The following is a 55,978-nucleotide window of genomic DNA, read 5'->3' as shown; positions in this document are numbered from 1 at the left end:
GGAAGGTGGGTAATGATACCGCTTCTGGCCGAGGGCTCCAAGTCGATTCTGATGATTTTTTGATCTAAAGATCAGTTTGTTTAGTGAGAGGGCAGAATGTTGAGGGTATAGCCTAAGTGGCCTTCAATGGGTTTCATCATTTCGAGTCCAACCTCAAGTCGCTGTTTTGTTGGCATTCTTTGGGGATCAAACAGGGGAGAGTTGAGATATTCTTGAGGCCTGAAGGCGCGTACCGCAACTTGTGTATTTTTTTGATCCGTAAAAGAGAGGCGCAGGACTGGGAAGGGTTGCGAAAAATGCGCCGTGTTTTCAATCACCAAGCTTGCAATCAACCCATCTGGTTCACGAGGGTGCTGCCTGATGATCAGTTGATGAGACACAATTTCCTGATACGCCTTATGACTGGGTAGGTCGCAATTCATCAATACGCAAATGACCTGGTAGGCACTATCAAGTGCTGGGTACTTGGCCAGAGATTGACGTTCAAACCATAAGACTTGAAAAGTTAGGATTAGAATACCCAAAAAGCACATGAGCATAATGGGTAGATCATTGCTTTTGGGCTGTTTGAAGTCAGGGTTGCGTAGATTCAGTGGTTCCGCTTTTATATCTAAAAACGGTTTGCCCTGAAGGGCTTCCGTATCGATCTGAGCGGTGTTTAGTTGACGAAGTTGAGATGCAAGCTGAGATAAAGGTTGCTCGATAGCGTTTGAATTCGGCGTTTGCTGTGGTGCATGCAGATCATTGGCTAATTTGATTGCGTCAGATGCATCGTCGGAATCATTCGTCTGGGCAAACAACGAGGTGTTGATGTTGTTTTCATCATCTGACGATGGGGGTTTTAGAAAATCTGTTGAGTGTGAGCCGATGTGGGGGTTATGACCCACATCGGTTGTTTCCGGTGAGTCTGTCCATGTCGGTGTTTCGGGCAGAGCATCAAACACACTCAAGCACTTCCCACACCGAACCTTTCCCGAAGCTATTTTTAGGTGGCCAGGCGTAATTTTGTATTGCGTATGGCAGTGAGGGCAGTGGGTGGTAATCATTTCTATATTCACGAGCGGCGCGTACCACTGAGGCGAATCCAGCCTTCTTTTTCGACAGGAGCTTCCATAATAAAGCTGTTGCTGTAGGTGTCAATCAGTTCATCGGCTTGAGCAGACAGTAAGCCAGACAGTAAAAGCTTTCCGCCGGGTTTAACTAATTTAGAGAGCGTAGGACATAAGCTATTGAGTGGACCTGCTAAAATGTTTGCAACTAGGATGTCCGCCATATCCGTAGGCATCGATTCGGGATAAAACGTGTGAAGAAGGTCACCGTGCAGTCCGTTTCTTAGTAAGTTGTCTTGGGTGGCTGACAAGGCTTGCGGGTCTATATCGACGGCATGTACTGATTGTGCGCCTAACAGGAGTGCGGCAATCCCTAATATGCCGGAACCGCAGCCATAATCTATGACAAACTTATCATTTAAATCTTCGGCATCTAGCCATTCCAAGCATAGGGCGGTGGTTGGATGGGTGCCTGTTCCAAACGCTAACCCCGGATCGAGAAGTAAATTGACTGCGTTTGGGTCAGGGACCGGTTTCCAGCTTGGGCAGACCCATAGGCGTTGACCAAACTTCATTGGATGGTAATTGTCCATCCATTCACGTTCCCAGTCTTTATCTTCAAGTATTTCGGCTTTGATACTAGGAAGGTTTTCAGAGTCAGGCCATGTTGCCATCTGCTCTGCTTTGATCAATGCGAGGGTTTCATTTAAATCATATTCGGCATCAAACAACCCCGTGACGATGGTGTTGGACCATAAGGGGGTTGTACCTAAGTCGGGCTCGAAAATGGGTTCATCTTCTGCGTCTTGGTAACTCACGACGGCGCATCCAGCCGCGAGAAGAATATCCTCGTATTGTTCAGCGCAGTCGGGTGTAGTTGATAACGAAATTTGTAACCAGGGCATGATGACTCCAATAACAACAGAATGCGCAAAGTATCGCTTAATCAAAGCATGATGTCAGCCGTTCTTCTGTCTGAAGGTGGATAAAAACCTAGGGTGTAAGAGGCGTTTACGTAATTACACAAAAAAAACCCGCTGTTAAGCGGGCTTTTCTGAATCAAAGACCGAGCTTTTTCTCAAGATAATGAATGTTCACACCACCGTTTGCGAAATTGCTGTCGCGAACAATATCCTGATGAAGTGCGATATTGGTACGAATACCATCAATCATCGTTTCATCAAGTGCGTTTTTCATTCGACGTAACGCTGTTTCTCTGTCCTCACCATAGGTGATGAGCTTAGCAATCAGCGAATCATAATGAGGTGGAACGGTGTAACCATCGTATAGATGAGAGTCAACGCGAATACCGTTACCGCCTGGGGCATGGAAGTGTGTGACTTTGCCTGGGCAGGGAAGAAACGTTTTCGGGTCTTCAGCATTGATGCGACACTCGAAGGCATGCCCGCGTAGAACAATATCTTCTTGCTTGAATGACAGCGGGAGACCGGAAGCGATGCGTAATTGCTCTTTTACAATATCCACACCTGTGACTTGCTCTGTTACCGGGTGCTCGACCTGAACACGCGTGTTCATTTCGATAAAGTAAAATTTGCCATCCTCATACAAAAACTCAAATGTACCCGCACCGCGATATCCAATGTGAATACAGGCATCAACACAGGCTTTGAAAACAGCTTGGCGTGCTTCTTCATCAATCATCGGTGCTGGAGCTTCTTCGACGACTTTTTGGTGGCGGCGCTGCATTGAGCAGTCACGGTCAAATAAATGGATAGCATTGCCTTGACCATCAGCCAGTACCTGCACCTCAACGTGGCGAGGTCTCTCTAAGAATTTTTCCATATAGAGGGTGTCATCACCAAATGCCGCACCCGCTTCTGAGCGAGTGACATGAATGGCATTCAGGAGATGGGCTTCGGCTTGAACAACACGCATACCGCGCCCGCCACCACCTGCTGCGGCTTTAACAATCACAGGGTAGCCAATTTTGCGAGCGATCGCGAAAAGCTCATCATTGTTGTCTGGAAGAGGGCCATCTGATCCAGGCACTGTCGGTACACCGGCTTTTTTCATCGCAGCAATGGCTGAAACCTTATCCCCCATCAGGCGGATAACATCAGCAGTTGGGCCAATGAACGTAAAGCCAGAACGTTCTACTTGCTCAGCAAAAAGAGCGCTTTCAGCTAAAAAACCGTATCCAGGATGTATGCCAACCGAGTCTGTGACTTCAGCTGCGCTGATCAGTGCAGGAATATTTAAATAGCTTTTAGCAGAGGAGGCCGGTCCAATACAAACGGCTTCATCAGCGAGGCGTACGTGCATCAAGTCACGATCGGGCACAGAATGAACTGCAACAGTTCGAATGCCCAACTCTTTACATGCTCGCAGAATTCGCAAAGCAATTTCACCACGATTGGCAATCAGAACTTTGTCCAGCATCTTGGAAAGATCCTTACGTTAAATTGAGGGCTTAGACGATTGTGAACAGAGGTTGATCAAACTCAACGGGTTGTCCATCTTCAACCAAAATCGCTTCAACAACACCCGATTTGTCTGCTTCAATCTGATTCATCATTTTCATGGCTTCAACAATACAGATGACATCGCCAGCTTTAACTGTTTTACCTACTGCGGTAAAAGCAGGTGAGCTAGGTGATGGCGCACCGTAAAACGTACCGACCATCGGTGAACGGATGACGTGACCTGTAGATGCAGCAGGTTCAGCCGCGGGTGCTGCAGCGCTGACAGGAGCGCTTTGTGTAGCAGGGGCTGGCGCTGCACTCATGTAATGTGGAGCGGGCTGGTAAACAGGTGCGCTAATGCTTGAGCCGCGACTAATGCGAACCGACTCTTCACCTTCTTTGATCTCAATTTCGTTGATATTGGATTCTTCAAGTAGTTCGATCAGTTTTTTGACCTTACGAATATCCATTCTTTAGCTTCTCTGTAGTCATGGGGTTGATCGCGTGTATTTGAACACAAATTGAACACCTAAGCCTCTCGCACTCTTATCCTTGTTAATTAAAAGGTAAGATTTTTCCATCTCAAGACCTAGCTTGAACGTGCAGCTTGCGTCTTTCGTGCAAGTTTTGTAGAGGATTTGGACTGCTTTTCGCATTCAAAAATATTGGATAATTTTGCCTTAAATTAAGACCAGTGTCTATTTGTATGGAATATTTTTGTGTGTTAGCGGCTAGTTAGGCGAAGTTAAGCGCATTTTGTTAAGATCAATCGCTTTTATATCGGCTTAGATGTTCTTTGGCTTCAACAACGTTGACCCGTGCGTTGATTTTAGCGATAGTGCGTTGCATTAAAAGCGAACGTCAGCTTGTTGAAGTTGGCTCTGGAGAGGTGGGTATGATCAGAGTGGTGTTCAACCAGAAAGGTGGAGTGGGTAAGTCCAGCATTGCGGTGAATTTGGCTGCAATTAGTGCAACAAAAGGGATCAAAACGCTGATTATTGACCTAGATCCGCAATGCAATTCGACGCATTACTTACTGGGTGATGATGCAAACTTGCCGCAAACAGATGTTAAAGATTTTTTTGAGCAAACATTAAGTTTGCAGCTTCGGCCTCAGTCGCCCTTGCAGTTTGTGCATCCGACACCTGTTGAACATTTGTCACTAATGCCTTCGAATCCTGAATTAGGTGATTTGCAATCGAAGCTAGAGACGAAGCATAAAATCTACAAGCTTCGTGATGCATTGGTTGAGTTGAAAGAACACTTTGACGCCATCTACATCGATACACCGCCTGCATTTAATTTCTTTACACTTTCGGCACTGGTCGGTGCTGAGCGCTGTTTAATCCCCTTTGATTGCGATGAGTTTGCGCGCCAAGCGTTATATAGCCTACTCAACAATGTTCAAGAAACACGAGTAGATCACAACTCAGCCTTGGTTGTTGAGGGAATCGTCGTCAATCAGTTTCAGCCGCGTGCTTCTTTGCCGCAGCGCTTGGTCGCAGAATTAGAGGCTGAAGACGTGCCTGTGATGAAAACCCGTATTTCATCCTCGGTCAAAATGAAAGAGTCGCATAATGCGGCGCAACCCTTAATTAAAATGGCGCCAACCCATAAGTTGACGCTGGAGTTTATCGCACTATACGAAGAGCTGCATGGGTGATGCTTTACATCCCTTTTACGGCATAAATACCGGGAGCGTTTCGCCAGTAACCTTTGTAATCCATTCCATATCCGAAAATATAGCGGTCTGGTATCTGTAAACCGACAAAGTCTGCCACTAAATCTGGGCGGGCTTTTCGGTCATGCTGCTTATTGATCAGAACCGCACTATAGACTTGGCTTGCACCTTGCCCATGACAGTATTCTAGAATTTCGGCAAGCGTGTGCCCTTCGTCCAGAATGTCGTCCACAATCAGCACAGGCCTATTTTTGAAGTCAATCATTGGAGGAACTTTCCATTCGAGTGAGTGACCCGATGTGCTATTTCGATAGCGAGTTGCATGTAAATAGCTGGCTTGTAAAGGAAAGGTTAGTTGTGTGAGGAGTTGGCCTGTGATGACAAGGCCACCATTCATAACGCTGAATACCACAGGGTTTAATTGGCTTAATGCGTCGGTAATGTCTTTTGCCATATGGGTAATGGCATCTTCAACCTGTTGCTGAGTGAAGAGAAGGTCTGCTTCATCAAAGACGTTTTTAATTTCGTTCAACTCAGGCATGGTCATCTTGTATCTCACTTCATATTCAAAAGGTATCTCGCTGCGCAATTCGCAAACGATGCACTCAAAAAATGCAAACGATACTGACCTATTATGAAAAGGGCAATATAGAATATTCAATGATCTATTCAGACAGTTGTTGAAAGTCAGCGGACTTTCCCTAAAAATGCATACCATGGCTCGCCGTTGTGTAGTCGCCAACAATTACCAGAGAGGTTTTCATGAGTGTTCACGAAATACGCCACCCCTTAGTTCAGCATAAATTAGGTTTGATGAGATCTGTGCACAAAAGCACACGGGGTTTTCGTCAATTGGCCGCTGAAGTTGGGTGTTTACTGACCTATGAAGCGACGAAGGATCTTGAATTAGAGCCTTATGAGTTAGAAGGTTGGGCAGGGCCCGTGACGGCCGAGCGCATTAAGGGTAAAAAAATCACGGTAGTGCCTATTTTAAGAGCCGGTTTGGGAATGCTGGATGGCGTCTTGGAGTTGGTTCCCAGCGCTAAAATATCGGTTGTTGGTGTGTATCGTGATGAAGAGACGCTTGAGCCTGTTGCGTATTTTGAAAAGCTCGCAAGTGATATAGATGCACGTATGTCGTTAATTGTTGATCCTATGTTGGCGACAGGTGGGTCAATGATTGCCACGATCGATATGTTAAAAAAAGCGGGTTGCACCAGTATTCGCGCTTTAGTATTAGTGGCAGCCCCTGAGGGGATCGCGAAGGTACAAGCTGCGCATCCAGATGTGGATATCTTCACGGCATCGGTTGACTCTCATTTGAATGAAAAAGGCTACATCATTCCGGGCTTAGGTGATGCCGGTGATAAAATTTTTGGCACTAAGTAGGGGAATATAATGGTTAGCGAGAAAGACGGGACAGAAAAGGCCATGCACTGGCGAACCGCTTTAGCGGGTTCACAAATGCTCTTTGTTGCCTTTGGTGCGTTGGTCTTGATGCCTTTATTAACAGGTTTGGATCCCAGTGTTGCCCTGTTTACGGCAGGCATTGGAACCCTGTTGTTTCATTTTGTGACAGGTGCAACTGTCCCCATTTTTTTAGCCTCTTCATTTGTATTTATCGCGCCCATCATCTTTTCGGTTCAGAGTTGGGGGGTGCCTGCAACGATGGGTGCTCTCTTAGCTGCGGGTGTGGTGTATATGTGCCTTGGGCTTTTCGTGCGTTGGCGTGGTCCTGGGTTTTTGCATCGTCTTTTGCCGCCTGTCGTGATAGGCCCTGTTATTATGATTATTGGCTTGGGTCTCGCACCTATTGCTGTGAATATGGCGATGGGAAAGGCGGGGGATGGTTCGTTTGAGATCTTTCCTTATCAAGATGCGATCTTGGTCTCAATGATTTCGTTGGTGACAACGGCCGCCGTCGCCGTTTTTGCCAAGGGGATTTTTCGACTTTTGCCTATCTTGTGTGGTGTGGTCGTTGGCTACCTTGCTGCACTTTGGATGGGAATGGTTAATTTTGATGCTGTCCGAGATGCCCCTTTGATTGCAGTGCCTGGATTTATCATGCCTGAGTTTCATTGGCAGGCCATTCTTTTTATGATCCCCGTCGCGATTGCACCTGCGATAGAACATGTGGGTGACGTTCTGGCGATCAGTAAGGTGACAGGAAAAGATTATGTCAAAAAGCCCGGGTTGCATCGCACGTTGTTTGGCGATGGCTTGGCGACATCTGCAGCCGCGATGTTTGGTGGCCCGCCGAATACGACCTATTCGGAAGTTACTGGGGCCGTCATGCTGACGCGCGCATTTAATCCAATTATCATGATTTGGGCGGCAGGATTTGCCATCCTGTTAGCATTTGTTTCTAAGTTTGGTATGTTTTTGCAGACCATTCCGACGCCTGTCATGGGTGGGATTTTGATTTTATTGTTTGGTTCGATTGCGGCGGTTGGTATGAATACGCTGATCAAAGCGCGCGTGGATATGGCAGAGCAGCGTAACCTCGTAATTGTCGCGACCGTCTTGGTGTTTGGAATAGGGGGGATGGCATTAGGTGATGGTGAGCTTAGCTTACAGGGTGTCAGCCTTTGCGGCATTGTTGCGATTGTGCTGAATTTGATTTTACCGTCCTCAGCACAAGAGGCCGATGATCTTCATGTTGAACAGGAGGTAGTTGAGGATTTAGTTGAGCACGGGCGTCGAGATTAATCGACGTCCGTGATGTGCTCGGCATCTAGTATCTAGATGCCGAGTGTTTTTTGCATTACTTTGCAGCTTCGTACGCAGCAACCGAATCTAGAATGGCTTGACGAGCCGCCGCAGCATCAGACCAGCCTTCAACTTTAACCCACTTTCCGACTTCTAACTTTTTGTAGTTTTCGAAGAAATGAGCGATACGGTCTTTCGTAAGTTGTGGCAGATCGTTGATGTCTTGAATGTCGTTGTATGCTTGAGACAGCTTTTGATGAGGAACAGCAACCAGTTTGGCATCTTCACCCGCTTCATCTGTCATGTTCAGAATCCCGACAGGACGGCAGCGCACGACAGAGCCTACAGCAACAGGGTAAGGCGTGATCACCAATACATCCAACGCATCACCGTCATCGGCTAGGGTGTTGTTAATGTATCCATAGTTGGCAGGGTAGAACATCGGCGCAGCCATGAAGCGATCAACAAATACGGCATCAGAGTCTTTGTCGATTTCGTATTTGACAGGAGAGCTTTCTGCCGGAATCTCAATAACAACATAGATGTCATTGGGTAGATCTTTTCCAGAAGGTACGTTAACGAAACTCATCGGATAGTTCCTTTAGATTGAAAGTCAATAATAAAATGATATTACTGGCATTATAAAGATAATGCCGTGAGCCTGATATAAGACTAATGATCAGTCATTCTTATTCGCTTGATGGTATTCCAGCAGTGTGTCTACCTCGTTGCGTGAGCCTAAGGCAACGGAAACGCGTTGATGAATCGCGTCTGGTTGAATTTCCATAATGCGTGAGTAGCAGGTGCTGGATTTTCCACCTGCCTGTTCAATTAGCATACTCATGGGGTTGCCTTCATACATCAAACGCAATTTTCCAGGCTTTTGGGGTTCGCGAGAATCCCAAGGATATGTGAAAATGCCGCCACGGGTCAGAATGCGGTGCACTTCGGCAACCATGGAGGCGACCCAGCGCATGTTAAAGTTTCTACCACGACTGCCTTCCGATCCTGCAAGAAGATCGTCAATGTAATTGCGCATGCCAGGTTCCCAAAAGCGCTGGTTAGACATGTTGATCGCAAATTCGGACGTGTCAGCGGGAATGGTGACGTCTTCATGCGTGAGTAAGAAGTCACCAGTGTGTGCGAGTGTAAACATGTTGACACCATCACCCGTGGTAAGTGACAGCACAGCCGATGGACCATAGAGAACATAACCCGCCGCTAGCTGTTGCACACCGGGTTGTAAAAATAAATCAACGGAGTTTTCATGCACACCTGCCGGCACTTCAAGAATGGAGAAGATGGTGCCGACCGAAACGTTAATATCAATATTGGATGACCCGTCTAGGGGATCAAATGTCACTAGAAAGCGTCCATCTGAGTTTCCAAAAACAGGAAAGTCTTCTTCTTCTGAAGCAACGCCTCTAACGATAGGATTGTCCAGTAATACTTTTTTTAAAACTTCATTGGCAATGATATCCAGTTTTTTCTGGGTTTCACCTTGAATGTTGGTGTTGTCGGAGACGCCTAGCACACCTGCAAGCTCACCCTCACGTAGCTGTAAAGCGATTTCCTTACAGGCCAGCATTAATGTATCGATGAGTTCAATCAGTTCAGAATCAATTTTTTTGTGCTTTAAGAAATTGCTCAGAAGTTGCATTGCGTTCCATGTCCCCAGATTAGTCAGTCGGTATCAAATTTTAAACCCCATTATTTTAAGCGATTTTGCATGAAAATGCATGATAAATACGGGCCGTCAGTGATCAAAAAACAGATGTTTTATTGGTTTCGATGGCAGAAAAGCACAGGTGAAAACTGTTATGATGATCTCAATTTAATGTTGAGGATTATTTGGCTGTGCATATTCATATATTAGGTATTTGCGGGACCTTCATGGGCTCTTTGGCGATACTTGCGCGTCAACTAGGGCATAAAGTGACGGGTTCAGATACACATGTCTACCCACCCATGAGTACTCAGCTTAAGGATCAGGGTATTGAGGTAATTGAAGGGTATGATCCGGAACAACTCAATCCTGCACCGGATCAAGTTGTTATTGGTAATGCGATGTCGAGGGGAAACCCTTGTGTTGAATATGTATTGGAAAAAGGACTGTCGTATACCTCAGGACCGCAATGGTTACACGACCATGTGCTCCGTGATCGTTGGGTCTTGGCGGTTGCAGGGACTCATGGCAAAACAACCACGGCGAGTATGTTAGCTTGGATTTTAGATCAGGCAGGAATGGCGCCAGGATTTCTTATCGGTGGTGTTCCTAAGGGATTTACGACCTCGGCTCGCATGGGCGAAACTCCGTTTTTTGTTATTGAGGCCGATGAGTACGATACCGCTTTTTTTGATAAGCGTTCGAAGTTTGTTCACTATAGACCCAGAACGTTGATCATGAATAACTTAGAGTATGATCATGCGGATATCTTTCCGGATCTAAGTGCAATCCAACGTCAGTTTCATCACTTGCTGCGTCTGATTCCGGCCAGCGGGCAAATCGTATGTCCGGCTGATGATGTCAATCTAGAGCAGGTTTTATCAATGGGCTGCTGGAGTGAAGTGGTTAAAACAGGATTGGTGCAAGGGGCAATCCAAGCGCGTTTACTTAGCCAGGATGGGCGGGGTTTCTCTGTCGTTGTTGGTGGAGAGGATCTTTGTGATGTCCATTGGTCATTGACGGGGCATCATAATGTGTTAAATGGTTTAAATGCCATGATGGCGGCCCATCATGTAGGCGTCACCTTTCCTCATGCAGCTGAGGCCTTGTCGAGCTTTCCGGGTGTCAAACGAAGAATGGAGTTGCTGGCTGAAGTCAATCAAATCAGAGTGTATGACGATTTTGCACATCATCCAACAGCAATTAAAACAACGCTTGAGGGTGCACGTGCGCATATCGGATCTCGGCCTTTGTTCGCCATCATAGAGCCTCGCTCCAACACGATGAGGATGGGTGTGCATCAACATGCGCTTGTCGAATCGGTTGCCGCAGCTGACCGCGTTTTTTGGTTCCAACCCACTGGAACCGATTGGTCTTTGAAGACGCTCGTTGAAAAAAGTCCCGTTGCTTCAGAGGTGCATGATTCGTTGGTTGAGCTGGTCTCTGCTGTGCTTGGCGCGGTGACACCTGGCACAGACATTGTCGTGATGTCGAATGGTGGTTTTGGCGGTGTTCATCAGAAGCTGATTGACGCGTTAAATGGAGTCTTAAAATGAGTGAGGTGTTTGCGCGGCGAGTGTCACTGGCGATTACGGGCGCCTCTGGTGTGCAATATGCATTGCGTCTTCTTGAATGCTTGGTGGCAGCGGATTGCCAAGTATTTTTGATGATCTCTAAAGCGGCACAGGTGGTGGTAGCGACTGAGACGACGCTCGGATTGCCGGGTGCGGCTGAGCAGCAGGAGATATTCCTGTCTGCTAAATATCAAGCGCGCTCAGGGCAAATTAAGGTTTTTGGTCGTGAACAGTGGATGGCTCCCTTGGCGTCAGGCTCGGGTGCACCCTCCTCGATGGTGATTTGCCCCTGTAGTACAGGCACGTTATCGGCCATTGCTTGTGGAGCCAGTAATAACCTCATTGAACGTGCGGCTGATGTGGCGTTAAAAGAGCGTCGCCAATTAATATTAGTGCCCAGGGAGGCGCCTTTTTCTGAAATTCATCTCGAAAATATGTTGAAATTATCAAGGATGGGGGCAGTGGTCTTGCCGGCTTGTCCTGGCTTTTATCATCAGCCGACAACAATCGACGATTTGATTGATTTTGTGGTTGCAAGAATCTTATCTCAACTAGGTTTGGAGCATGCTCTTTTACCGCGTTGGGGCGAAAAATACATTTAACTCAATTTCTGGGCTGTGCATTCTGTTTGTTGAATCGTTAGAATGGCTCGTAAAATATTGTTGTGCGGAATATACACTGATGTCGCGAATACTTGCGTTAGATACGTCAACGGATGCTTGCTCAGTCGCTCTTTTAAACGGAGATGAGCTGACGCAGGAGTTTCGAATAGAGCCAAGACGTCATACCCATCTCTTATTGCCAATGGTGCAGTCTATATTAGCATCCTCGTCTTTAAGGCTTGAGGATCTTGATGCGATTGCGTTTGGGCGTGGCCCTGGGTCCTTTGCCGGCATCCGAATTGCAACGGGTGTTGCACAAGGATTAGGGTTGGCCGCAGATTTACCTTTGATTCCGGTATCGACACTGGCGGCTATGGCCATAACGGCTCAATCAGCAGCTCAAGGATTGCCCATTTTAACGGCCTTGGATGCGCGTATGGATGAGGTCTATTGGGCACTCATTCGCTTCGATGAAGGGAAAATAGTCTATGAAGTGGAAGAACGCGTGTCTGCACCGAGCGATGTGTATGTGCCCGATTCTTTTTCTCAGGTGATGGGTGTCGGCAGCGGTTGGGCGTATGCCCAGGCGATGGAGTCATTATCCGAGGTAAACCTCTTGTTAGATCAGCCTGAGTCTATTTATCCGACGGCTGCAGCGATGCTCACACTTGCTAAAGAGTCATTGGCTAGGGGGCAGGTTAGCCTTGCCGATGAAGTTAGGCCTGTGTACTTAAGGGATGATGTGGCTTGGAAGAAAAAGGACCAGCAATGAATGTAAGCGAATGGATTCAAATCATTTTTCTAGCCTTGGTTCAGGGGTTGTCGGAGTTTCTTCCAATTTCCAGTTCGGCACATCTCATTTTACCAGCCCAGCTTTGGGGCTGGGAGGATCAAGGCTTAGCGTTTGATGTGGGTGTACATTTGGGGACCCTGATCGCGGTTGTAGTGTATTTTAGACAGGATATTCTCTTGTTGTTTAAGGCTTGGATCTTGTCTCTCAAGGGTGTTTCTACGTCAGAAGGGCTATTGAGTTGGTTGGTGATATTAGGAACACTGCCTGCTGTGATAGCCGGAGGGCTATTTGTCTCTGCTATTGAGCACTGGGGGCGTTCTATTTTAATTATCGCTGTAACAACAATTGTTTTTGGTGCGCTAATGGGGTTGGCTGACGTGTATCGTTCTGAACGTCGTTCCTTGTCTGAAATTAACGTTAAAGATGCGGTTTGGATCGGACTTGCTCAGGCAATGTCGTTGATACCGGGGACTTCTCGTTCAGGCTCTACGATCACGGCCGCATTATTACTTGGTTTTGATCGTCAGTCGGCTGCTCGTTTTTCATTTTTATTATCAATTCCCGTCACGTTCGGTGCCTGTGTCATGATGATGGCGCGCGTGCAAACTGGGGTCAGCGTCTTACCACTTGAAATGTTGTTTCTGGGGGCTTTAGTCGCTGGGGTAAGCGCCTGGTGTTGTATTCATCTTTTCCTTAAGTGGATTGCAAGCATTGGCATGATGCCGTTTGTCATCTACCGTATGATATTGGGCGCTGTTCTTTTACTTGTGTATTTCTTTGGAAGTGGTAGTTAGAGTCGATGAGTTGCGCTTTAAATCTTGCTTGTACCTGGTTTGATGAGGCCTTTGAGCGGCCAGCTCAAGCGCTGGCGCATAAGCTGAATGTGCCAGCGAGCGGGCATGAGTGTTTAGATACCAGTGACTATGCCTGCTTGCTCATTGTCGATCAAACGGGGATACAGTTGCAGGTGACGGGCAAAAAGCGGCCGGGCCCCGTTAGAGTAGATTTCGTCTCAGGTGCGGTTGCGCATCGACGTCAATTTGGTGGCGGCACAGGGCAGTTAATTGCCAAGGCCTGTGGCTTGAATAAAGGGGTGCGACCCCTAGTCGTCGATGCGACTGCAGGTTTAGGTCGGGACGCGTTTGTGTTAGCGACCTTGGGGTGCTCTGTTATCCTGCTTGAGCGTTCAGCGTTGGTGTTTGAGCTGCTCAATGATGGTGTCGAGCAAGCACGTCGAGTTTCTGAAATAGCGGAAATCGTTGAACGTATGACGTGCAAAGAGGTGGACTCAATCGAGTGGTTGAATTCCTTGAGCTCAGAGGATAAGCCAGATGTCGTGTATCTTGATCCAATGTTTCCCCACACCGAAAAATCGGCGCAGGTAAAAAAGGAAATGCTCTTGTTTCGCAGTCTCGTTGGGCAAGATAACGATGCGGCAGCTTTATTGGAGGCTGCCCTTAAAGCGGCACGCTACCGAGTTGTCGTCAAACGACCGCGAAAGGCGCCTTGTGTCGAAGGTACGCCTCCAACCTATCAGTTGGAGGGGAAATCCTGCCGTTACGATATTTATGCGTTAAAAAAGTTTGACTGACAGCTACTAGTGACGTGTCTCTAATAGGCGTTTAGCCTTATCGGTAAGGTGTTTTGACAGAATGCGCTCGCACAATCTCAAAATAGGCCTTAAGGGTCTTGAGGTTTGCAGAATGCCCTCATGTGCGACAAGCAGTTGATGTTCCAATAGTTGATTGATAAAGCTCTCCAGAACACGTTTATCCGCATACTCTGGAGCATGGAAGCCGAACATGTCGTGTATCTCAATGGCTAAAGCCTGTGTGCGCGCAATCAGTTCATCCGCTTTAGCAGGCACTGTTTTTGCCTGCAGGGTCAGTAGTAATAGGTATTGTCTCAATAAAATCGGCTCAACGAGTCGCATCAGGTGTATTGAGATCGTTGGCTGTTCAGAAGAAAGCAGCCCAAAGTCATTTAGCGCTTGATACGCCATTTGCACAGAGCGTAAAGGCTCTGCGGATTCAGTATTTAAGCTCAGTTCAGCGGCAAGGAATGGGTAAACAGCCAGCATGAGCTGCAGGCGTTTTAGATGGGATGTCTTGGGTAATCGACGCAGGACGAGCAGCCATAAGCCGGGTAGAGCGACCTCGTGCAGCAACATGTTTCGATAAAAGGTTAACTCAGCTGCCTGCGCTTCATTGACCGTAATAAAAGCCCCATTTCTGATGATTTGATGACGGTCGATGGCATCTTGACACCATTGCTGTATAGGCAATTCTATAGATGGGTGATCGGGCAATAGGAATGCGTAGAGTTCGCGAATACGCTGCGTTAAGTCATTTTCGGCGATAGATAGGTTGGGTGTGCTCAAAAGCAAAGTCGCGATAAGGCTCATTGGCATTGGCACGGATGCCGCATTGATTCGGCTCATAACGAGATGAGCAATGGCGTGCACACGTTGTTCAGAGGGCAGGTGGCTCACATCATCAGGAAGAACCGCTTCACCTATGTTTAAGGAAACCTTGCCGTAGGATTGAAACAAAATCCGTGCAGACTTGAGTGTGCCGATTAAGCTCTCTTTCTTTTTTTTCTGACCGGATAATTCTTGTTGATAGCTATGGCTTTCAACCAATCGATCATAGCCAATCCAAACGGGGATAAAGGCGATTGGACGAGTGGGGAGCTGGCTTGCTGCGTCCAATGTCATATCAAGCAGACCTGTTTTGGCTGGCAATAGACGTCCTGTTCGGCTGCGTCCTCCTTCAACAAAGTATTCAATACTATGGCCGCGCTGCATCATTAAAATTAGATAGCGACGGAAAAGCGTTGAGTAATCGCGATCCCCTTTAAATTGCCGCCGGATAAAAATAGCCCCTCCTTGACGTAGAAGCTTGCCCACAATGGGAATGTTCAAGTTATCCCCAGCGACCACATGGGGGACCATCAGTCCGTTTTGGTAGAGCAGCCACGAAAGTAATATATAATCTAAATGACTGCGATGACAGGGAAGGTAAACGAGGTTATGGGTTAATGCCAGTTTTTGCAGTGACTCAATCCCACTCAAGTTGATCTCTTGATAGAGGCGCTTCAACATAAACGCGATCATACGATTAAGCACTCTCGCGGTTTGAGGGCGAAAATCCGCTATCATTTTGTTGAGCTGAGCTCGCAAGGCTGCTTCTGTTTTTATAATGGATTTGGGTGACTCTTGTGCATGCCGATAAATAATGTTCTGAATGTCGTGCGACATGATGACTTGGTTGATGAGTGCACGTTTGCTCGATAGGTCAGGGCCAAGAATCGCTTGTTGTGTACGCTGAAAATGTTCACTGAGCAACCAAATGCAGCGTTGAAGTATGACCAGTGACGAAATGCCCGGTTGGCTGATATCACGTAAATGTAAGGGTTCGTCAATACGAATGAGTGTGGATCGGCCTTTTATCAAAAGGTTAAACCAAGATAGAAAAGGCGTTGGTTTTGTCCAACTCTCATTGAAGAGTGTCATTAACTTAGTCGGTTGACTCGCTGGCATATGGCCGACGAGCAGCGTGATGGGTTGTAGCAGAATCTCATCATCAGATTGACTCAATTGTCGATCAATCAATTTCTCAAGGCTTAGCGTGCTTTGAGTATGAAGCGCGTTTACGTCAATAAGTTGCTCCGAACAAAAACGAACCCCTTGCGCTTCTAGCCACTGGGCCAAAATCAGCCTATTAACTGAGGATGCATGCTCCAGTACATAATACACCTGAGCGTTTCGCTGCAGCTTATCTTGACCTATGACCCGAATACGCGTTAATAATCGGATGAAGCATCGGTTAATAGACGTCAAAACAGTCATAAAGAGGCTCAGTAGTGAGGAGGTAGTTGATCAACTAGTGGCTCGGAACCGACACTGAGCTCGTTCAGACGGTTGTTGAGATGGATTAATGAGTGCGTCAATCGCTCAATTTCTTTTTCTTGACGAGCGATGATGCTGCTAAGCTGGTCAATCGCATCTTCTTGGAATGCCACTCGGCTTTCTAAATCCTGCATACGCGTCAGTTCGGACATGTTGATGTACCTGTCATTTCGGTGTCAATGTTTGAATAAGGTTAGACCATTCTCTATATCGTGATCATAACGCATTGAAAAAAGGTGTAAACTACGATATACCTGCAGGTTGTAATTCTGTTGTGCATACCTTGTCGGGTAACGCAACAGGTGTAGATGTGTATTGTATCTAAATTCTAAGTATTAAAAAGTGAAAGAGATAAGATAGATGAGTGGTAATCAATTGATCAAAAATAGTATTGTGAGTGGTGTTGTTGCCGTTATTGTTGCGGTTGTGGTAAGCCTATTGGCAGATAATCTGTACCTAGTGTTGGCGATTACATTTGCTTTGGTGTTTGGTGCGGGGTTTATTCAGGCGAGCTCATTGTCGAACGCATCCGCCGTACAAAATACGCTTGATGAAGATGACGACTTTATCAGCGAAGATGACGATCGAGAGGCTGGAGCGGTCAAGTGGTTTAACGCCTCAAAAGGATTTGGCTTTATTACACGGGATAACGGCGATGATGTGTTTGTTCATTTTAGAAATATTCGTGGCAGAGGACATCGCTCATTGGCTGAAGGGCAAAAAGTTCGTTTTTATGTTCGCCAGAGTGACAAGGGTTTGCAAGCGGAAGATGTGTCGATTGTAAAAGTCTGATGTTCTTTAGGCAAAAAAAGCGAGATTGAGTTCTCGCTTTTTTTTGTCTAAAAATCAGCGTTGGTTCTAAGGTTTTTTACAGTTGGGACGCTGTCCACTACGAATCGCTTGTTCGTAAGCCTGCATTGCGCTTGGCATTGCATTCTCTAGTGTTCGAATTCGATTGTTAGGGCCTGGGTGGGTGGATAGAAATTCAATGGGGGCTGTGCTCGCTTTTGCGGCCATGTTTTGCCAAAGGTTGATGCTCTGTCGTGGATCAAAACCCGCCCGTGCCATTAAATCCAGTCCGATGAGATCAGCTTCGGTTTCGTGTTGCCGAGAAAAGGGTAAAAGAATGCCGACCTGAGTGCCAATACCTAACGCGGCAAGGAGTTGGTCATTGGGTTTGTCACGATTGGCAAGGATGCCGGATAGCACGGCGACACCCATCTGAGTGGCGAAGTCAGCCGAAACACGCTCATTTCCGTGCTTGGCGACAACATGCGCAATTTCGTGACCAATCACGGCGGCCAATTGATCGGGAGTTTCAGCTAGGTCGATCATGCCCTTATAAACGCCAATTTTTCCACCCGGTAGTGCAAATGCATTGGGTGTGGGCGAATCAAACACTTCCACTTCCCAGCTCCCTTGAATATTGTTGGCACGCAACAACTGATTGGTAATGCATTGGACGTAATTGCGGGTCGAGGCATGCTTTAAGACTTTTTCTTCCTGTTTTAATTGCTCAAAGCTCGTACTGCCCATTTGTGCCAGCTGTTGCTCATTAAAAAGCGTAAATTGAGAGCGTCCAGTCGGCGAAGTGGCACAGGCAACCGTAAGGCTAAGTATGCAGCTAATGGATGCTGCCTGAAAAAAACGCTTAAGCATTTAATCACTCCAAATCAATATATGCCGCTAAGTATAGCCTCACAAGCTGACTGGAAAATGAATGTCTTTGTTTACCTGTTGATAGGTCGGAAGGGGCGTCAGCGTCTGTTTAAGTGGCCCAAGGAGACTTAATTAAATGAATTGAGCTTTTTCAGAGTGATGTTGTGCTGTGATACACTTTGATATAGGCGTTTGAAGAGCGTTTGAGTTATAAAGCCAATCCTTAATATCCATTTGTTTAGAAGAGGTCGCCACTGAATGCTACTGATGATCGACAATTACGACAGCTTCACTTGGAACTTAGTGCACTATTTTCGTGAGCTAGGTGAGCAAGTCGAGGTCTATCGTAATGATCAACTCACGCTGACAGAAGCTGAACAGCTTAATCCTGCGGCTCTGGTTATCTCTCCAGGCCCCTGTACACCAGACCAATCAGGGATATCAATGCAAGCCATTCAACGCTTTGCAAACAAAATCCCTGTGCTGGGCGTGTGTTTGGGGCACCAAAGTCTGGGGCAAGTCTTTGGTGCCAACGTGCAGAGGGCGGCCAAAGTAATGCATGGCAAAACGTCTCTGGTATATCACGAAGGACAAGGAGTGTTTCAAGGCTTGAATAATCCTCTTAGAGTGACACGTTATCACTCGTTGGTTGTTGATCATAAAAGCCTTCCTGATTGCTTTGAAGTAACGGCGTGGACGGCACATGAAGATGGTTCAGTTGATGAAATTATGGGAATCAGGCATATTCCATCCGGTGCCGAAGGTGTTCAGTTCCATCCTGAGTCCATTTTAACGGAGCAGGGGCATGAGTTGCTGGCCAATTTCCTTCGAAAGATAAAAAGTACCACTTAATCGGTTTACGGAGATTTGATCCATGAATATACAGCAGGCACTGGCTAGGGTTGTTGAGCACTTAGATTTAAGTCGTGCTGAAATGGTAGATGTCATGCGTCAAGTCATGACGGGTCAGTGTACGGAGTCTCAGATCACGGCATTCTTGGTTGCATTGAGAATGAAGAGTGAGTCCATCGACGAAATTACGGGGGCTGCTCAGGTGATGCGAGAGTTGGCTGTGCCAGTGACGCCCAAGACGGAAAAGCGCTTAGTTGATATTGTTGGAACGGGCGGAGATGGTGCCAATCTTTTCAATATATCGTCTGCTTCGGCTTTCGTTGCCGCAGCGGCAGGTGTCAAGGTTGCCAAGCATGGAAATCGTGCCGTATCGTCCAGCAGCGGTAGTGCCGATGTGCTGGAGTCATCGGGGATTTTTTTGGGGATTACGCCTGATGAAGTTGCACAGTGCATCGATGAAGTCGGAGTCGGTTTTATGTTTGCGCCTTCCCATCATGGTGCGATGAAGCATGCCATCGGTGCCCGAAAGTCTCTAGGCTTGCGGACATTGTTTAACATATTAGGTCCGATGACCAATCCGGCTGGGGTCAAGCACCAGGTGATCGGGGTGTTTAGTGAAAAGCTTTGTCGACCTATGGCTGAGGTGATGCAGCAGTTAGGGGCTGAGCATATTTTGGTCGTGCATGCAGACGATGGTTTAGATGAAATTAGTTTGGCCACGCATACGCATGTAGCTGAGCTTAAGGATGGGCAAGTGACGGAATACTCGATAACACCTGAAGATCTCGGTGTTGACAGTCAAAGTCTCATAGGTTTGGAAGTCAAGAGCGCGGCTGATTCGCTCCTGATAATACAGAATGCATTTTCCGGTGGTGTGGATAAAGTCTCAATTAAAGCCAAAAGCATTATCGCACTGAATGCTGGTGCAGCTATTTGGTTGGGTGGTGAAGCGGATTCACACCAAGATGGTGTCGTTAAAGCCTTTGAAATGATGGATCAAGGGCTAGCACTGAAAAAAATGACAGCGTTAGCTGAGTTTAGTCAACAATTTAATAAGGGTGAGTCATGAGCGATACGCCAACCATCTTAAAAAAAATCATCGCGCGCAAGCATGAAGAGGTTGCCGAACGCTCGGCTCAGGTCAGTATTGATGCTCTGAAGGCTAAAATAGAGGCGCAAAAAGGCACAGAGTTCGAGCCCAGAGGGTTTGTTCAGGCGCTGGAGTCGGCGTTGTCGGAAGGACGATCTGCCATTATTGCGGAGGCAAAAAAAGCCAGCCCATCTAAAGGTGTGATTCGAGAAGACTTCAACCCTGCCGACATCGCCATCAGTTATGAAAAAGCAGGTGCCAGTTGTTTGTCGGTACTTACTGATGTAGATTTTTTTCAAGGGGCTGACGAATATCTCCAGCAAGCGAGAAATGCATGTCGACTACCCGTGATACGTAAAGACTTTATTGTAGACCCTTATCAGATCTATGAAGCCAGAGTATTGGGTGCCGATTGTATCTTGTTGATCGTCGCGGCGCTGACGGATGAGCAGTTGCGTGATCTGTCGGCTTTGACGCAGGCGTTGGGAATGGATGTTTTGGTTGAGGTTCATGGTGCAGAGGAGCTGCAGCGCGCATTACCCTTAAATACACGTCTGCTAGGCATTAATAACCGGGATTTGCACAGTTTTGAGGTTTCTTTGAACAATACCTTCAGTCTGTTGGAGCAGATACCAACCGATCGTATTGTTGTCACTGAGAGCGGTATCGTCACACCGGATGATGTGCGTTTGATGCGTTCGCATCAGGTGAATGCCTTTTTAGTCGGGGAGGCGTTTATGCGAGCCGATGACCCCGGTCATGAATTACAACGCCTTTTTGCATAAGGTTTGAACTGGATGATTAAATTATGAAAGCAAGCGTAAAATGGGATGGCGATCTTCGCTTTAAGGGCACCAGCGGCAGCGGATTTGATGTCATGATTGATGCAGATCTGCAGCAAGGGCCTCGACCTATGGAGCTGATGCTGCTTGGATTAGGCGGCTGTACGAGTTTTGATGTGGTAAAAATACTGCAAAAATCGCGGCAAGATGTCACGGATTGCGTTGCGGAAATAGAGTCTGAACGTGCAGACGCTGTGCCTGCCGTCTTCACCAAAATACACGTTCATTTTATTGTAACTGGTAAAGGCCTAAAAGAGTCACATGTGAGTCGTGCTGTGACCTTATCGGCTGAACAGTACTGCTCAGCCTCTTTGATGCTGGAAAAGGGTGGTGTTGAGATTACGCACAGCTTTGAGATTCGAGAAGCTTGACAATATAGCCTGTTTTGCTGTTGTAAATAAAAACTTGACAGCGTAGAATATGGCTCCGTTTTATTTTATTAACTCCTTGCTTTCGGTGACACCAAACGTGTGATCTGAGGGCTGTAAAACCGTAAGGAGCAACAATGCGTCATTACGAAATCGTGTTTCTGGTTCACCCGAATCAGAGCGAGCAGGTTCCAGCAATGCTGGAGCGTTACAAAAATTTGATCGAAGGTGCTGAAGGCGCTATTCATCGTCTGGAAGATTGGGGCCGTCGTCAAATGGCTTACCCAATCAACAATGCTCATAAAGCGCACTATGTTCTTATGAACATTGAATGCAACCAGGAAACCCTGGACGAGCTTGAAAGTCTTTTCCGTTACAACGATGCCGTTTTGCGTAGCATGATCATTCGTTGTAAAGAAGCGATCACTGAAATCTCTCCTATCAAAGCAGCAGAGTCTCGTGAAGAGCGTAAGCCACGTCGTGAAGATCGTGGTGACCGTCAGTCAAGAGATCATGACTCAAGCGATATTGATGTCGATGCTGATGAGCAGGAAACTGCTGAAGATTAATTCCATTTTTTAGGAGAGTTAACATGGCCCGTTTTTTTCGTCGCCGTAAGTTTTGTCGCTTCACCGCTGAAGGTGTTTCACAAATCGATTATAAAGATTTAGAAACATTGAAAGCCTACATTACTGAAACTGGTAAAATTGTACCAAGCCGTATCACTGGCACTAAAGCACGTTACCAGCGTCAGTTGGCAACAGCGATTAAACGCGCGCGTTACATCGCATTGCTGCCGTATACTGACGGTCACCAGTAGAAAGGGTTCTCGCCATGATGCGTACCCTTGCAGAAGTGATTATGAAGGGGCGTAATCAGGCGATCATGGTGGTTGTTATTGCGGCCATGCTGCCATTGCTCTATTGGGTAAGTGCAGCAGCCGTAAGTCTGATCACTCTGAGAAGGGGTGTGTCGGATGCGTTAAAGATTTTAATCTGGGCATTACTGCCAGCCATTGCATGGGTGCTTTCGGGTGATCCCAGTGCGGCCGTAGTTATCGTTAGCAGTTTTGTACTGGCAACGGTATTACGGACAACGTCAAGTTGGCAGCAAGTGTTAATCGCAGTTGTACCCATGGGTATTGTTGTGAGTTTTCTACTTGAGCTAGGGTTAGGATCTTTGCTGGATCAAATTGTTGAGGTAGCTCGTCAGCTGGTTACTCAACGCAGTGCTGCCAATCCTGCATCTGCTCTAAACGGGTTTTCGGACGAGAATATACGAAACTTGATTTTGGGCGCCATTACGGCATTTCATGTTGCCGTTGTGTTGGGGTGTTTGATGTTGGCTAGAAGCTGGCAAGCCGGATTGTATAATCCAGGTGGGTTTCAACAAGAGTTTCATTCACTGCGATTGCCACTTGTATTCGCAGTGAGCTTGGTGATCCTTCTGCTTGCCGGAAATGCGTTGCTGCCAAATAGTAGTCGATGGTATGCCTTATTGTTGCTGCCTCTTCTAGTTGCAGGCATCGCTTTGGTTCATGGCGTGGTAGCAAAACGATCACTTGGAAAGACATGGTTGGTGGCTTTATATCTATCAATCGTCTTTATGGGTCCCTATGTAGTTACATTGCTGGTGATTCTCGCGTTGATCGATGCTTTATTAGATCTGCGATCACGAATCCCGGCTGGGAATTAAGACACTGCAACACTATTGCAGAAAAAAGAGGTTTGCGAGATGGAAGTTATTCTGCTCGAAAATATTGGTAAGCTCGGAAAACTGGGCGACAAAATATCTGTAAAAAGCGGCTTTGGCCGTAACTACTTGGTTCCTCAAGGTAAAGCGGTTTCTGCTACTGCAGACAACATTGCACGCTTTGAAGAGCGTCGTGCTGAGCTTGAAGCGGCTTCTGCTGCTAAATTAGCCGCTGCAATTGATCGCGCTGAGAAACTGAATGAAATGGAATTGTCTGTTGTCACCAAAGCCGGTGATGAAGGCAAGCTGTTTGGTTCAATTGGTACGCGTGACATTGCTGATGCGATTACAGGTGCAGGTATTGAAGTTTGCAAGAGCGAAGTTCGCTTGCCGTCTGGTACAATTCGTCACATTGGTGAATTCAACATTGGTCTGCAATTGCACCCAGAAGTGAATGCATCTATCAAGTTGGTTGTTGTTGCTGAATAATTCCAGCACCTAGACACAACTCAAGCGTCGTGTAACTCTTCGAGTACACGGCGTTTTTTTTGCGTAACGCAAATGCTTGTCTCAGCAATAGACGAGTCGTTACAATGGTCCCCCTTCCAATGCTTCTCTTTCGATTCATATCAGGTACTTATTATGGACTATGCTGATCCTCAACAAGACATCGTTGACCAGATAAAAGCCCCTCCTTTCTCACTCGAAGCTGAGCAATCAGTGCTGGGTGGGCTTATGTTGGATAATAATGCATGGGATACCGTCTCTGAGATTTTGGTGGATGGTCACTTTTATCGCTCGGAGCATCGCATTGTCTTCCGAACCATGCAAAAACTGGTCGATGATAGCCGTCCGATCGACGTTGTTACCCTGTCGGAGGAGTTGGATCGCAATGATGATTTAGAACGGGTAGGGGGGCTTGTTTACTTAGTTGAATTGGCGCGTAATACGCCGAGTGCTTCTAACATACGTGCATACGCTGAAATCGTCCGAGATCGTGCATTACTGCGCCAGATGATCAACGTTGCCAATGAAATAGCCGAAAATGCATTTTCACCTCAGGGGCGTGGTTCAGATGAAATCCTGAACGAAGCTGAGCAGAAAATCTTTCAGATCGCAGAGAATCGTCCAAATCAAGGAGGACCTGAGCCGATCAACCCGCTTTTGAAACGGGCCGTGGAGCGCATTGACCATCTGTTTAATAATGCTGACGCCCTCACGGGGGTCACCACAGGTTTTGATGACCTAGATACAAAAACAGGAGGTCTGCAGCCTTCAGACCTAATCATAGTTGCGGCACGTCCTTCTATGGGGAAAACCACATTTGCCATGAACCTGGTTGAGAATGCTCTGATGGGCACGCAACGTCCGGTATTGGTGTTCAGCTTAGAGATGCCTGCAGACCAGTTGGTTACACGTATGTTATCGTCACTAGGTAAAATCGACCAAACCCGTGTTAGAAACGGGCAACTTGTTGAAGAGGATTGGCCGAAGTTAACGGCGGCCGTTAATATGCTCAAGGGAAAGCCCTTGTTTATTGACGACACGGCAGGCATTAGTCCAAATGAAATGCGTAGCCGAGCAAGACGTATTGTCCGAGAACATGGTGATTTGGCGTTAATCATGGTCGACTATTTGCAGTTGATGCAGTTGAAGACGGGCAAAACAGAAGGGCGAACTGCTGAAATTTCGGAGATTTCACGATCCTTAAAGGCGTTGGCTAAAGAAATGCAGTGCCCGGTTGTTGCCTTATCACAGCTGAACCGAAGTCTTGAAAATCGTCCAAATAAACGTCCAGTCAACTCAGATCTAAGGGAGTCAGGAGCGATTGAGCAGGACGCCGACGTCATCATGTTTATCTACCGAGACGAAGTGTATAACGAAGACAGCCCAGAAAAAGGGGTTGCAGAAATCATCATAGGTAAGCAGCGTAATGGCCCGATAGGTACATCACGCTTGGCCTTCATTGGTAAATACACACGCTTTGAAAACTTATCGCATATTCATTACGACTATCCTGAAGACTAAGATTCGCCAGCATCTTTGAATACACGATCTTTAAAGGCATCGGGTAAAAGTGATACTTTTCGGGTCGTGTAGTCAAAAAAGACGACGCCTGTCTTGGCATGAGCGATTTCAACGGCTGTTTTGCGATTGGTGAGTAAATAATAAAAATCGCATCCATATTTGTTGAAGTCGCCCACCGAAATATCTACTTGGATGACATCTCTATGGAAGCCCTCTGCTTTATAAATGATCGCAGAGTCCGTTAGGATAAGTCCAAGTCCTTCGATATCAAGTTCACCGTAACCCAGTTGGTTGAGAAAACGTATGCGGGATTCGTGAATGATTGAGAGAAGTGCATCATTGCTTAAATGCCCGCCATAATTAATGTCACTGATTCGAATCGGTATTTCAGTGCTAAATAGGTAGTTATCTGGCATATCGATTTTGATGCGTGGCATGATTGTTCTTCCTTAGTCATGAGATTTTTCTAACGCAATTTTAATCTATCTATATCATAAAAGTGCGTTGTAACAAGTCAATCTGAACGAGATTAAAGTGAGGTTACAACTCGCACTATGCCCTGGCATAAGGTCGCCAAGTCCTCATCTGTGATTACATAAGGTGGCATGACATAAACCAGTTTTCCAAATGGGCGCACCCAAATGCCTTCTTCAACGAACTTTGGTTGCAAGCGTTTGAGTTCGCAGGGGGCGTTAAGTTCGACGACACCAATACCGCCGAGGCAACGCACATCGGCAACCTTGGGATGATTCTTGAGGATCGCGAGATGTTGCGTTAGTTGAGCTTCAAGCCTTAGGATATTGCTTTTCCAATCCCCCTCAAGCAGTAGCGTTACGCTTTCCAGTGCAATGGCACACGCGAGAGGATTGGCCATAAAGGTTGGACCATGCATGAAGCATCCCGCACCGCCTTGAGAGATGGTTTTGGCAACATGATCGGTGGTCAGTGTTGCAGCTAGGCTAAGATAGCCGCCCGTGAGCGCTTTGCCTAAGCACAGAATATCGGGGGCGATATTGGCGTGTTCGCAAGCAAACAGTTGGCCTGTACGACCAAACCCCGTGGCAATTTCGTCGGCAATGAGCAGGCAGCCATATTGATCGCAGAGGCGTCTGGCATGACGAATATAGTCAGCGGAGTAAAAGCGCATGCCACCAGCACCTTGAACAATCGGTTCCAGAATAAGGGCTGCGGCCTCCGTATGATGCTGCTTGAACGTCCTCTCCAATGCATCTAAATCGGATGCGAGCAGTGCCTCTCCAAAGGGGGTTTCAGGTGCTGGAAGAAAAATTTGACTGGGTAAGGCCCCTTGAAAAATCTGATGCATCCCTGTAACGGGATCGCAGACCGACATAGCGGCAAACGTGTCACCGTGGTAGCCACGACGTAAACTGATGATGCGATTTTTACGGGTATACCCACGTGCTTGCTGATACTGCAAAGCCATTTTGATGGCGACTTCAACACTGACAGAGCCTGAGTCAGAAAAAAACACCTTCTCCAAGCCATCGGGGGTTATCCGCACCAGTTTTTGTGCTAAATCAATCGCTGGCATATGCGTTAAGCCGCCAAACATTACATGTGAAAAGGCATCGATTTGATTTTTCGCGGCTTGATTCAGACGTGGGTGTCCATAGCCATGAATGACAGACCACCAAGACGCCATGCCATCTATTAAGGTTTGGCCGTTGGCCAGTGTGATTCTGACCCCCTTGGCTGAGGTGACGGGATACACCTCAAGCGGGTCCGTCATGGATGAATAGGGGTGCCAAATGTGCTCACGATCAAAGGCGAGTGCACCTGTGAGTTTTGGATCATGCATAGTGGAGCTCTCAATGGAATTATGGAGTGGAGCGGGTGTCAAGCGCATCAATACTCAGGACTTGGATAGATTGCGCCTCGACTTTCCAGCGTATGTTAAACTCATGTAACGCAAGTCCATAGATACGCTCATCCTTGTCAGATTTATAGGAGGGGCGTGGATCGAGTCTTAGCACGTCTTCAATCTGGGCTTTCAAGGAATAGCCTTGAGATGTTTCGATGCGGTCACACACTTGAATGGCTGACGCTGAAAAGACCACCTCTTTTTGGCTATCAGGCGCATCGGCAGCCCAGTTAAGCTCGGCATCTGTTAAACAGTCCGAATAAGGAAGATAAGGCTTGATGTCCAAAACCGGGGTGCCGTCTAGAAGGTCTGCTCCCGACACATCTAACCAGACTTTGTCTTTATCAATGCGTACGCCATCCAATTTGACCGCTGAGAGCCCGATTGGATTGGGCCGAAAGGTCGAACGGGTTGCAAAAACGCCCATTTTCTCATTGCCACCCAGTCGAGGCGGGCGCACACTGGCTTTCCAGCCAGCAGCAGCCGTCGCACTGAACGCAAAAATAACCCAGATATGTGAGACGTCCTCCAGTCCTTTGACGCTGGCGGCAGAACCATAGGGCTGCCAAATCTCGATGCTTGCCTTAAGCGTGTTTGCTAACCCCGGTTGCCTTGGAATGCCAAATTTCTCTTTAAATGGGCTGTGCACTTGACCTATGTAATCGAGTGTAAGGGACATAGAACCTTCTTGTTAGTTCGTCGCTGCAGTCGGCATTGCCAAAGGGGCTCTCTGAGCAGCGGGTGTAGCGTAGCTCCAGTAACGTGCACCTTTTTCAACCTGTTCAGCAAGACGGTTAATATGGCTGACAGCATCTAAAAGCGCGATGCTGTCTTCACTTGATAAATGGCCTAAGGTACTTTGCTCAAGCAAAAGACTTTTCAAGGTTTGGTATTCTTTTTCCAAGGTTAAGACAAGTTGATGGCCTTGGGTACCTTGAACAGAACTCCCTTCCTTAATTTCACATAGATCGATCAAGGCAATCACTTGTTTCTGATAATTAAAAATAGCTTGTTTAACGCTCTTGTTTTCGACTTGGTCAAGCATTGAATAAAATTCAGGCAGTTTTGCTGATAAGCGAGTGACTTCGCTGTAGTAGCGCATGACGCGCATGGAAATGGGGAGTACTTCATGAATGTCGGGTGATAGATTTTGACGTCCAATCTCTTGATTAAATTCAGCAATTTTACCAATTAAGTATTGAATCCCCTTGGCTTGTTGCTCCAGTTTAGCTGTGGCATTACGCTCTGAGCTAATGGCTTCTCTAGCTAAACGGCTTGATAATTGGCTGACGCGGCTGAGTTCAAGGCTGATGGCTTCGATAGCGAGGGTTGGCGTATTAATGATGGTCTTATCGATGAAACGGGGTCTTGCCTCATCTTCTTCTTGGCTACGAAAACGGGTGAGTAAAAAGCGCTCCAGAGGTGTTGTCAGCGGCCACATGAGGACAACACCCATGACATTAAATAACGTGTGAAACAAGGCGAGTAATATAACCAAGTCATATTGTTGCGGATTCAGGGCATCTAACTGTCCTGCCAATAGCATGAGCAACACAAGCCCAACACAACCGGTTAATAGATTAAAGGCTACATGTGCAGCCGAGATACGCTTCGCATTGGCTGTTGCGCCAATTGACGCCAGAATTGCGGTGGTTGTTGTGCCGAGGTTGGCTCCGATGACAACGGCTGCGGCAGCTGACATGGTAATCGAATCGGTGTACACCAAGGACAAGGCAATGGCCATGACGGCTGCAGACGCTTGCATTAAAAATGTCATGACGAAACCTGCAATGACAAATAACCCTAAGGCCAATACACCCGTTCCCAAAGCCGCTAACTGAAAATCATCGCTTAATCCATCAAATCCAGCCCTCATAAAATCAAGGCCGATAAAGAAAATACCAAAACCGACGAGCGCTGTGCCGAGGTGCGAGATACGCTGTTGTTTCCCGATAACTTGCAGCAACATTCCCATACCAATAATGGGTAGGGCAAATGCGCTGATCTGAATTTTGAAGCCGATGGTGGCCACGAGCCATCCCACCATGGTTGTGCCAATATTGCAGCCATAAATAACAGCAATTGACTGACCCAAAGTGAGCAGACCCGCATTCACAAACCCTAAGGTTGCAACGGTAACTGCACTTGATGACTGCACAAGAGCGGTAATCAGTGTTCCAGATACGAGCCCTCTTAGACGTGAACGTGTGGCAAACTCCAGGGCTTTTTTAAGCGAACGTCCTGCTGCGTTTTTCATACCGTTGGTGAGCAGTTGCATGCCCAGTAAAAACATACCTATGCCGCCGAGCAACTGGCCAAACATTTCAAATGTCATAGGGGAGATCCTTTGCTGATCTGATTGCTTTATTTTTATCTAATAATAGCCTGAAACTTAACGAAAAATAATCTTTATGCCGGATTATTCAGGCGTGCGAGCCAAGACCCAAATGTCAACGGTTTCGACGCCGTTGTTTTTGAGCAACCGACTAATTTCATTGACGGTGCTGCCCGTTGTCATCACATCATCCACGATTGCGACTCGCTTAGGAAGAGGCTTGTTGAGGCGAAAGCAATCGATCAGATTCTGTTGACGCTCAATAAAATTTAACTCTTTTTGATGCGGGGTTCGTTTGATTTTTCGAATCGCACCTAAATGGGCAGGCAAGGTTAATTGTTTCGAAATCAGATGAGTAAGCAAGGATGACTGATTGTACCCTCGTTTTATTTCATCCCACGGGTGCATGGGTACTGGGACTAAGGCATCAGGGAGTGGAAGGTCTTTTGACAGGATATACTCCGACATAAGACTCGATAGCCAGCCTAGATGTGAGGTTTTCTTGGCGTATTTAATGCTGGGTAGCAATCGATCAATCGGAAATACATATCGAAAAGTGGCTAGGGTTGTATCAAAGGCTGGGGCGTGTTTTAGGCAGCATGTGCAAATCTGCTTAGTCGGAAAAGGGGTGGGACGTCCACATTGATGACAGCAGGATATCGACCAAGGAAGGTCGGACATGCAGTCATCACAGATGCCGAACGTGTTCGCAGGGTGCAAACCGCACAATACACATGTATGGTTATTTTTTAACCACTTGTTAACTTTGTTGAAAAGCATTGGTTGACAAGTCCTTTTGTCAAATTATTATCGCTACCTAATATCCTGTACACGCACATCAGTGTTGGCCGACATCCATTTGGCCAGCGTTGATCATTAAAATAAGGTCACTCAATGCAATACTCTAGCGCAATACGTCATGATTGGACAGAGCCAGAGGTTCAGGCTCTTTTTTCGTTACCCTTTAGTGATTTGATTTATCAAGCACAGACGGTCCATAGGGCGTATTTTGATCCGAATGCGGTTCAAGTGAGTACGTTGCTTTCGATTAAAACCGGTGCTTGTCCAGAAGACTGTAAATACTGTCCTCAAAGTGCCCATTACAACACGGATCTCGAAACCGAACGTTTGATGAAAGTGAGGGCTGTATTAGAAGAGGCCCGTGCCGCAAAGGCAAAAGGCGCAACACGTTTTTGCATGGGGGCCGCGTGGAAAAACCCCAGAGCAAAGGATATGCCCGCGATTTTAGAGATGGTGCAAGGCGTTAAAGCGATGGGGTTAGAAACCTGCATGACGCTTGGAAGCTTAAGTTCCGAGCAGGCGGCTTCACTCGCCGAGGCGGGCTTAGACTACTACAATCACAATCTGGACACCTCCCCTGAATACTATGGTCAGATCATCACAACACGCTCCTATCAAGAGCGTTTAGACACCCTGTCACATGTTCGGGACGTGGGCATGAAAGTGTGCTGTGGTGGCATTTTAGGGCTCGGAGAAAGCCAACGAGATCGAGTCGGTCTGCTCTTAACCTTGGCAAACTTGCCGGCACACCCAGAGTCAGTACCCATTAATATGTTGGTGAGAGTAGAAGGGACGCCTTTAGCCGATGTTGAAGATCTTGAACCCTTTGAGTTTATTCGAACCCTGGCTGTTGCTCGGATTATGATGCCAGCGTCACATGTGCGTTTGTCGGCGGGAAGAACGGCGATGAATGAACAAATGCAGGCTCTGTGCTTTTTGGCAGGTGCGAACTCTATTTTTTACGGTGAAAAGCTGCTGACAACCGAAAATCCGATGGCGGATGCAGATCGGGCTTTGTTTAAAAAATTAGGTATTCATCCGGAGCCGATTCAAGTCTCCGATGAGGATGACGAGGTAGCGCAGTTGATGGATCAAATCCAAATTCAGAAGGATCGTGAATTTTTCTACGATGCATCACGATGAACTCCATGGATTTAATCTTGCAGGCCGCACTCGATGAACGTGCGTTGTCGCATTTGTACCGTCGACGGCTAACGCATAGTGGCCCACAAAAACCGCTCTTGCAGGTTGAAGGGGAGTCATTGCTAGCATTTTGCTCCAATGATTACCTTGGCTTGGCAGCTGACCTCCAAGTTGTATCTGCACTGACGAGGGCTGCACATGAGTATGGTTGTGGTGGTGGAGCCTCTCACTTGGTCTGTGGTCACAGTCAAGCTCATCACCAATTAGAGGAAGAGTTGGCCGCGTTTACGGGACGGGAAAGGGCACTATTATTTTCAAATGGATACATGGCCAATATGGGCGTGATCACGGCATTGACGCATGCATCCGATGCTATCTTCCAAGATAAACTGAATCATGCCTCTCTGATTGATGGCGGATTGTTGAGTCGTGCCACATTCAATCGCTATCCGCACCTCAACTATGACGTGCTTGAAAAGCGCTTGATCCAGTCTCAGGCGAATCGGAAACTGGTGGTCAGCGATGGTGTATTTAGCATGGATGGTGATACCGCCGAAATTGATCGCTTGAGTCGTGTCTGTCAGTCTCATAATGCATGGCTGATGATTGATGATGCTCATGGTTTTGGGTGTCTTGGTGAAAATGGCGGCGGTGTCGCTGAAGTGTATCGCGCATCGCAAGCGCAATTACCGATTCTGATCGGCACGCTTGGCAAGGCGTTCGGTACCTCAGGCGCCTTTGTTGTTGGATCTCATGCTCTAATCGAAACGCTGATTCAATTTGCGAGACCTTATATTTATACAACGAGTCTATCGCCTGCTATTGCTGAAGCGACGCGTGTAAGTTTGTCCTTGATTCAAGCAGAGGGGTGGCGGCGTCAAAAACTTCAGGCGTTAATTGCCTATTTTAAAAATGGATGCCAAGCACTCAACCTTCCCTTAATGCCATCATCGACACCGATTCAGCCTTTACAGGTGGGGGGATCGCAACAGGCCCTTAAGATCAGTCATGCCTTGAGAGAGAAAGGGATACTGGTGACTGCGATACGACCACCGACGGTGCCGGATGGACAGTCACGTCTACGAGTGACCTTGACAGCACTGCATGATTTTACCCACCTAGATCGGTTGCTGGATGCTCTGTCTGATTTGGCGCCCTTGTTTGTTGAACCGGTGGAGCGTCAGTCATGAGTGCGAAACAGGCGGGAAATGCACCTTTAGACCTAGTGGTGTTAAGCGGGTGGGGCAGTGATCCGAGCATATTTGATGGATTCCTATCCAGATGGTCTTCGAGTTTTCGGATCACCAAGATCGATTATCAGTCAGTACCACTGCCAAGTGGAAATGAGAGCATCAAAGACCTTAAGTTGCATTTAATCGACGCGCTGCTTGAGCAAGTGCCTCAAAAGGCGATTTTACTTGGCTGGTCATTAGGTGGATTGGTGGCCAGCTGGATTGCAGATCGATTGCAGGCAAAAGCTCTTATTACGTTAGGCTGGAACCCTTGCTTTGTTCAGAAGGTCGGCTGGCACCCTGCAATGCCGCAGGATGTGTTTCAGGTATTTTCCTCAGATTTTAAAGCGAATGTTCGGCAAATGCAGATGCGTTTTATTGCTCTGCAATCGCAGGGTTCCGTCCAGGCATCAAAAGAACGTAAGGCCTTGTTAGCAAATCGAAAAGACTACTTGGATGCACAGGCATTAGAGCAGTCTTTGCAATACCTTGGATTGTTGGCATCGGATGCCCGTTCCGAACTGGTTCAGCTCAATTGTCCTTCATTGTTGCTCTATTCTGAGCATGATGCGTTGGTTCCGCTAGAGATTATGTCTGAGGTTAGCCCTCTAAACCTTCAATCAACGGTTGGGTTGATTGAAGGTTCCGCTCATCTACCTTTTATCTCCGAGCCGGAACAGGTGAATCGATATTTGTACGACTTCTTGCGTCAGCAGAATCTAGTGGCTGAGGAGGACGTATGATTGCAGGTTATGCTGATGAAAAGCGCAAAATTGCGGCACAGTTTAGTCGTGCGGCAAAGGAGTATGATAGTGTGGCCTCTTTTCAGCGAGAGGTGGCCGATTATTTATTGAGCACCCGAGTGAACTCCGCGCAGGCTGCGAATGAGGTCTGGTTAGATTTAGGTGTGGGAACGGGCTATGCATTGCCCTGTCTTCGGCAATTGAATCCGCGAGGTGTACTCATCGCATTGGATATAGCGGAAGGCATGTTGGCGCAGGCGTCTGGCCGATGTGATCGGTTGGCGGTGAGCAGAGTCTGTGGTGATGCAGAGCATCTTCCCTTCGCTGCGGATACAGTGCATCATATTTTTAGTAGTTTGGCTGTGCAATGGTGTTTTGATCCAAGCCAGTTATTTAAGGAGTTGCATCGAGTTTTAAAGGTCGGTGGTCGTGCAACTTTGGCAACCTTGACTGAATCGAGTCTCTTTGAATTAAAGCAAGCATGGCGAAGTATCGACAATGATGTGCATGTGAATCGTTTTTTATCTCATGGTGATATTCTCAAGTATGTGCAGCCATATTTCTCAGTGGACTCTGAAGAAAAGTCCTATCCTTTGAGCTATCCCGATGTGATGAGCTTGATGAGAGATTTAAAAAAAATTGGTGCCAATCATGTCATTGGCAAGGCATCATCGGGTTTGAGTAAACGCTATTCTGCGCGTCAACTGATGAAAGCCTATGAGCCTTTTTCAGAGGGAGGCGGTGTGATCGCAACCTATGACGTGTGTTTTTTAGATCTTGTAAAGGTATCTGAATGAAACAACATTTTTTTATTACCGGCACGGATACTGGGGTCGGTAAAACACTGGTGTCAACTGCCCTGTTAACCTTATTTAATCAGCAGGGGTATGCAACGATTGGATTAAAACCCGTTGCGGCAGGTTGTGAGATGACACCCGAGGGATTGCGCAACGACGATGCTTTGCAGTTGCAAAACGCAGCGAGTGTTGAGTTGGATTACGACTTAGTGAACCCTGTGGCGTTAGCACAGCCCATAGCGCCTCATTTGGCGGCGGGTTTTAAAATGCTCAGTGCCGAGCGGATTGCTGCGTTTTGCCGTGGAGCTATGCTGCACGATGCCAACATATACATTATTGAAGGGGCTGGTGGATGGCGCGTTCCTTTGAACCGCAGAGAAACCATGGCAGACATACCCAAGCTTCTAGAGATCCCGGTGATATTGGTTGTGGGAATGAAGCTCGGTTGTCTTAATCATGCCTTGCTGACCGCTGAATCCATTCGTCGAGACGGTTTGCAACTAGCCGGATGGGTGGCAGTCGAAACCGAGCCATCAATGCTCGTACTGAATGAAAATATACGCTCCTTGCAAGAACGAATTCCTGCGCCATTCTTGGGACATATACCCTATATGGCTGCACCCAGCGCTGAAGCTGCGGCAGCATGTCTCAGTATTGAGTGTTTAGAGGTCGTCTAAAAAAAATTGAACAAAATATGCTCAATTCTGTCATATGTGCTATACTCAGATTGACGTTTCTAACAACTTAAGAAACAAAAAAGCAAACAGGTGACGTATGAATATCAATGGTGTTTCTGCCCAGGCAACGGGGCTTTTGAACGTTAATCGTGGATTGGATAACAATCAGCGCCAGGCAGGTGATATTCAAGGAACAGGCCGTTCAGATCGGCCTGAATTGGCGACGGGTGTTGAAGTCAATCCGGCTGTTGCTCAATCTGCTGTTAATGCAAATGTTGCTGCGGCTTCCACGCAAGTGGTGAGCGAGAGCAGCGAAGTTCTAGGCTCAATGATTGATACCCGAGTGTGAGTAAACCTATCGGGTTTTGAATTAAACGGAGGGCTGTTGTATGCAAATCAATAGCTATACTCCTGTTATCCCTGCAGGAGGAAAAAGTGCGAACACTGGCGCGATTTCCTCTTTGCCAGTCTCTGCAAACGCTTCTGAGGTCGACACCAAAAATTCGGCCTCTCTGCCTCCTCCTTCGACTCGCATCGTTCCCACTGAAGGTGTTAATGCGCCTGTAAACAGGGTGTCGTCCTCTACGTCTGTTTCCAAAGCCGAACAGCAGCAAGAGCAACAAAAACAGCAGGTTTTACAAGAGTTGGCGAGTCGTGATCGTGAGGTCAAGCAACACGAACTGGCGCACAAGGCGGCGGGTGGTCGTTATGCAGGAGCGATTACTTATGACTTTCAGCGTGGACCTGATGGTGTGATGTATGCTGTTGGGGGGTCTGTCAGTATCGATACCTCGCCAGTTCCCGGAGATCCTAAAGCCACTCTAGAAAAAGCCGAAACCATTGTCAGGGCCGCTTTAGCTCCAGCTGAGCCGTCAACTCAAGATTTAAAGGTGGCAGCGAGTGCTCGGGCGATGGCGAACGAAGCTAGGGTTGAGCTTCAGAAAGAGCAGGCCGAAAAATTGGCCAAAGAGACAGAGTCTTCTGACGAGACAGCAAGTCAAACGATAGGCGCTGAGCAAGAGGAAGAAACGCCAGCCCTTAGCACTGTGCAAGCGTTTCGCTCCGAAGCTGAGACCGAAGAGGAATCTCAGCGAGAAAAACGTGAAGAGATTGCTGAAGCACTAAAAGAGCAACGACAGGAAACGGCCGAAAAGTTGAAAGAATTTGTGCGTCAGCTGTCTGAAATTCAAGAAAAGATTAAAGAGTTGAATCTCCGCTTAGTTGAAACAGGCGCCTTGCAGCGCCTGAATGAACCCGGCTCTTTATTTGACACTCAAGCTTAACTCTTTCCCTCACTCAGTAGAAAGCGCTCAACCAATTTTAGGAAGAGCGCAGGTTTTTCTGCATGTGGCCAATGACCCGTGCCTTCAATAATTTTGAACTGATAGTTCGGAAAGAGTGTTTCTATCGATTGCTGATGCTCGCGCTGAATATAGGCAGACAAGCCGCCTTTTATGAACAGGGTAGGGCCTTGGTAAGGTGTACCCTTAGGGGCGGCTGATATGTTTTTATATTCCTGTTCTAACACGCTTAGATTCATACGCCAAGCAAACTGCTTTGTCGGTGTTCTGTAGAGATTTTTGAGTAGAAAGGCTCGGGTAGAGGCCTCTGGAATCATGTGTTTAAGTTGCTCATCCGCCTCATTGCGTGAGGATAGGGATGGTAGATCAATGTTCGATAAACCACTAAAGACTTGCTCATGATGATGCGGGTAGGCTACAGGTGAAATGTCAGCAACAATCAGTTTTGAAATCAGTTGAGGTTGATTGAGTGCTAACTCCATCGCCACTTTCCCCCCCATAGAATGACCAAGCATATAGCAAGGGGCCACTCCAAGGGTGTCGATCAATTCGACTAGGTCTTGTGCCATGCTGGGGTAGTCCATGGTCTCTGAATGGGGGGAGCGACCATGATTGCGCAAATCAATGCTGATAACATCGAAGTGCTCGCTAAGTGTCTTACTGATTCCTCCCCAATTCTCCAAGGTACCAAAAAGTCCGTGTAAAATAAGTAAAGGAGCACCGTTACCGGAACGTTGATAATGAAGTTGCATAGAAGATCTCATTTTATGTCGACGAATTATCGATACGAGTGACGCTCAGCGCTAAGCTGCCTTTTGACAGTCTTGCGTTGATTGTTTCATTAAGCTTAACCTGACTCGATTCAGTAATACCTAAGCCATCGGCTGTTTGCAAAATGGCATAGCCTCGGCTGAGCGTAGCCAGTGGGCTCACTTGATGCAGAAGCGCGGCTTGGTGTTTTAAGCGATTATGTTGATGATTTATGAGTTGGTGCATCGCTAACCTGTGTCGTGCGTCTAGTTGCTGTAGGTATCGATGGTGCTGCTGAACTAAATTGAAAGGCGCCTGCTTCATCAGCCGTTTATTCAGCTGTTCAAGTTTAAGCTGAGTATTTTTGATTTGGCGTTGCATCAGCGAGTGTAGACGCAGCTCAGCTCGATCAATGCGTTGGGCCTGCTCTCTGAGTTTATCGCCTGGGTGGCGTAAACGCTTTTTCAGATGAGAGAGCGACTGACGGCTTGTATCCACCTTCAGCAGTATGGCTTGATAAAGTTGACGAGTCAGGCGCGATAGTTGGTTGTGTATATCGAGTTGATTCGGGCTCAAGATTTCAGCGGCCGCAGAAGGCGTCGGAGCTCGATAGTCCGCCACCCAGTCGGCAATGGTGATATCGGTCTCATGCCCCACAGCCGAAACGATGGGGAGTTGGCTGGCAAAAATAGCACGAGCCACGCTTTCTTCGTTAAAAGGCCAAAGATCCTCAAGCGAGCCACCGCCACGTCCTACAATTAAAACATCACAGCGACGATCACGATTGGCAAATTCAATGGCCTTGACGATTTGCCCTGCAGCTTCTTTTCCTTGCACGGCTGTCGGATAGAGTGTGACCTCTAAACCGGGAAAACGGCGCTGGAGTACGTGTAAAATATCATGTATCGCAGCTCCCGTTGGCGACGTGATGATACCAAGATGCGTGGGGTGTACAGGCAGTGCGCGTTTATGCTCAGTGGAAAATAACCCTTCAAACTGAAGCTTGGCCTTCAAGGCTTCAAATGCAATTTGCAATTGCCCAGTTCCGCCAAGTGCCATTTGTTCTGCAATGAGTTGGAAGTCTCCACGACCTTCATACAAGCTTACTTTGGCAGTAAGAACCACTCGGTCGCCCTCTTTGGGCAGTGTTCGAATAAACTGAGTACGGTTTTTAAACATCGCACAGCGAACCTGTGCACGTGCGTCTTTTAAGGTGAAATACCAATGGCCAGAGGAGGGGCGCGCCAAATTGGAAATCTCCCCTTCCACTTGAATAAGGCTAAACGAGGACTCTAATAATGTTTTGGCAGACTGATTGAGTTCGCTGACAGAGAGAGGTTTGGATAAATTCATAAGAATGATTGGACTGACTCATCGTTTTGTCTAAGGTCGGTTACATAAAAATAACACAGTATTGACATTGAAAGCTTGGGGTAGATTGAGAAATTATACTATCTTGTATATACTAATGGGTCTTATTTTTCCAATGTCAGACAGGCTGCTTGATAATGTTGCGAATCGTTGAAGAAGCACTTACCTTTGATGATGTACTTTTAGTACCTGGGTATTCAGAAGTACTGCCAAAAGACGTTTCACTGAAAACCCGCCTCACCAAGGGCATTGAATTAAATGTGCCTTTAGTATCGGCAGCGATGGACACCGTGACTGAAGCCCGTTTAGCAATCGCTATGGCGCAAGAAGGCGGTATTGGTATTATTCACAAGAACTTAGCGCCAGAGCTACAGGCCGCTGAGGTTCGTAAGGTCAAGAAATATGAGTCAGGGGTTGTCTCCGAACCTGTGACATGCTCGCCAGATACCCGCGTAAAAGAAATTCTTGAAATGGCCCAAAATTATGGTTTTTCAGGATTTCCTGTACTTGATGGCGAGGATTTAGTTGGGATCGTGACCAGTCGAGACGTCCGCTTTGAAAGCAATATGGATGCGCGTGTCGAATCCATCATGACGCCAAAAGATCGGTTAGTGACGGCAAAAGAAGGCGATGACCCTGTTTATATTCGTGATTTATTGCGTCAGCATCGAATTGAAAAAATTCTGTTGGTCGATGATAACTTCCGCTTAACGGGCATGATGACCGTTAAGGATATGAGCAAAGCCAAAGCCTTCCCTTATGCTGCTAAAGACGGCAAAGGACGCTTGATCGTCGGTGCGGCTGTTGGAACTGGGCCAGAAACACCTGAGCGCGTTGAAGCCTTGGTGAACGCTGGTGTCGATTTAATCGTCGTTGATACGGCGCACGGCCACTCGAAAGGCGTTATTGATCGCGTAAGTTGGGTTAAAGAGAATTTCCCGCAGGTTCAAGTAGTGGGGGGCAACATTGCGACAGCGGAGGCCGCCATTGCGTTGGCTGAAGCGGGTGCGGACGGTGTAAAAGTCGGCATAGGTCCAGGCTCTATTTGCACCACACGTATCGTTGCCGGTATTGGTGTTCCTCAGATTAGCGCGGTCGCGAATGTTTCCGAAGCTTTGAAGCCTTACGGTGTGCCTGTGATTGCTGATGGCGGTATCCGTTTCTCGGGTGATATCTCTAAAGCGATAGCGGCTGGCGCGTCGGCTGTAATGGTCGGCTCGATGCTGGCGGGTACGGATGAAGCACCGGGCGAAGTTGAGCTTTTCCAAGGTCGTTCTTTCAAGTCATACCGTGGTATGGGATCTTTAGGGGCGATGTCGGGATTGACTGGCTCATCGGATCGCTATTTCCAAGACGCGAAGGCGGGTGTGGAGAAGCTTGTGCCCGAAGGTATCGAAGGGCGTGTGCCCTGTAAAGGCCCTATGCACAATGTTGTTCATCAGTTGATGGGTGGGTTGCGTGCTTCCATGGGCTATACAGGCTGTGCAACCATTGAAGAAATGCGCGCTAAGCCTAAGTTCGTTCGGATTACCAGCGCGGGTATTACTGAGAGTCATGTTCATGATGTCAGCATTACAAAAGAAGCACCTAACTACCGCGTAGGCTAAATCTGATACGGTATTTTTTGATTAAAGTGGGGCGTTTGCTGCCCCATTTTTTGTTTTTAAACCCGGCTGCTCAAACGCTTTTGCTGCAGCGGATTTGATGATTAGACTAGCCTTCACCGGAGTCACTGAAATGAGTAAAGATATTCATGCGCAACGAATTCTAATTTTGGATTTCGGTTCGCAGTATACCCAGTTGATCGCCAGACGCGTTCGAGAGCTTGGCGTCTATAGCGAGATTCATGCTTTTGACATGAGTGAAGAAGCAATACGTGAATTCGCGCCAAAAGGAATTATTTTGGCTGGTGGGCCTGAGTCAGTGACTGAATTGGACTCACCAAGGGCACCAGAGGTCGTATTCGATCTTGGCGTTCCTTTACTCGGGATTTGCTATGGCATGCAGACCATGGCTGAGCAGTTGGGCGGTGCGGTCGAGTCGTCTGAAAAGCGAGAGTTTGGTTATGCGCGGGTGCGTTTAGCCAGCAGCCCAAGTCGCTTATTGGAAGGTATCGATGACCATATCGCCAATAACGGCTCCTTATCTTTAGATGTTTGGATGAGTCATGGCGATAAAGTAACTGTGATGCCTGAAGGGTTTCATGTGATTGCATCGACTGAGTCAGCGCCAGTTGCGGCGATGTGCGATCCTGCGCGTCAGTTTTATGCCGTTCAGTTCCATCCTGAAGTGACGCACACTAAACAAGGTATGCGGATTCTGGATCGCTTTGTTCGAGAGATCTGCGGTACTGATGCGTTGTGGACAGCACAAAACATCATTGATGACCTTATTGCCAAAGTGCGTGATCAAGTCGGTGACGAAAAAGTTCTGTTGGGCTTGTCAGGGGGTGTTGACTCATCCGTTGTGGCGGCCTTATTGCACAAGGCAATCGGTGATCGTTTGACCTGCGTTTTTGTTGATAATGGTTTGTTGCGTAAAAACGAAGGCGAGCAGGTCATGGACATGTTTGCGCGTAACATGGGTGTGAATGTTATTCGTGCCGATGCTGAAGAACGTTTCTTAGGACGCCTGGTTGGTGAAACAGACCCTGAAGCCAAGCGTAAAGCAATTGGTAACACCTTTATTGAAGTCTTTGATGAAGAGGCTGAGCGTCTAACTGAGTGCCGTTTCTTGGCGCAGGGCACTATTTACCCTGATGTTATTGAGTCTGCCGCCTCAAAAACAGGCAAGGCCCATGTAATCAAGTCGCATCACAATGTGGGTGGACTGCCAGAGGACATGAAGTTTGATCTGGTTGAGCCTTTGCGTGAGCTTTTTAAAGACGAAGTTCGCAAGATCGGTTTAGAGCTAGGCTTGCCCTATGACATGGTCTACCGTCACCCCTTCCCAGGCCCAGGCTTAGGTGTTCGCATCTTGGGTGAGGTGAAAAAAGAGTACGCGGATATTCTTAGAGAAGCTGATGCCATTTTCATCGAAGAATTGCATAAAGCCGATTGGTACCACAAAACCAGCCAAGCCTTTGCTGTGTTTTTACCTGTGAAGTCCGTGGGTGTTGTGGGTGATGGCCGTCGATACGAATACGTTATCGCGTTGAGAGCGGTTGAAACGATTGATTTCATGACCGCGCGTTGGGCACATTTGCCTTACGACTTGTTGGAGACCGTTTCCAGCCGCATCATCAATGAAATCGCACAGGTTTCACGTGTGACCTATGATGTGTCGAGCAAGCCGCCAGCTACGATTGAGTGGGAGTGACAGGTTAAGCCTGTAAAATAAAAAAGGCGCTTGTGCGCCTTTTTTGTTAGGTTAAGGTATCAGTCAGTTAACCAGCAGGTTGTAATGCTTTTATCGGTGGTTGCGGGTGTTGTTTGGCTTGGGCCAGATCCTAGTTCATCTGCATAGTGAGCCAAGCGCGGGCAGTGCTCACTCCTGCCATTTCTAGACGAAGAGCAAGGTCAGGGCTGATCGTCGCTCGGCCGTTCAGTGCACGAGACAAAGCTACGCGGGGCATGCCTAGTCGCTCAGCAGTTTCCTTAACGGTCAGGCTCAGCTCGACAATGACGTCATCGCGCAGCAATTCGCCGGGGTGTAGAGGGTTTATCATCATTGTTTTTTCTCCCTAGTGGTAATCGATGTAATTGACCAATTCAACATCCACTCCAATGAACCGAAAGGTCACACACCGGTTGCCGTTTACTCGGATTGAGCAGTATCTGTTCAGCGCTCTTTTGGCATGGGAAAGCAAGCTTGAGCTAGACAGAATGAGGACTATTCTGGAAGAGGCGATTCGATCAGAAAAATGGCTACCGATGTGCGATTCTCTTAGAGGTTCAAATGATGATGAAAGGGTAGATTCAGTAAAGCTAGAATCTCTCAAGTCAATCAACCTCAGTAAACAGGCTGCACCTCAACAGTAATATGCGACAGTTCATGAATGTGCTCAAGTTGTGCCTTGTAATGAGCAGGTTCTTTCGGTTCCTGAGTCGCTAACGCGATGATCGCTGCAAAATGACCAGGGCCGACTTGCCAAACATGTAGGTCGGTGATTCGGTCCTTGCTGTGAGTCATCGCTTCCTGAATTTCTTGGCGTACGGCTTCTCCCTCAGAGGCGGCGTCGAGCAGAACACTTCCAGCGTCACGGATCAAACTCCAAGACCAGCGAGCAATAACCAGTGCACCCACCACACCCATGATGGGATCTGCCCATTGCCAACCATAGCTGCGACCGAGTAGCAGCGCGACAATCGCTAAGATTGAAGTTAGAGCGTCAGCCAGAACATGTAGATAGGCGGCACGGAGGTTGTTATCACGTGCTTTAGGATGATGGTCGTGGTGATGCGCGTCATGTGCGTGGGCATGATGGTGGTGATGGTGGGAGTGATCATCTTTTAGCAGCCACGCGGAGACTAGGTTGACGATCAAGCCGACAACGGCCACCGCGATGGCCTGTTCGAACTGGATGGCGACAGGATTGGTTAAACGAAGAAAACTCTCCCAGCCGATTAACAGCGCGATCAGCGCCAGCACTACGGCACTGGCAAATCCGGCAAGATCACCGAGTTTGCCAGTGCCAAACGTGAAGCGTGGGTTATTTGCATGTCGACGCGCGTAGCGGTAGGCCAAGACAGTAATCAGCATTGCACCAGCGTGAGTGGACATATGCCAGCCATCGGCCACTAGCGCCATCGAACCATAGACCGTACCTGCGATGATTTCGATCACCATCATGCTGGTGGTCAGTGCGATGACCAACCAGACTTTACGTTCGTTTCGTTGGTGGTCATCGCCTAAAAAGGAGTGAGAGTGGCTCATTGTCGAAACCTGTGTACTTGCCATCTTTGATATTCCTAGAGGTTCTATGGAGTTATTTCATGTAGGTTCGAATGACCTCGATCATTTCCTCACCGGCTTGTCGGCGTTCATCCTCGGTTGGTGCGGCGATGATGTGCTCACGAAGATGGGCTTCCATCACTTCAGATGTCAGCCCCGTTACGGCGCCTCGCACGGAGGCGATTTGACGTAGTACCTCGCTACAGGCGGCGTCTGTCTCTAAGGCGCGTTCAACCCCCTCAAGCTGACCCCTGAGTCGACGAACGCGTGCGATGAGTTTTTCTTTTTGACGAGTCGTATGAGCCATAAGATTGTATCCCAAATATAGTATAGGGGGGTATGTTACAGCATGAATAGAAATGGGTAAAGACTAGCTGGTTTGGTCTAGGTGATAGAGTCGGTGGGAGTGACCAATCAAAAATATAGAAGTGCCTTTAAGCGCTCATTTCAAAAAACCGAATGGAAACAACGCAGAACTCACGTATAATCACAACCTCACAATCAAGCTTAATCCAAGTGCGCTTACGTATTGATTGTAAATACATTTTTTCGTTTGGTATCAAGTGAATCTATAACAGCTATGTCGACTGAACAAACCGATCAACAATGGATGAGGCAAGCCTTGGACTTGGCTCAGCATGCGGCCGATCTAGGCGAGGTGCCTGTTGGGGCTTTAGTTGTTTTGGATGGGCAGATAATCGGGCGAGGTTGGAATCGCCCGATCACGGGGCATGATCCTTGTGCGCATGCGGAGGTGATCGCCTTACGTGAGGCTGCCTTAGCGGTGCAAAACTATCGATTGGTGAATGCGGATCTTTATGTGACGCTTGAGCCTTGCATGATGTGTGCAGGTGCTATTGTTCATGCCCGTATCAGGCGAGTGATTTATGGGGCATTAGAGCCCAAGGCAGGAGCCCTTATCAGTCAGCTTCAAGCGCTCTCGTTGGCGCATCTCAATCACAAGCCCGACGTGATTGGCGGTGTGTTGGCAGCAGAGTCTAGCGAGTTAATTAGCCAGTTTTTTCGGCGCCGTCGTGAAGAACAAAAGCGCCTTAAAGGCTTGGCGCAAAATTCCTAAGCACGCGTTCGCTAATGTCTTGCAGACTGTCTTCCGATAAGGGTGGTAAGGTGCTGAACTGCTCTAGAATTGAATTGCTTTGTAATTCCCACTGTAAAATATCCATGTACTTAATAATGTTATCTACATACTGCACAGGTTCATGTCCACGTGCGTATCCGTGCCGCAGTTGGCTGTAGTAACGTTCTTGTGCCAGCAGAGGCAGGTGTAAGCGAACATCCTCCCAGCGATCAGGGTTTTTGCCCTTTTGTTGCGTAAGTCGTCGCGCGTCAAGAAGGTGTCCATATCCTATATTATAGGCAGCGAGAGCAAACCATGTGTGATCGGGTTCGGGTATTCGATCGGGAATTCGGCGTTTCATTTGTTGCAGATAGCGCGCGCCGCCCATGATGCTTTGTTCAGGGTCGGTGCGATCCTCAACATCCACTTCGCTTGCGGCTGCGTGTGTCAGCATCATGATGCCTCTAACGCCGGTGGCTGAAACAGCATCAGGGTTCCAATGAGATTCCTGATAGCCAAGGGCGGCCAGTAGCTCCCACGCAAATCCAGTTTCATTGGATGCATTCTTAAAATAAGGCTCTAGGGGTACGAGTCGTTCTTCTAGGTGTTTTCGAAACGAAAGAGTGTCAAAAAAATTCAACGGATTTTGTTGTGAAAAGTAACGGGCTTCCAGTGTTGCGATTAGCGTCTGAGTCTCTTCTAAAGCGAAAAAGCGATACATCTCTTTCAGAAGAGAGGTGTCGTTACTTTTGGTTAAAAACCAGCTGATAGGTTTGGGGTCACCCAAGGCGAAGGCTTTGCGAAGGCCTGGAAAAAAAGAGCGCTGAGTATTAAAAAAATAGGAGTCGATTAAGGTGAAGTCCAGCTCTTGGTTATGCACTGAGCGCAGAAGATCGATCATATCTTGGTTTTCTCGCTCCTCCCAAGTGAGTTCAGAATGCTCCTGTTGGATTTGCTCTAATATGTCTGCATAGCTAGAATTCGCAAGGATGGCAATCGATTTTCCATAGAGTTGTTCAATGGATTTAGGGGCTTTAAACCCTTGGCGAGTACGATAGATAACCGACGGTGCCGATTCGCGATAGGTGGGGCCGGGAATCAATTGATTTAAGCGTTGATCGGTGTTTAACAAGTTTGCAGCGATAAAATGAGCGCTGCGTTGATTGAGTAACGAAAAGAGTTCGTTTAAGTCTTTGCTGATGTACAGTTCTAGCTCAACGCCGAGGTGATCGGCAAAGGCCTTGGTCAGTTCATATTCAAAGCCGACGGCTTCGCCGCGCTCAAGGTAGTAGGTCATTGGATTATTAATGGTGGCGACGCGAAGAATGCCTTGATCTCTGATATAATCAAGCTGGGTTGATGATCGAAGACTGATCATTACCAGTGAGAACATAAAAATGACGACTGACACAAAGAGTATCAGCTCCCGTAAGGGATGAGGCTTCGTAGTAAATAACATAGTCTCTGCTTTTCTGGTATCCAGTGCCTCAGATCAGGTAAACTATACACTTAATTTCCCGCTGTTAATGCCTGCACGAGGCAGGTACCAAAAGAGGCTCGAAATCGACATGCTCGTTCTGCGTGGAGCACCCGCTCTCTCGGCTTTTCGCCACGATAAGTTGCTATCCTTGTTACAATCGGTGAATTCATCTGTAACAGGCGTATATGCTGAATATATACACTTTGCAAATACTGAAGCTGCATTGAGCTCAGAAGAGCACAAGGTGCTAGATCAGATTCTGACCTATGGACCTCGGGGTGAAACAGAGGTTCCAGATGGAGATCTGTTTCTTGTTATTCCGCGGCCAGGCACCATTTCACCTTGGTCTAGTAAAGCGACCGATATCGCCCATAACTGCGGGCTTAAGTCGATCCGCCGAATTGAGCGGGGTTTAGCCTACTATATTCATGCTGAAAGTGCACTGAATTCAAATCAGCGAGATCAAATATCTGCCTTGCTGCATGACCGCATGACGCAATCCGTTTTTGCTGCGCTGGACGATGGTCAGCGTTTATTCCGGCAGGAAGCGCCAAGGCCTTTGGCCAGTGTTGACCTTCTTAGTGGTGGTCGAGAAGCACTTTCGCAAGCCAATACAACACTGGGCTTGGCGTTAGCTGAAGATGAAATTGACTATCTTTACAGTAGTTTTGTCGAGCTAAAGCGTAATCCTACGGATGTAGAGTTGATGATGTTTGCTCAAGCAAACTCTGAACACTGCCGCCATAAAATCTTCAACGCAAGTTGGGAAATAGATGGTGAGCTACAAGAGAAGTCGCTCTTCGGGATGATCCGCAATACTAACGAGCAAAGTGGTGATCGTGTATTGTCAGCATACAAAGACAATGCCGCCGTTATTGAGGGCACCACAGCGGGTCGTTTTTATCCAGAGCCACAGACGCTTGAATACGCCTATCATCAAGAGCCTATTCATATATTAATGAAGGTTGAGACGCATAACCATCCCACAGCAATTGCACCTCATCCAGGGGCTGCGACGGGATCCGGTGGTGAGATCCGTGATGAAGGTGCAACGGGTAAAGGTGCAAAACCGAAAGCAGGTTTGACGGGCTTTACGGTATCTGATTTGAAAATCCCTGGATTTGAACAGCCTTGGGAGTCTGATTACGGTAAGCCTGAGCGCATCGTGACGCCTCTGGATATCATGATTGAAGGCCCAATTGGTGGTGCTGCATTTAATAATGAGTTTGGTCGTCCGAATTTAACGGGTTACTTCAGAACGTTTGAGCAGCAGGTGCCAGGAGCTGCCGGTGATGAAGTGCGTGGATACCACAAGCCTATCATGATTGCGGGCGGTATGGGTAATATCAAAGCAGAGCATGTTGAAAAAGGGGATATTCCTGTCGGAGCGAAGCTGATCTGCTTAGGTGGGCCTGCGATGTTGATTGGTCTTGGGGGCGGTGCTGCTTCTTCAATGACATCAGGTAGCTCGGCGGAGGATCTGGATTTCGCATCGGTTCAGCGTGAAAACCCAGAGCTGGAGCGTCGCTGTCAAGAAGTGATCGATCGCTGCTGGCAGTTGGCTGACAAAAACCCCATTGCCTTTATTCATGACGTCGGTGCGGGTGGTTTATCCAACGCTTTTCCAGAGCTGGTTAAAGACGGTGGACGTGGTGGGCGTTTTGAGCTGCGCAACATCAATAATGATGAGCCGGGAATGTCGCCATTAGAAATCTGGTGCAATGAAGCGCAAGAACGGTATGTATTGGCGGTTACGCCCGATCAGCTCGAAACCTTCGAGGCCATTTGCGCTCGTGAGCGTTGCCCATACGCAATTGTGGGTGAAGCAACGGATGAACACCACCTTGTCCTGAACGATCAGCATTTTGAATCGAAACCTGTCGATTTACCAATGAGTATTTTATTTGGTAAACCACCAAAAATGCACCGTAGTGTTCAGCGTTCAGCGTACGACTTGCCAGCATTCGAGACGGATGATATTGAGCTGGAAGAAGCGGTTGAGCGTGTATTAAAGTTACCTGCGGTAGCGTCTAAGTCTTTCCTGATCACTATCGGTGATCGCAGTATTACGGGAATGGTGGCAAGAGATCAGATGGTTGGGCCTTGGCAGGTTCCAGTTGCTGACTGCGCCGTGACGGCTGCAGCTTATGACACCTATGCTGGTGAGGCAATGGCAATGGGTGAGCGTACACCTTTGGCCTTGATTGATGCACCTGCTTCAGCTCGGATTGCCATCGGCGAGACTTTGACTAACCTGGCTGCGGCTCGCATAGACGATATTTCGGATATTAAGTTATCAGCCAACTGGATGTGTGCAGCAGGACATCCTGGCGAAGATGAAAAACTCTTTGATGCTGTTGCCGCTGTGGGTATGGATTTATGCCCTGCGTTGGGAATCACCATTCCAGTCGGTAAAGACTCTATGTCGATGCGTACTGTTTGGGCGGAAGATGGTGAAAATAAGAGCGTAACGGCTCCGATGTCATTAATTATTTCAGGCTTTGCGCCTGTGGTTGACATACGCAAAACATTAACGCCTCAGTTGAAAACGGATCAAGGCGAAACGGATCTGATTTTGATTGACTTGGGTGCTGGCAAAAATCGTTTAGGTTTGTCTGCATTGGCGCAAGTCTATAATCAAGTGGGACAAGATGCACCGGATGTGGATGATCCATATTTGCTGGCGTCTTTCTTTGCTGCCATTCAAGAGCTTAACGAGCAAGGTGTGTTGTTGGCTTATCATGACCGTTCAGACGGTGGTGTGTTTGTTACCTTGGTTGAAATGGCGTTTGCTGGGCGTTGTGGTTTAGATATTAGCTTGGATATGTTGGCTTCAGAACAGAATGAAATTGTTCGCTCACTCTTTGCTGAAGAGTTGGGTGCGGTAATTCAGGTTCGCCGTTCTGATGTTGAGATGGTGCTCACTGAGCTGACGGCAGCCGGTTTGGGCGATCTTGTCAGTGTGATCGGTAACATTAACGATGATGACCAGATCAATCTTTATTTTGATGAAGAAGAGATTTTCAGTGAATCTCGTTCAATGCTGCAAAGCTATTGGGCTGAAACCTCGTATCAGATTCAAATGTTGAGAGACAACCCTGAGTGTGCTCAGCAGGAATTTGATCGCATTCTTGATCGAAATGATCCGGGTCTGCATGCGTCTTTGAGCTATGCCATTGATGAAGATGTAGCGGCGCCCTTTATTGCAAAGGGTGTTCGTCCTAAGGTTGCCATCCTGCGTGAGCAGGGGGTTAATGGTCAAGTCGAAATGGCTGCGGCCTTTGAGCGTGCAGGTTTTGCGGCACTTGATGTCCATATGAGTGATATTCTAGCGGGGCGTATTTCGTTAGAGGCCTTCCAGGGTGTTGTTGCCTGTGGTGGTTTCTCCTATGGAGATGTGTTGGGCGCTGGAGAGGGGTGGGCAAAGTCTATTTTGTTCAACTCGTTGGCGCGTGATCAGTTCAGTGCATTTTTTGAAAGACGTGATAGTTTTGCGTTGGGCGTGTGTAATGGCTGTCAGATGATGTCGAATTTGCATAGCCTTATTCCAGGTGCCGAACGTTGGCCGCGTTTTGTGCGTAATCGCTCGGAGCAGTTTGAAGCGCGCGTTGCGATGGTTGAAGTTCAACAGAATGCCTCAATTTTCTTGCAAGGAATGTCAGGATCGCGGATGCCAATCGCGATTGCGCATGGTGAGGGGCGTGCGGAGTTTAGAGATGATCAGCATCTCACTGCCTTGTCTCAATCGGCGGATATCGCGTTGCGTTATGTTGATAACTACGGCAAAGTGACTGAGAGTTATCCAGCAAACCCGAATGGATCTCCATTGGGTATCGCAGGGGTAACAACACCGGACGGACGTGTCACGATTATGATGCCTCATCCTGAACGTGTGTTTAGAGCTGTCCAGAACTCTTGGTATCCAAGTGATTGGAGCGAAGATGGTAGTTGGATGCGGATGTTCCGTAACGCCAGAGTGTTTGTTGGTTAGTTACTGATGGCCCTGCTGCCTTTGGTGGTGGGGTTGTTCTTTGATTTAGTCAATGACAGGCAATAAAAAAGCCACTTTAAAAGTGGCTTTTTTGTGTCAGCGAATCATTATTGACCGCGACGAGTGCCTTTGATTTCAACGTCTACACGACGGTCAGGGCGCAAGCACGCAATCAATTCAGCGCCACGGCCAGAGCAGTTAGCAACTGGTGAGCGGCTACCCATTGAACTGGTAGACATCAAGTTTCTGTTTACGCCAGCGTTCGCAAGCGCAGCAGCAACTGCATCTGCACGACGTTGAGATAGACGGTCATTGTAAGCCATGTTACCGATACGGTCAGCGTGACCTGTTAGGCTGATGCTTTCAACAGTTGCCAAAGAACCAATGTGGTTAACAATCGTAGAGATGTCACCTACACGGGTGCTGTCGAAATCGAAGTAAAGTGCGAATTTACGATCGATATCAGCGACTTCTGGAGCAGGAGCTGGAGCAGGAGCTGGAGCTGGAGCCGGTTCGGCTTGAGCTACATAGCCTGCACAACCTGGAACCGCTTTTTCAGGGGTCCAAGAAGAGGTTTGCCAGCACTCGCCGAAGCTGGTGCGCCATACAGTGTCGCTGGAGTTAGCAGCATAACCAGGAACCTGAGCCTGAGCGGCAGAGAAGCCGAGAGTCATGGCCAGGCCTGCAGCAATTGCAATTTTCTTCATCATCATTTCCTTGTGCCAGGTTGGATGTTGGTCTTTTTAATTAATTGTCAAAGCCTATTAAAGCCCATTATACCTTAACCTAAGGTAAACAGCCTGTCAGGCAGTCTAAAAGGTATGGTTAAGATTTACACAAGTAAGTATAACAGATCCTGCGGGGATCAGGGCAATACCTTCTTGAAGGGTTTAACCAAAACTCTTTTATACACCCCTGCAGCAAAGTATGGATCGTCATCGGCCCATGATTTTGCTGCTTGTAACGAAGCGAACTCCGCTACGATTAGACTTCCAGAGAAGCCTGCCGGGCCGGGCTCTTCACTGTCATTGACAGGATGCGGACCAGCGATTAATAGTCTGCCCTCAGAATTCAGTGCCTGTAATCGCTCTAAGTGAGCGGGTCTGGCCTTCATTCGGGCATCGAGGCTGTTATCCACATCCTCTGCTATTATTGCATAATACATTAGACATCTCTCCTGTTTAAGTATTTGTCAGCAATTTTTATTCAAAAATAAGTATTTTATGCCATGCTCGGGTCTATCATCATCCCTTTATTGACATGATTGCAATATATTACCCAATTCACGTTACACTTAATGTACAGCATTTGAGGTTTGTTTCTATTACATACCTATGGAATGGCGCTCCTTTTGAGCTTAATCCTTTTGCTTGGAGGGACATATGATTCACTATGATTTGCATTTGCACAGTCGTGCATCGGATGGAGCCTTAGCTCCTGCTGAACTGGTCAGCTTGTGTGCCGCTAATGGTGTGCAGGTGATGGCTTTGACGGATCACGATACATTGGCGGGAATTAATGAGGCGAGGTTGGCCGCTGAGCAGATTGGCCTTAATTTAATTGTGGGAACTGAGTTGACCTGTTTATGGAATCGTCGCTCAATTCATATATTGGGGTTGGGGTTGGATGATGCTTTTGAGGGAGTTAATGACTATCAAGCAGAGTTGTTTTGTTTGAGGCAGGAAAGGGCGGAGCGTATCTCCGAGCGCTTAATCAAAAAAGGTGTAGATGCGTCTATATTTGACTTGGCTATGCGTTATTCAGAAGGAGGGCAGATAGGGCGCCCTCATTTTGCTAAAGCGCTGGTTAAGCTAAGAAACGTTAAAACATTGCAGGAAGCGTTTGATCACTATTTGGGGCAAAACAAAGTTGGAGATGTGAAAGCATTGTGGCCTGATTTGAGGCGTTCTGTTGAGTTTATTCGCCAGGCGGGTGGTATTGCCGTTATAGCTCATCCCACTAAGTACAAAATGACATTTACGAAGTTGAGAGAGTTGGTGGCTGACTTTAAAAAAGTAGGCGGAGAGGGAATAGAAGTGGGTTATCCTGGTTTGAATCCGGATCAGGGGCGTGAATTGATTAAGCTGGCGACTCAGCAGGATTTGTTGATGTCGGCGGGGAGTGATTTTCATAATTCATTTAATGCTTGGACATTGCCGGGGCGTTTTCCTGCATTAGAGGTTAATGAACAGCATGTTTTGAATCGTTTGCTGTTATAATTAGATTCATTATGGGCTGTTTTTTATCCTAAAGGGGATGATCTGTGAGTCAATTGTTTCAAATACACCCTGACAATCCGCAAAAGCGTTTGGTTGCTCAGGCCGTAGAAATTCTTAAGAAGGGTGGCGTTATTGTTTACCCTACGGACTGCGCGTATGCCTTGGGTTGCTGTCTTGGTGATAAGCAGGCGATGGAAAGAATTAAGCAAATACGTCAGTTGGATGATAAGCATAACTTTACCCTAGTGTGTAGTGATCTATCGGTTATATCAACGTACGCTAAGGTTGATAACAGTGTTTATCGTTTGCTTAAAGCGCATACGCCTGGTGCTTATACATTTATTCTGAATGCGACAAGCGAAGTGCCGAGAAGGCTGTTGCATCCTAAACGTCGTACTATTGGTATACGCGTTCCGGCCAATAATATTGTCACAGAGTTGCTGAGAGAATTGGGTGAGCCGATTATGAGCACATCTTTAATGCTTCCTGGCGAAGAAATGCCATTGACAGATCCCTACGATATTCGCGAATCACTGCAACATCATGTTGATCTTGTCATAGATGGAGGGTTTTGTGGTATGGAGGCAACAACGGTCGTTAATTTAGTCAATGATGTGCCTGAGGTGGTTAGAGTGGGTGCGGGTGATGTTTCTTTTTTTAATTAAGGCCTGAGCTACTTATACATTTTTTAATTGCGCTATATAATATACCAGTCTGTAACTCTAAAAGTCTTTTAAAGGAAGCACTATGTCTGATTTTATTAAAAACCTGACGCGTAAAAATTCTCTAAGAAAACAATGTCAAGAGCTGTCTCTGCTTGAAATTGAAAAGGTTTTAGGGGACCTTAACGAAATTTATACTGAGCGTAAGGAAGAGGAAGCTAAGCGCGAAGCTGAAGAGAAAGCACGCGTTGAAAAAATCGAACAAATCCGTTTGGCGATGAAAGAAGCAGGTATTGATCTAAACGATCTTGCTGACTTGGTTGAGTCAACTCCGCGTAAAAGTGTAAAAGCTAAATACGTTATTACAGATGACGAAGGCAAAGTGCATGAGTGGTCTGGACGTGGTCGTACACCCGTTATATTCCAAGAATACATGGATGCAAAAGGCATCTCTAAAGAAAATCTTCCAACTGTTGATTAATAATCAAATAGTTGAACAATTAAGGTAGCGTCAGTGGAAAACGAAAAGTTACAAAAAGTATTGGCGCGCTCCGGTTTTGGCTCACGTCGTGAGATGGAGCGTTGGATAGAAGAAAAAAGGCTTACAATTAATGATTCGCTTGCCACGCTTGGTGATCGAGTTGGGCCTTCGGATAAAGTAACCCTGGATGGCCGTAAGATTGACTTGATTTTTTCAGGTCATGTTCCGCGTCGTGTATTGATTTACAATAAGCCGTTGGGTGAGGTGTGTACACGTCATGACCCTGAAGGGCGTCCCACTGTCTTTGATTCCTTGCCTCCTCTTAAGCAAGGGCGTTGGATTGTGGTCGGCCGTTTGGATATCAATACCACGGGGTTGTTAATTTTTACAACCGATGGTGAGTTGGCAAATCTGTTGATGCACCCGTCTGCTCAAATAGATCGTGAGTATGCGGCACGTGTATTAGGCGAAGTCGACGATGACATGTTGGGGCGGTTAAAGCAGGGCGTGTTGTTAGAAGATGGTATGGCTAAGTTCACGGATGTCCGCTTCTTTGACGGAGAGGGGGCGAACAAATGGTTTCACTGTGTGCTGATGGAAGGGCGTAATCGTGAAGTTCGCCGTTTATGGGAATCGCAAGGTATACAGGTTAACCGTTTGAAGCGTGTCCGGTTTGGTCCAGTTTTTCTTCCCAGTGAAGTAAAGGTTGGAACCTGGCGAGAACTCAGTCAAAAAGAATGCAATATGCTGGCGGCTGAAGTAAATCTTGACGTTGATCGAGTAAAGTTTGTACGCACACCTGCTCAGAAAGATGAGGATGTGCGTCGGTATAAAAATCAAAAAGTCAGGCAGGTTGCCAAGGGCGGTGACCAGAACCGACCACAGAAGGCTGAGAAGCCTAAGAAGCGGCCTAGGTCTGTAGGTAAACGAGGGGCTGGGCGTTAATTTTTAGCCTCGGTGTTTGGAGCACAAGGATAGAATTATCCTTGTGCATCCATTGATTGACCGTGAACATCTTTGCTGTCTGGCCCCATTAAATATAAGTAAAGTGGCATGATATCAGCGGGTGTTGGATTTTTTTCAGGTGATTCTGCAGGGTACGCGTAGGCCCTCATCTGAGTACGTGTGGCGCCAGGATTGATCGCATTGACTCGTATGTTGTCTACATTGTCTAACTCGTCAGCCAGTACCTGCATCATTCCTTCAGTGGCGAATTTCGAAACCGCATAAGCACCCCAGTAAGCTTTGCCTTTGCGACCAACGCTAGAGGTGGTGAAGATGATCGATGCATCTTCGGATGCTTGAAGCAGAGGCATCAGTGTCTGCGTGAGCATGAAGGGAGCATTTACGTTGACCTGCATGACTTGTTGCCAGATGATAGGATCGTAATTTTCTAAAGGTGTTCTGACCCCGAGTATAGAGGCGTTATGCAGAATGCCATCAAGTCGTCCAAACTCTTGATGCAGTGTATTGCATAACTCTATATAGTCATGTTCCGTTGCAACATCTAAATTGAGCGGTACGATTGCGGCTTGTGGATATCCAGCTGCCTCGAGCTCATCATAGAGCTTTTCAAGCTTCTCTTGTGTTTTTCCTAGCAGAATAACCGTGGCACCGTGGGCAGCGTATTGGCGAGCGGCTTCTTTACCAATACCATCCCCAGCACCTGTAACCAAGATGATTTTATCTTTCAGTAAATCTGAGGGAGCGTTGTAAGTAAACATAATGTTCTGACTTCCAGCTTTATATTCAGTAAGTATTCTTTCATATAGAGTATGAAGATAGTCTAAATGATTTATATTGATTGTAGCAGTGGTAAAAGCTCTGTGGCGTGATCAACTTTAAAATGGCTTGACCACTCATCAATAGACTCATCGATGGCTAAATAACCAAAACCTGCCGCGATGGTTGTCATGCCAGCCGCATGCCCTGCTTGAATGTCCCGAATATGGTCACCGACGTAGAGGGTTGTCTGAGGGGTGACGTTCATATGTTGGCATGCCAATAGTAATCCTTCAGGAGATGGTTTGCTTACTGTGACATCCTCAGGGCATATAATAGATGCACAGCGTTGGCTTAAGTGAAGTTCGTGTAAAATTTTATGGGTGAAGCGGGCGGGTTTATTTGTTACCACGCCCCAAAGGATGCGTTCTTGATCCAGCCATTCAAGCAGTTCGTTAAAGCCTTCGAATATGGTGGAGTGTAATGCGGGTTGTTTTTCATACTCGCTCAAGAGTTCAGCGAGTAAGTCATTAAACTCTGGGTGTTCAGGCTCAATGTCAAATGCCGTTTGAATGACGGCTTTACCCCCGTTGGAAACAGATCTGCGAAGGGTGTCGTAATCTAGCCTAGAGGAGAGATTGCGTGCTTGTCTCATCTGTGTGGCTAGATGGTAAAAATCAGGCGCGCTATCCACCAGTGTGCCATCTAAATCAAAGAGAACGGCATTGAAAGATCTCATGCTTGCTCCGCTTTTTGTGTGGCCATCATGTAGTTGACATCAACATCTTTGGGTTCGAGTCGATATTTTTGTGTGAGTGGATTGTAGACTAGTCCGGTCATTTCGATGACGCGAAGTTGATTGTCTCGGACCCATTGAGCCAGTTCGGACGGTTTAATGAATTTTGAAAACTCATGTGTGCCCGCTGGGACTAGTTTAAGGAGTCGTTCGGCTGCAAGAATAGCGAAAGCGTAGCTCTTGGGGTTGCGGTTGAGTGTGGATAGGAATAAATGACCACCGGGCTTGACCATGCGGGCGCAGGCTTGAATGACTGAAGCGGGGTTTGGTACGTGCTCAATCATTTCCATGCAGGTTACGATGTCAAATTGTTCTGCATTGCTTTCAGCCATCTCTTCCGCTGTGATTTTTTGATAGCTCACTTTAACACCGCTTTCGAGTCCATGAAGTTTTGCAACTTTAAGCGGAGCTTCGCCCATGTCAATGCCTGTGACGTGAGCACCACGTCTTGCCATGGCTTCAGATAAAATGCCCCCTCCGCAGCCTACATCCAACACTTTTTTTCCAGACAGTTGGCCTATGCGATCAATAAAACCCACACGCAACGGATTGATGTCGTGTAAGGGCTTAAATTCACTGTTTGTATCCCACCAGCGACTGGCCAGTTCTTCAAATTTAGCGATCTCGGCGGGGTCAATGTTGAGTGAACGGGTGTTGCTCATGAGAAGTCTCTTTTAAATACTTAA

General features: G+C 47.3%; 60 protein-coding genes and 1 pseudogene. 33 read left to right on the top strand and 28 right to left on the bottom strand.

Annotated features, from left to right (window positions below; translation table 11 throughout):
* Window positions 1-80: 80 nt before the first annotated feature.
* The 5 genes and pseudogenes from F5971_RS05275 to accB form a co-directional block, all read right to left on the bottom strand.
* Window positions 81-944: a DUF3426 domain-containing protein gene (locus tag F5971_RS05275; protein ID WP_036509308.1), complete on the bottom strand. Its 864-nt coding sequence runs from the start codon at window positions 942-944 to the stop codon at window positions 81-83.
* A pseudogene (locus F5971_RS18785) lies at window positions 945-1,046 on the bottom strand (MJ0042-type zinc finger domain-containing protein); the annotation flags it as partial. It lies immediately after the preceding gene.
* 8 nt (window positions 1,047-1,054) lie between these two features.
* Window positions 1,055-1,954, bottom strand: a complete 900-nt coding sequence (prmA, locus tag F5971_RS05270) for a 50S ribosomal protein L11 methyltransferase (RefSeq protein ID WP_036509310.1) — start codon at window positions 1,952-1,954, stop codon at window positions 1,055-1,057.
* Between the two features lie 154 nt (window positions 1,955-2,108).
* On the bottom strand, window positions 2,109-3,449 hold the full coding sequence (gene accC, locus F5971_RS05265) for an acetyl-CoA carboxylase biotin carboxylase subunit (RefSeq protein ID WP_036509312.1): 1,341 nt from the start codon (window positions 3,447-3,449) through the stop codon (window positions 2,109-2,111).
* A 31-nt stretch (window positions 3,450-3,480) separates the two neighbouring features.
* Window positions 3,481-3,942: an acetyl-CoA carboxylase biotin carboxyl carrier protein gene (gene accB, locus F5971_RS05260; protein ID WP_036509314.1), complete on the bottom strand. Its 462-nt coding sequence runs from the start codon at window positions 3,940-3,942 to the stop codon at window positions 3,481-3,483.
* 425 nt (window positions 3,943-4,367) lie between these two features.
* Here accB and F5971_RS05255 point away from each other — a divergent pair, with 425 nt between their 5' ends.
* Window positions 4,368-5,135: a ParA family protein gene (locus tag F5971_RS05255; RefSeq protein WP_036509614.1), complete on the top strand. Its 768-nt coding sequence runs from the start codon at window positions 4,368-4,370 to the stop codon at window positions 5,133-5,135.
* A gap of 4 nt (window positions 5,136-5,139) precedes the next feature.
* Here the strand turns inward: F5971_RS05255 and F5971_RS05250 are convergent, their stop codons facing one another.
* A complete protein-coding gene (locus F5971_RS05250) occupies window positions 5,140-5,694 on the bottom strand; it encodes a hypoxanthine-guanine phosphoribosyltransferase (protein ID WP_425489320.1) in 555 nt (184 codons plus the stop codon).
* Window positions 5,695-5,915: 221 nt separating this feature from the next.
* Here F5971_RS05250 and upp point away from each other — a divergent pair, with 221 nt between their 5' ends.
* Window positions 5,916-6,542: a uracil phosphoribosyltransferase gene (gene upp / locus F5971_RS05245; protein ID WP_112159288.1), complete on the top strand. Its 627-nt coding sequence runs from the start codon at window positions 5,916-5,918 to the stop codon at window positions 6,540-6,542.
* A 9-nt stretch (window positions 6,543-6,551) separates the two neighbouring features.
* Window positions 6,552-7,862 carry a uracil-xanthine permease family protein gene (locus tag F5971_RS05240; protein WP_051514307.1) on the top strand — a complete coding sequence of 437 codons (1,311 nt, stop codon included), beginning with the start codon at window positions 6,552-6,554 and terminating at the stop codon, window positions 7,860-7,862.
* Between the two features lie 55 nt (window positions 7,863-7,917).
* Here F5971_RS05240 and ppa read toward each other — a convergent pair whose 3' ends face one another.
* Together ppa and F5971_RS05230 are read right to left on the bottom strand one after the other, a co-directional pair.
* Window positions 7,918-8,451 carry an inorganic diphosphatase gene (ppa, locus tag F5971_RS05235; protein WP_036509320.1) on the bottom strand — a complete coding sequence of 178 codons (534 nt, stop codon included), beginning with the start codon at window positions 8,449-8,451 and terminating at the stop codon, window positions 7,918-7,920.
* A 90-nt stretch (window positions 8,452-8,541) separates the two neighbouring features.
* Window positions 8,542-9,522, bottom strand: coding sequence for a class 1 fructose-bisphosphatase (locus tag F5971_RS05230; protein ID WP_036509322.1), 981 nt, complete (start codon window positions 9,520-9,522; stop codon window positions 8,542-8,544).
* Between the two features lie 197 nt (window positions 9,523-9,719).
* On the opposite strand from F5971_RS05230, the gene mpl reads away from it, so the two are divergent.
* The 5 genes from mpl to F5971_RS05205 all read left to right on the top strand — a co-directional run bounded on the left by mpl (window position 9,720) and on the right by F5971_RS05205 (window position 14,088).
* Window positions 9,720-11,084, top strand: coding sequence for a UDP-N-acetylmuramate:L-alanyl-gamma-D-glutamyl-meso-diaminopimelate ligase (mpl, locus tag F5971_RS05225; protein ID WP_193494343.1), 1,365 nt, complete (start codon window positions 9,720-9,722; stop codon window positions 11,082-11,084).
* Window positions 11,081-11,704: a flavin prenyltransferase UbiX gene (locus F5971_RS05220; protein ID WP_193494342.1), complete on the top strand. Its 624-nt coding sequence runs from the start codon at window positions 11,081-11,083 to the stop codon at window positions 11,702-11,704. The genes mpl and F5971_RS05220 overlap by 4 nt, the downstream gene beginning before the upstream one ends.
* A 79-nt stretch (window positions 11,705-11,783) precedes the next feature.
* Window positions 11,784-12,476 (top strand): tRNA (adenosine(37)-N6)-threonylcarbamoyltransferase complex dimerization subunit type 1 TsaB, encoded by a 693-nt coding sequence (gene tsaB / locus F5971_RS05215; RefSeq protein WP_193494341.1) that lies wholly within the window; start codon window positions 11,784-11,786, stop codon window positions 12,474-12,476.
* Window positions 12,473-13,291, top strand: a complete 819-nt coding sequence (locus F5971_RS05210; RefSeq protein ID WP_193494340.1) for an undecaprenyl-diphosphate phosphatase — start codon at window positions 12,473-12,475, stop codon at window positions 13,289-13,291. The genes tsaB and F5971_RS05210 overlap by 4 nt, the downstream gene beginning before the upstream one ends.
* A gap of 5 nt (window positions 13,292-13,296) precedes the next feature.
* Window positions 13,297-14,088, top strand: coding sequence for a class I SAM-dependent methyltransferase (locus F5971_RS05205; RefSeq protein ID WP_193494339.1), 792 nt, complete (start codon window positions 13,297-13,299; stop codon window positions 14,086-14,088).
* Between the two features lie 6 nt (window positions 14,089-14,094).
* On the opposite strand, the gene F5971_RS05200 is transcribed toward F5971_RS05205, so the two are convergent.
* Window positions 14,095-16,347, bottom strand: a complete 2,253-nt coding sequence (locus tag F5971_RS05200; RefSeq protein WP_193494338.1) for a 1-acyl-sn-glycerol-3-phosphate acyltransferase — start codon at window positions 16,345-16,347, stop codon at window positions 14,095-14,097.
* An 8-nt stretch (window positions 16,348-16,355) separates the two neighbouring features.
* The gene (locus F5971_RS05195; protein ID WP_036509336.1) at window positions 16,356-16,559 is read right to left on the bottom strand and encodes a SlyX family protein; all 204 of its coding nucleotides are present in this window, start codon (window positions 16,557-16,559) and stop codon (window positions 16,356-16,358) included.
* A gap of 208 nt (window positions 16,560-16,767) precedes the next feature.
* Here F5971_RS05195 and F5971_RS18655 point away from each other — a divergent pair, with 208 nt between their 5' ends.
* The gene (locus F5971_RS18655) at window positions 16,768-17,199 is read left to right on the top strand and encodes a cold-shock protein (RefSeq protein WP_036509339.1); all 432 of its coding nucleotides are present in this window, start codon (window positions 16,768-16,770) and stop codon (window positions 17,197-17,199) included.
* Window positions 17,200-17,265: 66 nt separating this feature from the next.
* Here the strand turns inward: F5971_RS18655 and F5971_RS05185 are convergent, their stop codons facing one another.
* Window positions 17,266-18,066, bottom strand: a complete 801-nt coding sequence (locus tag F5971_RS05185) for a M48 family metallopeptidase (RefSeq protein ID WP_036509341.1) — start codon at window positions 18,064-18,066, stop codon at window positions 17,266-17,268.
* 258 nt (window positions 18,067-18,324) lie between these two features.
* Here F5971_RS05185 and F5971_RS05180 point away from each other — a divergent pair, with 258 nt between their 5' ends.
* The 9 genes from F5971_RS05180 to dnaB all read left to right on the top strand — a co-directional run bounded on the left by F5971_RS05180 (window position 18,325) and on the right by dnaB (window position 24,938).
* A complete protein-coding gene (locus tag F5971_RS05180; RefSeq protein WP_036509344.1) occupies window positions 18,325-18,918 on the top strand; it encodes an anthranilate synthase component II in 594 nt (197 codons plus the stop codon).
* 22 nt (window positions 18,919-18,940) lie between these two features.
* Window positions 18,941-19,987, top strand: a complete 1,047-nt coding sequence (trpD, locus tag F5971_RS05175) for an anthranilate phosphoribosyltransferase (RefSeq protein ID WP_036509346.1) — start codon at window positions 18,941-18,943, stop codon at window positions 19,985-19,987.
* On the top strand, window positions 19,984-20,793 hold the full coding sequence (gene trpC / locus F5971_RS05170; RefSeq protein ID WP_036509349.1) for an indole-3-glycerol phosphate synthase TrpC: 810 nt from the start codon (window positions 19,984-19,986) through the stop codon (window positions 20,791-20,793). Before trpD ends, trpC begins: the two co-directional genes overlap by 4 nt.
* A gap of 23 nt (window positions 20,794-20,816) precedes the next feature.
* Complete coding sequence (locus F5971_RS05165) at window positions 20,817-21,221, top strand: OsmC family protein (protein WP_036509350.1); 405 nt, start codon at window positions 20,817-20,819, stop codon at window positions 21,219-21,221.
* 134 nt (window positions 21,222-21,355) lie between these two features.
* Window positions 21,356-21,787, top strand: coding sequence for a 30S ribosomal protein S6 (gene rpsF / locus F5971_RS05160; protein WP_036509352.1), 432 nt, complete (start codon window positions 21,356-21,358; stop codon window positions 21,785-21,787).
* Between the two features lie 23 nt (window positions 21,788-21,810).
* Complete coding sequence (gene rpsR / locus F5971_RS05155) at window positions 21,811-22,038, top strand: 30S ribosomal protein S18 (protein ID WP_036509353.1); 228 nt, start codon at window positions 21,811-21,813, stop codon at window positions 22,036-22,038.
* Window positions 22,039-22,052: 14 nt separating this feature from the next.
* On the top strand, window positions 22,053-22,913 hold the full coding sequence (locus F5971_RS05150) for a hypothetical protein (RefSeq protein WP_237748539.1): 861 nt from the start codon (window positions 22,053-22,055) through the stop codon (window positions 22,911-22,913).
* 39 nt (window positions 22,914-22,952) lie between these two features.
* Window positions 22,953-23,399 carry a 50S ribosomal protein L9 gene (rplI, locus tag F5971_RS05145; protein WP_036509356.1) on the top strand — a complete coding sequence of 149 codons (447 nt, stop codon included), beginning with the start codon at window positions 22,953-22,955 and terminating at the stop codon, window positions 23,397-23,399.
* A gap of 153 nt (window positions 23,400-23,552) precedes the next feature.
* The gene (dnaB, locus tag F5971_RS05140; RefSeq protein ID WP_193494337.1) at window positions 23,553-24,938 is read left to right on the top strand and encodes a replicative DNA helicase; all 1,386 of its coding nucleotides are present in this window, start codon (window positions 23,553-23,555) and stop codon (window positions 24,936-24,938) included.
* On the opposite strand, the gene F5971_RS05135 is transcribed toward dnaB, so the two are convergent.
* The 5 genes from F5971_RS05135 to F5971_RS05115 form a co-directional block, all read right to left on the bottom strand.
* Entirely contained in the window at window positions 24,935-25,375 is a 441-nt protein-coding gene (locus F5971_RS05135) for an acyl-CoA thioesterase (RefSeq protein WP_036509358.1), read from the bottom strand. The genes dnaB and F5971_RS05135 overlap by 4 nt on opposite strands.
* Before the next feature lie 92 nt (window positions 25,376-25,467).
* The gene (gene bioA / locus F5971_RS05130; RefSeq protein ID WP_193494336.1) at window positions 25,468-26,757 is read right to left on the bottom strand and encodes an adenosylmethionine--8-amino-7-oxononanoate transaminase; all 1,290 of its coding nucleotides are present in this window, start codon (window positions 26,755-26,757) and stop codon (window positions 25,468-25,470) included.
* 19 nt (window positions 26,758-26,776) lie between these two features.
* Complete coding sequence (gene tsaA, locus F5971_RS05125; RefSeq protein WP_036509362.1) at window positions 26,777-27,499, bottom strand: tRNA (N6-threonylcarbamoyladenosine(37)-N6)-methyltransferase TrmO; 723 nt, start codon at window positions 27,497-27,499, stop codon at window positions 26,777-26,779.
* Window positions 27,500-27,511: 12 nt separating this feature from the next.
* Entirely contained in the window at window positions 27,512-29,155 is a 1,644-nt protein-coding gene (locus F5971_RS05120; RefSeq protein WP_036509364.1) for a Na/Pi cotransporter family protein, read from the bottom strand.
* A gap of 84 nt (window positions 29,156-29,239) precedes the next feature.
* The gene (locus F5971_RS05115; protein ID WP_081763765.1) at window positions 29,240-29,935 is read right to left on the bottom strand and encodes a ComFC family protein; all 696 of its coding nucleotides are present in this window, start codon (window positions 29,933-29,935) and stop codon (window positions 29,240-29,242) included.
* A 114-nt stretch (window positions 29,936-30,049) separates the two neighbouring features.
* On the opposite strand from F5971_RS05115, the gene bioB reads away from it, so the two are divergent.
* The 7 genes from bioB (at window position 30,050) to F5971_RS05080 (ending at window position 35,831) form a co-directional block, all read left to right on the top strand.
* A complete protein-coding gene (gene bioB, locus F5971_RS05110) occupies window positions 30,050-31,099 on the top strand; it encodes a biotin synthase BioB (protein WP_036509367.1) in 1,050 nt (349 codons plus the stop codon).
* 5 nt (window positions 31,100-31,104) lie between these two features.
* On the top strand, window positions 31,105-32,289 hold the full coding sequence (gene bioF, locus F5971_RS05105) for an 8-amino-7-oxononanoate synthase (RefSeq protein ID WP_193494335.1): 1,185 nt from the start codon (window positions 31,105-31,107) through the stop codon (window positions 32,287-32,289).
* Window positions 32,286-33,074 (top strand): alpha/beta fold hydrolase, encoded by a 789-nt coding sequence (locus F5971_RS05100; protein ID WP_036509383.1) that lies wholly within the window; start codon window positions 32,286-32,288, stop codon window positions 33,072-33,074. Before bioF ends, F5971_RS05100 begins: the two co-directional genes overlap by 4 nt.
* Complete coding sequence (gene bioC / locus F5971_RS05095; protein WP_036509386.1) at window positions 33,071-33,871, top strand: malonyl-ACP O-methyltransferase BioC; 801 nt, start codon at window positions 33,071-33,073, stop codon at window positions 33,869-33,871. Before F5971_RS05100 ends, bioC begins: the two co-directional genes overlap by 4 nt.
* Complete coding sequence (gene bioD / locus F5971_RS05090) at window positions 33,868-34,548, top strand: dethiobiotin synthase (protein ID WP_036509389.1); 681 nt, start codon at window positions 33,868-33,870, stop codon at window positions 34,546-34,548. Before bioC ends, bioD begins: the two co-directional genes overlap by 4 nt.
* A 97-nt stretch (window positions 34,549-34,645) precedes the next feature.
* Window positions 34,646-34,897 (top strand): hypothetical protein, encoded by a 252-nt coding sequence (locus tag F5971_RS05085; protein ID WP_237748540.1) that lies wholly within the window; start codon window positions 34,646-34,648, stop codon window positions 34,895-34,897.
* A gap of 40 nt (window positions 34,898-34,937) precedes the next feature.
* Window positions 34,938-35,831, top strand: a complete 894-nt coding sequence (locus tag F5971_RS05080) for a putative metalloprotease CJM1_0395 family protein (RefSeq protein ID WP_193494334.1) — start codon at window positions 34,938-34,940, stop codon at window positions 35,829-35,831.
* On the opposite strand, the gene F5971_RS05075 is transcribed toward F5971_RS05080, so the two are convergent.
* Complete coding sequence (locus F5971_RS05075; RefSeq protein ID WP_036509391.1) at window positions 35,828-36,601, bottom strand: alpha/beta fold hydrolase; 774 nt, start codon at window positions 36,599-36,601, stop codon at window positions 35,828-35,830. The two genes, F5971_RS05080 and F5971_RS05075, sit on opposite strands and share 4 nt — an antisense overlap.
* A gap of 13 nt (window positions 36,602-36,614) precedes the next feature.
* Window positions 36,615-37,952 (bottom strand): exodeoxyribonuclease VII large subunit, encoded by a 1,338-nt coding sequence (gene xseA / locus F5971_RS05070; RefSeq protein ID WP_193494333.1) that lies wholly within the window; start codon window positions 37,950-37,952, stop codon window positions 36,615-36,617.
* Between the two features lie 155 nt (window positions 37,953-38,107).
* Between xseA and guaB the strand changes: the two genes are divergently transcribed.
* Together guaB and guaA are read left to right on the top strand one after the other, a co-directional pair.
* Window positions 38,108-39,577: an IMP dehydrogenase gene (gene guaB / locus F5971_RS05065; protein WP_193494332.1), complete on the top strand. Its 1,470-nt coding sequence runs from the start codon at window positions 38,108-38,110 to the stop codon at window positions 39,575-39,577.
* A 130-nt stretch (window positions 39,578-39,707) separates the two neighbouring features.
* Entirely contained in the window at window positions 39,708-41,288 is a 1,581-nt protein-coding gene (gene guaA, locus F5971_RS05060) for a glutamine-hydrolyzing GMP synthase (protein WP_193494331.1), read from the top strand.
* Window positions 41,289-41,418: 130 nt separating this feature from the next.
* On the opposite strand, the gene F5971_RS05055 is transcribed toward guaA, so the two are convergent.
* The 4 genes from F5971_RS05055 to F5971_RS05040 form a co-directional block, all read right to left on the bottom strand.
* Window positions 41,419-41,640 carry a HigA family addiction module antitoxin gene (locus F5971_RS05055; RefSeq protein WP_193494330.1) on the bottom strand — a complete coding sequence of 74 codons (222 nt, stop codon included), beginning with the start codon at window positions 41,638-41,640 and terminating at the stop codon, window positions 41,419-41,421.
* Between the two features lie 12 nt (window positions 41,641-41,652).
* Complete coding sequence (locus F5971_RS18780) at window positions 41,653-41,778, bottom strand: type II toxin-antitoxin system RelE/ParE family toxin (protein WP_425489321.1); 126 nt, start codon at window positions 41,776-41,778, stop codon at window positions 41,653-41,655.
* A gap of 143 nt (window positions 41,779-41,921) precedes the next feature.
* Entirely contained in the window at window positions 41,922-42,869 is a 948-nt protein-coding gene (gene dmeF, locus F5971_RS05045; protein WP_036509403.1) for a CDF family Co(II)/Ni(II) efflux transporter DmeF, read from the bottom strand.
* A 28-nt stretch (window positions 42,870-42,897) separates the two neighbouring features.
* A complete protein-coding gene (locus F5971_RS05040; RefSeq protein ID WP_193494328.1) occupies window positions 42,898-43,170 on the bottom strand; it encodes a metal/formaldehyde-sensitive transcriptional repressor in 273 nt (90 codons plus the stop codon).
* Window positions 43,171-43,443: 273 nt separating this feature from the next.
* Here F5971_RS05040 and tadA point away from each other — a divergent pair, with 273 nt between their 5' ends.
* Window positions 43,444-43,941, top strand: coding sequence for a tRNA adenosine(34) deaminase TadA (tadA, locus tag F5971_RS05035; protein ID WP_193494327.1), 498 nt, complete (start codon window positions 43,444-43,446; stop codon window positions 43,939-43,941).
* On the opposite strand, the gene mltF is transcribed toward tadA, so the two are convergent.
* Window positions 43,916-45,400 carry a membrane-bound lytic murein transglycosylase MltF gene (gene mltF / locus F5971_RS05030; RefSeq protein ID WP_193494326.1) on the bottom strand — a complete coding sequence of 495 codons (1,485 nt, stop codon included), beginning with the start codon at window positions 45,398-45,400 and terminating at the stop codon, window positions 43,916-43,918. The two genes, tadA and mltF, sit on opposite strands and share 26 nt — an antisense overlap.
* Window positions 45,401-45,509: 109 nt before the next feature.
* Here mltF and purL point away from each other — a divergent pair, with 109 nt between their 5' ends.
* On the top strand, window positions 45,510-49,412 hold the full coding sequence (purL, locus tag F5971_RS05025; RefSeq protein ID WP_193494325.1) for a phosphoribosylformylglycinamidine synthase: 3,903 nt from the start codon (window positions 45,510-45,512) through the stop codon (window positions 49,410-49,412).
* A gap of 107 nt (window positions 49,413-49,519) precedes the next feature.
* Here purL and F5971_RS05020 read toward each other — a convergent pair whose 3' ends face one another.
* Entirely contained in the window at window positions 49,520-50,119 is a 600-nt protein-coding gene (locus tag F5971_RS05020; RefSeq protein WP_112159333.1) for an OmpA family protein, read from the bottom strand.
* Between the two features lie 158 nt (window positions 50,120-50,277).
* Window positions 50,278-50,577, bottom strand: a complete 300-nt coding sequence (locus F5971_RS05015; RefSeq protein WP_193494324.1) for a YciI family protein — start codon at window positions 50,575-50,577, stop codon at window positions 50,278-50,280.
* A 217-nt stretch (window positions 50,578-50,794) separates the two neighbouring features.
* On the opposite strand from F5971_RS05015, the gene F5971_RS05010 reads away from it, so the two are divergent.
* The 4 genes from F5971_RS05010 (at window position 50,795) to rluB (ending at window position 53,719) form a co-directional block, all read left to right on the top strand.
* Window positions 50,795-51,631: a PHP domain-containing protein gene (locus F5971_RS05010; protein ID WP_193494323.1), complete on the top strand. Its 837-nt coding sequence runs from the start codon at window positions 50,795-50,797 to the stop codon at window positions 51,629-51,631.
* Window positions 51,632-51,675: 44 nt separating this feature from the next.
* Window positions 51,676-52,296, top strand: coding sequence for an L-threonylcarbamoyladenylate synthase (locus F5971_RS05005; protein WP_193494322.1), 621 nt, complete (start codon window positions 51,676-51,678; stop codon window positions 52,294-52,296).
* Window positions 52,297-52,378: 82 nt separating this feature from the next.
* Complete coding sequence (locus F5971_RS05000) at window positions 52,379-52,774, top strand: H-NS histone family protein (RefSeq protein WP_036509417.1); 396 nt, start codon at window positions 52,379-52,381, stop codon at window positions 52,772-52,774.
* Window positions 52,775-52,807: 33 nt separating this feature from the next.
* Window positions 52,808-53,719: a 23S rRNA pseudouridine(2605) synthase RluB gene (rluB, locus tag F5971_RS04995; protein ID WP_193494321.1), complete on the top strand. Its 912-nt coding sequence runs from the start codon at window positions 52,808-52,810 to the stop codon at window positions 53,717-53,719.
* A gap of 35 nt (window positions 53,720-53,754) precedes the next feature.
* Here the strand turns inward: rluB and F5971_RS04990 are convergent, their stop codons facing one another.
* The 3 genes from F5971_RS04990 to ubiG form a co-directional block, all read right to left on the bottom strand.
* Window positions 53,755-54,498 carry a YciK family oxidoreductase gene (locus F5971_RS04990; protein ID WP_036509421.1) on the bottom strand — a complete coding sequence of 248 codons (744 nt, stop codon included), beginning with the start codon at window positions 54,496-54,498 and terminating at the stop codon, window positions 53,755-53,757.
* Between the two features lie 71 nt (window positions 54,499-54,569).
* The gene (locus F5971_RS04985) at window positions 54,570-55,235 is read right to left on the bottom strand and encodes an HAD-IA family hydrolase (protein WP_193494320.1); all 666 of its coding nucleotides are present in this window, start codon (window positions 55,233-55,235) and stop codon (window positions 54,570-54,572) included.
* Complete coding sequence (gene ubiG / locus F5971_RS04980) at window positions 55,232-55,954, bottom strand: bifunctional 2-polyprenyl-6-hydroxyphenol methylase/3-demethylubiquinol 3-O-methyltransferase UbiG (protein WP_193494319.1); 723 nt, start codon at window positions 55,952-55,954, stop codon at window positions 55,232-55,234. Before ubiG ends, F5971_RS04985 begins: the two co-directional genes overlap by 4 nt.
* Between the last annotated feature and the right edge of the window lie 24 nt (window positions 55,955-55,978).

This window comes from Nitrincola alkalisediminis (assembly GCF_009821115.1).
GTDB classification, from domain to species: domain Bacteria; phylum Pseudomonadota; class Gammaproteobacteria; order Pseudomonadales; family Balneatricaceae; genus Nitrincola; species Nitrincola alkalisediminis.
Note: the sequence above shows the minus strand (reverse complement) of the source record. Positions and strands in the feature narration are given on the sequence as shown.

Bases quoted from the DNA above. Each gene is read 5' to 3' on its own strand.
- prmA (WP_036509310.1), bottom strand. From the start codon at position 1,954: ATGCCCTGGTTACAAATTTCGTTATCAACTACACCCGACTGCGCTGAA.
- accC (WP_036509312.1), bottom strand. From the start codon at position 3,449: ATGCTGGACAAAGTTCTGATTGCCAATCGTGGTGAAATTGCTTTGCGA.
- accB (WP_036509314.1), bottom strand. From the start codon at position 3,942: ATGGATATTCGTAAGGTCAAAAAACTGATCGAACTACTTGAAGAATCC.
- F5971_RS05255 (WP_036509614.1), top strand. From the start codon at position 4,368: ATGATCAGAGTGGTGTTCAACCAGAAAGGTGGAGTGGGTAAGTCCAGC.
- F5971_RS05250 (WP_425489320.1), bottom strand. From the start codon at position 5,694: ATGCCTGAGTTGAACGAAATTAAAAACGTCTTTGATGAAGCAGACCTT.
- upp (WP_112159288.1), top strand. From the start codon at position 5,916: ATGAGTGTTCACGAAATACGCCACCCCTTAGTTCAGCATAAATTAGGT.
- F5971_RS05240 (WP_051514307.1), top strand. From the start codon at position 6,552: ATGGTTAGCGAGAAAGACGGGACAGAAAAGGCCATGCACTGGCGAACC.
- ppa (WP_036509320.1), bottom strand. From the start codon at position 8,451: ATGAGTTTCGTTAACGTACCTTCTGGAAAAGATCTACCCAATGACATC.
- F5971_RS05230 (WP_036509322.1), bottom strand. From the start codon at position 9,522: ATGCAACTTCTGAGCAATTTCTTAAAGCACAAAAAAATTGATTCTGAA.
- F5971_RS05220 (WP_193494342.1), top strand. From the start codon at position 11,081: ATGAGTGAGGTGTTTGCGCGGCGAGTGTCACTGGCGATTACGGGCGCC.
- tsaB (WP_193494341.1), top strand. From the start codon at position 11,784: ATGTCGCGAATACTTGCGTTAGATACGTCAACGGATGCTTGCTCAGTC.
- F5971_RS05210 (WP_193494340.1), top strand. From the start codon at position 12,473: ATGAATGTAAGCGAATGGATTCAAATCATTTTTCTAGCCTTGGTTCAG.
- F5971_RS05205 (WP_193494339.1), top strand. From the start codon at position 13,297: ATGAGTTGCGCTTTAAATCTTGCTTGTACCTGGTTTGATGAGGCCTTT.
- F5971_RS05200 (WP_193494338.1), bottom strand. From the start codon at position 16,347: ATGACTGTTTTGACGTCTATTAACCGATGCTTCATCCGATTATTAACG.
- F5971_RS05195 (WP_036509336.1), bottom strand. From the start codon at position 16,559: ATGTCCGAACTGACGCGTATGCAGGATTTAGAAAGCCGAGTGGCATTC.
- F5971_RS18655 (WP_036509339.1), top strand. From the start codon at position 16,768: ATGAGTGGTAATCAATTGATCAAAAATAGTATTGTGAGTGGTGTTGTT.
- F5971_RS05185 (WP_036509341.1), bottom strand. From the start codon at position 18,066: ATGCTTAAGCGTTTTTTTCAGGCAGCATCCATTAGCTGCATACTTAGC.
- F5971_RS05180 (WP_036509344.1), top strand. From the start codon at position 18,325: ATGCTACTGATGATCGACAATTACGACAGCTTCACTTGGAACTTAGTG.
- trpD (WP_036509346.1), top strand. From the start codon at position 18,941: ATGAATATACAGCAGGCACTGGCTAGGGTTGTTGAGCACTTAGATTTA.
- trpC (WP_036509349.1), top strand. From the start codon at position 19,984: ATGAGCGATACGCCAACCATCTTAAAAAAAATCATCGCGCGCAAGCAT.
- F5971_RS05165 (WP_036509350.1), top strand. From the start codon at position 20,817: ATGAAAGCAAGCGTAAAATGGGATGGCGATCTTCGCTTTAAGGGCACC.
- rpsF (WP_036509352.1), top strand. From the start codon at position 21,356: ATGCGTCATTACGAAATCGTGTTTCTGGTTCACCCGAATCAGAGCGAG.
- rpsR (WP_036509353.1), top strand. From the start codon at position 21,811: ATGGCCCGTTTTTTTCGTCGCCGTAAGTTTTGTCGCTTCACCGCTGAA.
- F5971_RS05150 (WP_237748539.1), top strand. From the start codon at position 22,053: ATGATGCGTACCCTTGCAGAAGTGATTATGAAGGGGCGTAATCAGGCG.
- rplI (WP_036509356.1), top strand. From the start codon at position 22,953: ATGGAAGTTATTCTGCTCGAAAATATTGGTAAGCTCGGAAAACTGGGC.
- dnaB (WP_193494337.1), top strand. From the start codon at position 23,553: ATGGACTATGCTGATCCTCAACAAGACATCGTTGACCAGATAAAAGCC.
- F5971_RS05135 (WP_036509358.1), bottom strand. From the start codon at position 25,375: ATGCCACGCATCAAAATCGATATGCCAGATAACTACCTATTTAGCACT.
- bioA (WP_193494336.1), bottom strand. From the start codon at position 26,757: ATGCATGATCCAAAACTCACAGGTGCACTCGCCTTTGATCGTGAGCAC.
- tsaA (WP_036509362.1), bottom strand. From the start codon at position 27,499: ATGTCCCTTACACTCGATTACATAGGTCAAGTGCACAGCCCATTTAAA.
- F5971_RS05120 (WP_036509364.1), bottom strand. From the start codon at position 29,155: ATGACATTTGAAATGTTTGGCCAGTTGCTCGGCGGCATAGGTATGTTT.
- F5971_RS05115 (WP_081763765.1), bottom strand. From the start codon at position 29,935: ATGCTTTTCAACAAAGTTAACAAGTGGTTAAAAAATAACCATACATGT.
- bioB (WP_036509367.1), top strand. From the start codon at position 30,050: ATGCAATACTCTAGCGCAATACGTCATGATTGGACAGAGCCAGAGGTT.
- bioF (WP_193494335.1), top strand. From the start codon at position 31,105: ATGGATTTAATCTTGCAGGCCGCACTCGATGAACGTGCGTTGTCGCAT.
- F5971_RS05100 (WP_036509383.1), top strand. From the start codon at position 32,286: ATGAGTGCGAAACAGGCGGGAAATGCACCTTTAGACCTAGTGGTGTTA.
- bioC (WP_036509386.1), top strand. From the start codon at position 33,071: ATGATTGCAGGTTATGCTGATGAAAAGCGCAAAATTGCGGCACAGTTT.
- bioD (WP_036509389.1), top strand. From the start codon at position 33,868: ATGAAACAACATTTTTTTATTACCGGCACGGATACTGGGGTCGGTAAA.
- F5971_RS05085 (WP_237748540.1), top strand. From the start codon at position 34,646: ATGAATATCAATGGTGTTTCTGCCCAGGCAACGGGGCTTTTGAACGTT.
- F5971_RS05080 (WP_193494334.1), top strand. From the start codon at position 34,938: ATGCAAATCAATAGCTATACTCCTGTTATCCCTGCAGGAGGAAAAAGT.
- F5971_RS05075 (WP_036509391.1), bottom strand. From the start codon at position 36,601: ATGCAACTTCATTATCAACGTTCCGGTAACGGTGCTCCTTTACTTATT.
- xseA (WP_193494333.1), bottom strand. From the start codon at position 37,952: ATGAATTTATCCAAACCTCTCTCTGTCAGCGAACTCAATCAGTCTGCC.
- guaB (WP_193494332.1), top strand. From the start codon at position 38,108: ATGTTGCGAATCGTTGAAGAAGCACTTACCTTTGATGATGTACTTTTA.
- guaA (WP_193494331.1), top strand. From the start codon at position 39,708: ATGAGTAAAGATATTCATGCGCAACGAATTCTAATTTTGGATTTCGGT.
- F5971_RS05055 (WP_193494330.1), bottom strand. From the start codon at position 41,640: ATGATGATAAACCCTCTACACCCCGGCGAATTGCTGCGCGATGACGTC.
- dmeF (WP_036509403.1), bottom strand. From the start codon at position 42,869: ATGGCAAGTACACAGGTTTCGACAATGAGCCACTCTCACTCCTTTTTA.
- F5971_RS05040 (WP_193494328.1), bottom strand. From the start codon at position 43,170: ATGGCTCATACGACTCGTCAAAAAGAAAAACTCATCGCACGCGTTCGT.
- tadA (WP_193494327.1), top strand. From the start codon at position 43,444: ATGTCGACTGAACAAACCGATCAACAATGGATGAGGCAAGCCTTGGAC.
- mltF (WP_193494326.1), bottom strand. From the start codon at position 45,400: ATGTTATTTACTACGAAGCCTCATCCCTTACGGGAGCTGATACTCTTT.
- purL (WP_193494325.1), top strand. From the start codon at position 45,510: ATGCTCGTTCTGCGTGGAGCACCCGCTCTCTCGGCTTTTCGCCACGAT.
- F5971_RS05020 (WP_112159333.1), bottom strand. From the start codon at position 50,119: ATGAAGAAAATTGCAATTGCTGCAGGCCTGGCCATGACTCTCGGCTTC.
- F5971_RS05015 (WP_193494324.1), bottom strand. From the start codon at position 50,577: ATGTATTATGCAATAATAGCAGAGGATGTGGATAACAGCCTCGATGCC.
- F5971_RS05010 (WP_193494323.1), top strand. From the start codon at position 50,795: ATGATTCACTATGATTTGCATTTGCACAGTCGTGCATCGGATGGAGCC.
- F5971_RS05000 (WP_036509417.1), top strand. From the start codon at position 52,379: ATGTCTGATTTTATTAAAAACCTGACGCGTAAAAATTCTCTAAGAAAA.
- F5971_RS04990 (WP_036509421.1), bottom strand. From the start codon at position 54,498: ATGTTTACTTACAACGCTCCCTCAGATTTACTGAAAGATAAAATCATC.
- F5971_RS04985 (WP_193494320.1), bottom strand. From the start codon at position 55,235: ATGAGATCTTTCAATGCCGTTCTCTTTGATTTAGATGGCACACTGGTG.
- ubiG (WP_193494319.1), bottom strand. From the start codon at position 55,954: ATGAGCAACACCCGTTCACTCAACATTGACCCCGCCGAGATCGCTAAA.